Genomic DNA, 54,556 nt, shown 5'->3' with positions numbered 1-54,556 from the left:
CCCTGGATAAACGCGGTGGGCCGGCCGCGGCCGACAGGCGGAAACACGGGCTGGAATATCCCCGGCCTGCATGAGGCGCTGCGCGTGGGCGCTACGGCGCTGACCCCGCGCTGGGTGGAGGCACAGGTTCTGCGCCGCGACCGGGCGCGGATCGAGGCACACCTAGCCAGCCGGATCGCCGCGGACAACCGCCGGCTGCAATCAATGACTGGCCACGACCTTGCAGCGCTGGGCTACCTCGTCACGACGGGGTGACGCGCGGCGCCGGCTCCACCGCGCGGCGGTAGAGATGCCATGTGGCGTGCCCCAGGATCGGCAGCACGAGGACGAGCCCCAGCAGCAGCGGCAGCGATCCGAGCGCCAGCGAGACCGCCACGATCAGACCCCATGCGGCCACCGTCACCGGGTTGCGGCGCGTCAGGCGGATCGAGGTCGCCACCGCCACCGGCAGGCCCACATGGCGGTCGATCAACAACGGGAAGGAAATCACGCTGACCGCCAGCACGCTCGCCGCGAAGAGAAAGCCCACCCCGGTACCGATCACGATCATCGCCCAGCCCGGCCCGGTCGTCAGCACTTCGCGAAGGAAAACGGTGATCGACACGGGAATTTCGGGGCCCATCGTGGCCGAGTGGATCCAGCCCGCCGTCACGATCCAGATGATGAAGAGCGCCAGCAGGTAAAGCCCCAGCACCAGGATCGGCCCCAGCGACGGGGAACGCAGCACGGCGAAGGCGTCCGCCCAGCCGGTTTCCAGCCCCAGCTCGCGTCGGCGGCTCATCTCGTAGAGCCCGATGCCTGCCACCGGACCGATCAGTGCGAAGCCCGAGACGAGCGGGAAGATCAGCGGCATCATGTTGCGGTCGAACGCGAACCAGACCAGCAACAGTCCCATGAGCGGATAGAGCAGCACCAGAAAGAAGACATCGGTGCGAAAAGCGGTGAAATCCTCGACCCCGGCGCGCAGCGCGGCGCGCAGGTCGTCGAGCGTGATGTCGCGCAGTTGCGGCGGCGCGCTGTTCTCCTCGGCCGCCAGTTCCGATGCCGCGGCGGCCGCATGGGCGCTGGCACCGCCAAAGGCATTGAAGAGCCAAGAGCCGGGATTCCCGATCGTTCTGACCATATCTGTTCCTCCTTCGGCCAAAGGTCACTCAGGAGGCGCCGGATCCACTATCTTGCCGGACGGGACCGGCGACCTTCTTGAATCATAACACGAAATCGCGAATTGCGCAGTCACGATCGCGCGCGGCCCCGTGGAGCCTCAGCCGGGGGGCTTTCTCAGAGGCTTGCCGCAATGCGGACAGCGGCTGGCCTCCAGCCATTGCCGGTGGCGCAGCACGTCGCGGCGAATCTCATGCGCGATGCGGGCGTTGAGGCCCAGTTTCTGGCGCAATTCTTCCAACTCGCGCTCGTCCTCGGTGTCGATGACACCGTCCTGAAGCGCGGTGCGGAACTGCTCGGCCAGTTCCTCGCGGCTGCGGCGCAGCCGGTCGGCCAGGCCGCTGGCCAGGATACCGGCGGGCAGGGCGGCGATGCCGATGCCTACCACTGCCACGAGCCCGCCGAACACGCGCCCGGCAGGGGTGATCGGGGTGACGTCGCCATAGCCCACGGTCGTCAGCGTCACCATCGCCCACCACATCGCCGCCGGGATGGACCCGAATTTCTCGGGCTGCACCTGATGTTCGGCCAGATAGGCGCCGCTGGCCGCCAGGATCAGGATGATCGCCAGGATGAAGAACCCGGCGAGAAAGGAATTGGCCTCCTCCCGTATCACCTCCAGCAACATGGTCAGGGCGCTGGAATAGCGCGTGAGTTTGAGAATGCGCAGCAGCCGGACCACACGCAGCACCCGCAGATCGACGGCGAAGAATGCGCCGAGCCAGAACGGCAGGATGGCCAGCAGGTCGATCAGCGCGAGCGGTGTGAGCATGTAGCGCAGCCGTGGCCAGGGGCGGGCGAACCTGGCTTCGTCCTCCACGCAGGACCAGAGGCGGGCGAGGTATTCAAGGGTGAAGATCAGGATCGACACCCGCTCGATGGCCAGGAAGAGCGCGCGGTGCTGCGCCGCGAGCGCGGGCATCGACTCCAGGATGACCGCGATCACGTTGACGGTGATCAGTGCGACCAGCGCAGCATCGACAATGCGGCTGACCGGATCGCCAGTGCTGTCCTTGCGTAGCGCGTCATGGAGCGATCTGCGGAATGTCCTGCTCTTGGTCATGCGATCCCCCGATGTTGCGGGGGCAGACTAGGCGCAAAGCGGCACCGGGCACAGCCCCGCAAATCGGGCCGGACCCGGCGCCTGGCGCGCTCAGCCGAAGACCTTGGTCAGTGCGTTGCCGATGGCATCGGTGATCTGGTCTATATCGTCGGGCGTGGCGATCAGCGCGGGGCTGAGGCATAGCGTGTTGTTGAAGCCCGGCACCGAACGGTTCGTCGCGCCGATGATGACGCCCTGCGCCATGCAGTCCGCCAGCACGGCCTGAACCTGCTTTTCCGTCACAGGCTCCTTGGTCTTGCGGTCGGCCACGAGTTCCGCGCCGCAGAAGAGCCCCTTGCCGCGCACATCGCCGATGACCGCGTGCGTCTCCTGGAGCGCGCGCAGGTTGTCGAGTACGCGCGCGCCCATTGCAACGGTGTTCTCCAGCAGGCCCTCCTCCTCGATGATGGCCATGTTTTCCAGCGCCGCGGCGGGGCCGGCGGTGCAGCCCCCGAAGGTGGAGATGTCGCGGAAATAGTCTAGCGGATCGTCCGGGTCGGCCTTGAACATCTCGAAGACGCGCTCGTTGGTCACGGTGCAGGCGATCGCCGCGTAGCCGCTGGCGACTCCCTTGGCCATGGTCACGAAATCCGGCTCGATTCCATAATTCTGGTAGCCGAACCAGGTTCCGGTGCGCCCGACGCCGCAGACCACCTCGTCGATATGCAGCAGGATGTCATATTTGCGGCAGATCTCCTGTACGCGGGGCCAGTAGCCCTCGGGAGGCGGGATGACCCCGCCGCCTGCCGTCACCGGCTCCAGCACCAGCGCGCCCACGGTGTCGGGGCCTTCGCGCAGGATCACCTCCTCGATGGCATCGGCGGCGCGTTCGCCGTAATTCTCGACATCCCACTGGGCGCGATATTCCATGCAATGCGGCACCTCGACGAAGCCCGGCGTGAACGGGCCGTACTGGTCGGAACGCTGATACTGGCCCGAGGTGGAGAGCGTCGTGATCGTGGTGCCGTGGTAGTCGCGTTCGCGGAACAGGATCTTGTATTTCCGGCCGCCGTATTTCTTGTGCGCGATCTGGCGCACCATCTTGTAGACCTTCTCGTTCGCCTCCGAGCCGGAATTGGAGAAGTAGACGCGGCTCAGCCCCGGCATCTTCTCGATCAGCCGCTCGGCAAAACGCGCGCCGGGGATGGAGCCCGCGGAGCCCGCGAAATAGTTGAGTTGCACGAGTTGGTCGCGCACCGCGTCCGCAATGCGGGTGCGTCCGTAGCCCACATTCACGGTCCACACGCCGCCCGAGACGGCGTCGATATGTTCCTTGCCGGTGGCGTCCCAGACGCGCATCCCCTTGCCCTCGACAATGATGCGGGGATCGACCGTCTCGAAGGGCTTGTGCTGGATCAGGTGATGCCAGACATGTGCCCGGTCCGAGGCGATGACATCGGCGAGGTCGTTCTTGCTGTATGGTATGGTCATGGCGGATATCCCGGATAACGCCCGGCGCGTGCCCTTCGGCACCGCCTGAGGTCAGATTTCAGGTGTCAGAAGCGAGAGTGCCTCAATCGCGCATGCCGCGATAGGGCCAGAGGGTGCCTGCCGATAGAGCCAGATCGCCGCAGGGCTCAGAGCCGGTCGAAATAGGACCGGCCGTCCTCGTGATGGAAGAAGGGGATGCTGGCCGGGGCGCCGCCGCTTTCCAGAAGCGTCTGAAGCTCGGCCAGAACGACTTCGGTGATGAAGGGCAGGTCAAGCTTGCGCACCGCGTCGAGATCGGCCCAGTGCAGCATCGACAGCTCGTCCGAGGCGTGCGAGAAATCGTCGAGATCGCCCAGGACATGGCGCGCATCGGCCATGAAGAATCGCGCATCGAAACGCCTTGTGCGGCCCGGAGGGGTGATGGCGCGGAACATGTAGGTCAGCCCCGCGCCGGAGGGCAGCGCGCCGGCGTCCAGGAAACCGTGCCAGTCGGGATGATGGCTGTCGCGGGCTGCGCGGGCGGCCTCGGGGTCGTGCCGGCCCATCAGCAGGCCGGTCTCCTCCCACAACTCGCGGATCGCGGCCAAAAGAAGCGGCTCGGCCAAAGCCGGGTCACTGGCCGTCGCCAGCCGGTGCAGCGTCGCCGGATCGGCCGGGGCGCAGAGCCGCGCCTGAAAATCCGCCGCGGTGTCGAGCGCGCCGCCGGGGAAGACGAATTTCGACGGCATGAACGCGGCCTTGCTGCCGCGCTGGCCCATCAGGATGTGCGGGTCGCTTTCAATATCGCGCACCAGAATGACCGTGGCAGCATCGCGCACGGGCTGGTCCGGCGCGTTCGCGCGGGCGGCGGTCATTCGGCAGGCGCGCTCAGGGAGGCGTCGGCGAAGCCGTGCATCCGCTTGGCCCATTGCAGCCCCACGATCGCACCCTTGAGACGCGGCAGCAGGAAGAGCGACAGCGCCACGCAGCCGACCGAGAAGCTGACCGCGAGGATCAGCGGGTCGGGTTGCAGGCTGACAGACGCCCAGAGCAGCAGCGGCGCCATCAGATGGCCGACGATCAGGATCGTCAGATAGGCCGGCCCGTCATCGGCGCGGTGGTGGTGCAGTTCCTGTCCGCACACGGCGCAGGAGCCGCGCACCTTCAGATAACTGCGCATCAGCGGACCCGCGCCGCAGCTTGGGCATTTACGCCGCCAGCCGCGCAGCATGGCCGGGCGAACCTGGCGTTCCGGGCTGAGTGCCGGATCGGGGGAGGTGGTGTCTTTCATGGCGACAAAATAGGCCATTGCAGCGCCGATTACACCCGGTCCCGACCACTTGCGGCGGGATGTCGCAAAAAAACCGCGCCGCGGGCGACGGAACCGGCGCCGCCTTCCGTATGAGTGTGCAAGGACGGCCACGGACCGGCGCGTCCGGATGCGCGAAATCGCAAGACGAAGGAGAAGGACATGAGAACCAAGACAGTTGCGAACATCCTGGTCGCGATGGGACTCGGCGGGGTGCTGGCAGTCAGCGCCGCGGTGGCGGAAGGTTCTGACGGACGGCAGGACCGGATGGGCGCGCATATGGGCAGCGGGATGGGCAGCGGCATGATGCGGAACTTCGGCGAGGCAGATGCAGATGGCGACGGCAAGCTGACCCGCGAGGAGATGCAGGCGCACCGCGCCGAGCGCTTCGGCAGCATGGATGCCGATGGAGATGGCAAGCTCACCGAAGCTGAAATCACTGCGGCGATGATGGCGCAGGCCGAGGCACGGATGGCTGCGCGCGCCGCCCGGATGGTGGAGATGTTCGACGCCGACGGCGACGGAATGGTGGCCAGTCACGAGATGGGCCGGGTCGACCGCATGGACATGATGTTCCGGCGGATGGACCGTGACGGCGACGGCGCCATCGACGCGGACGAGCGCCGCGCCGGAATGCGCAAGGGACGTGCGGGCGGATTTGACGGGCACCACGGGGATCGCGGCGGCCACCACTTCGGCTGGGGCGGGCATCACGGGGACAATGACCGGCACCACGGCGGGTACGGGCATGAGCGCGGTATGGGTCACGGCTACGGCTACGGCGCGGACTGATCCGCACGGCCTCCGGCGCGGTCAGGTCCGCTCCGGGGCCTGCGGATTGATCACGCAGGCCGGAGGCTGTACCTCCCTGGGACATGGTGATGCCCTTCGACGCCCTGACGGAGCTTTCCGACGACGTGCTGATGCGGCGCCAGGCGCAGGGCGACGGCGAGGCGGCGCGCGTTCTGACCCGGCGCCATGCGCCGCGGGTTCTCAACCTCGCCTGGCGGATGCTGGGCGACCGGGACGAGGCAGAGGACGTGACGCAGGAGGCCATGCTGCGGCTGTGGCGCGCCGCGTCCGACTGGCAGCCGGGCCGCGCGCAGGCTTCGACCTGGCTCTATCGCGTGGCGTCGAACCTCTGCACCGACCGGCTTCGCCGGCGCCGCGGGGTGGCGCTCGACGCCGTGCCCGAGCCGGTGGACGGCGCGCCTTCCGCCGATCAGCGGCTGATGGCGGCCGACAGGGCGGCGGCGTTGCAGGCGGCGCTGGACGGGCTGCCGGAGCGTCAGCGCGTGGCGGTGGTGCTGCGGCATCTCGAAGGGCTCGGAAACCCCGAGATCGCCGCCGTGATGGAAACCAGCGTGGAGGCGGTTGAGAGCCTCCTCGCGCGCGGCCGGAAGGCCCTGGCAGCAAAGCTGGCGCCGGACCGGGAAGAATTGGGATTGGACAGATGACGCAAGAGAGAGACGCGATTTCGCCCCGAGAGCAAGAGGCGCTGGAGCGCGCCTTCGCCGCGGCGCGCGATGCGGCCCCACCGCTTTCCGCAGCCTTGGAGGCCGCGATCCTGCGCGATGCGGTGCAGGCCGCGGCGCCGCGCCGGGCCGTGGGTACGCCTGTGCCCTGGTGGCGCGGACTCTGGCAGGGGTTGGGCGGTTGGCCCGCCGGGGCGGCGCTGGCATCGGCCGCGACGCTGGGCATCGCGCTGGGCTATGGCGGGGCCAAGCCACTCGCCGGTATCGGGGACGTTCTGCTCGACAGTGGCCAGACGGCCAGCGCCGAAGACGGGTTGGAGGACGCGCTCTACGCGGGCTATGACCTCGCCCTTCTGGAGGATGAGGGATGAGCGCGGAAGAGCCGAAACCCGCCGGCGCCGGTCGCTGGGTCAAGATCGCGCTGGTGGCCTCGCTGGCGCTAAACGTCGCCGTGCTGGGGCTGGTCGCGGGCACCGTCTTCAGCCCCCATCACGGCAAGGACCGCTGGCGGCATCATTCCGACCGAGGGCTGATGCCAATGGGGCTGCATGTCTATGGCCGGGCGATGCCCGACGCCGACCGGCAGGCGCTGATCGACGCCGCCCGCGAGCACGGGATAAGGCGCCAGGACGCGCGCGAGGAACTGCGCGGCCATTTCCGCGACATGGTCGCTGCACTCCGGGCCGATCCCTTTTCGGCGGAGCGGGTGATGGTGGTGCTGCGCGCCCAGCATCGAAGCGTCGGCGCGCGCATCGTCGAGGGGCAGTCGTTGCTGGTCGCGCGTATCTCCGCCATGTCGCCGCAGGCCCGCCACGCCTTCGCCGACCGCCTGGAGGATCGGCTGGAACGCTACGCCGCGCGGCGTGAGGACGATCGCTGATATGCTCGCTTGACAGGGGCGCAGAAAATCGTCACATAGCGCCGCGTCGGGGCCGTAGCTCAGTTGGGAGAGCGCGTCGTTCGCAATGACGAGGTCAGGGGTTCGATTCCCCTCGGCTCCACCATTATAAAGATATAACTAATTGCTTTTAAGGAAAAATTTCTCTTTCCTTTAGGCGTCTCCCAACTATCTTCCCAACAGGCGGAGCAATCCATTGGCTCGACCTGTGGGCTTCTCGTTAACATGGTTCCGCCCGACTTCAGTGTGAGCTGAAAAAAGCAAGCCGACCAGGTCATTATCCGAAATCGGAGCCGCAGGGCCGCATCCCCCTACTCTACCTTCGTGAGCAAATGGATGGTGACGTGTGCGAACTAACCCGTTAGGTGGCCGGAGGTTGGTCCTGCACTCGCCAAGAATGCGTGGACTACATCAAGAAGGGGCACACGTCACGACCTGCAGACGCTCATCACCGATTGAAAAGCAGTTCCAGCTAGGGACTCTGCCGCCAACTCTGAGATCTGTCATTGTTCTTCCAGAATCTCCGGGAGGGGAAGGCCTTCCCCAGCGGCCGAGCCGGTCGTCTCGGTCGACCCCTTCTGCGGGGAGACCTGTCGGGCGCGCGCTCGGGCAACGACGTGCCGAACGTTCCTGCACTGACGGCGAATGTCGGTCTTCAATTCCAGACGCCTGCCGATGCCATTGGCCTTTTCGGTGACCTGACCGGCAGGTTAACCTATCAATATGTGGGTTCCCGTGCGGCCGATGTGGCGAACACCTTCGATTTGAATGGCTATGGTCTCGTCAATGTCAGGCTAGGCTGGCAGCACGACGACGTGAGCGTTTACGCATTCGCCAACAATCTGTTCGATGAACGCTACGAAGTGTGGGGACATGCAGTCGGTGCATCCGCCGGGATCGGCGGGGCTGCCGCTGGAGCCCACCACATCCATCATGGGCCGTGAGCGTTGGGCGACCGCGTTCCCCTGGCGCATGATCCTCGAACGGGACGTACCGCTCGCGTTCGGGACCGATTGGCCTGTATCGCCGCTGTCGCCGCTTTATGCCCTGCATTGTGCGCTGACCCGAACGCCTTGGGCCGACGACATGCCGGACCAACGCATCAGCCTAGATGCCTGCCTTGCCGCCTATACGACCGGCGGGGCTTATGCGGATTTCAGCGAGGACCGACGTGGCGCGCTGAAGTCGGGTTTTGACGCGGATCTGGTCCTGATTGACGGGGATCTGGAAGGGCTGGTCAAGTCGGCGGACGCTGCATCGATTGCAATGACGATTTGTGACGGAAACATCACGTATCGAGACACCTCGGCTTGTCCATGAAGAAGGACAGCTCGAGAAATTTGATGCCTTTTCTCGGACCACTCAGGTGGGGCTGGTCAACACCCCGTTCATGGGCAGGTCAAGGCATTGAACTGGCCCCATTTTCGACCGGACACCTGGGCCTGAACCAGGAGGCTTAGGCATATCCCTAAGCACGTGCTCATGTCTGAAGTTGAAATCATCACGGATGGTGGCCGTCGTCGCCGCTGGAGTTCCGCCGAAAAACTGCGGATTGTCGAAGAGACGCCGGACGGCAGCTACGGGCCGTTTGCGAATGGCTTCGACCGCTGCACTGCCCAAGCGCCGTCGCCAGAAGCGCCGCTCCGTTGGAAGTGCGAGCCCGCGCTCCCCAGTGCTTCACACGAGGCGGCGCATCCGGTGAGTATCGGTCGTCCTCCTAACCGGCCAGTTCCTTTCGGATGATCTCTGCCCCTGCACCCAGCGCCATCAGCTTGCCTTCCGCGACCCGGACCGGCAGCGGCGCCAGCCCACAATTGGTGCAGGCAATCAACCGCTCGGGATCGACGAACTCCATCGCCGCCCGGAGCGTCGCAGCGACCTTCTCCGGTGTCTCGATTTCGTTCGTCGCGACGTTGATCGCGCCGACCAGGACCTCCTTGTCCTTCAGGGTCGACATGACCGAAAGCGGCACATGCGAATCCGCGCATTCCAGCGAGACCTGATCGATGCGGCTCTCGTTCAGCGCCGGGAAGAACTGCTCGTATTGCCGCCACTCATCGCCCAGCGAATCCTTCCAGTCGATGTTTTGCTGGATACCGTAGCCATAGCAGATGTGCACCGCGGTCTTGCAGCGCAGCCCCTCGATAGCCCTGTGAAGGCAGTCGACTCCCCAGACTGGAACCTGGTCCATGAAGGCGTTGAAGGCCGGCTCGTCGAACTGGATCACGTCGACCCCAAGCGCCTCCAACTCGCGGGCTTCCTCGTTCAGAAGTCCCGCGAAGGCCATCGCCATCTCGGGACGCGAGCCGTAATGCGCGTCGGCGATGGTGTCGCAGATCGTCATCGGTCCGGGCAAGGTGAACTTCAGCTCCCTGGTCGCGTGCGGGCGAAGGAACTTCACGCCGTCGCCGTGCACCGACTTTTTCCGCCGCACAGCCGACGTCACAGTCGGCACCTGCGCGTCATAGCGGTTGTCGCGGATCCCCATGGTCGTCATCCGCGACCAGTCGATCCCTTCGATCTCCTCCAGGAAGCCGTGGACGAAGTGCTTGCGGAACTGCTCGCCGTCGGACTGAATGTCGATCCCGGCCTCGTCCTGGATTTTCAACCAGCGAAGCGCCGCGTCCCTCTGGCCTTCGATCAGGGCCTCGCCCTCGAGCTGCCACGGCGCCCAGAGTCTCTCCGGCTCCGCCAGCCAGCGCGGCTTTGGCAGACTGCCGGCAATCGTCGTCTTGATCATGATCCCCATCCTCCCGAGACATACTCTAGTCGGCGGAGTGTCACATGCAAATGGGCGAGATGCCGGTTGCGTGGGCGCGAGCCGCCGGTGGCCATCGCCCGCTGCCTGAATGCTGCGATGTGCCGCGAACGGCTGCCTGGGAGAAGCTGTACCGCAACATTCCTGTGGCCCCTGATGGCGGCTCTGGGCCGGTCCACGATCAGAGCAACCCCAGTTCGGTGGCAGACCGTGGCGCAATCGAGAGGTCGGCGAATGTTGCGACACCATCGCCGACAACATTGTCATGCTGCATCAGGGCGACCTGGGCAGGGGTCAGAGGCGGCCTGGGCAGCAGGCTCGCGCCGGCAGCAAGGGCCCACCAGAACGCAAAGGGCAGCGGCAGGAGCAGCCGCCGCCGGTTCGCGCGCGCGGCGAGGCGCTGCAATATATCCCGGTACGTGAAGCAGTCAGGCCCGCCCAGTTCGAACACGCGGCCGCGGGCGTCGCCCAACTCGAGCGCGCGGCGTATGGCTTTCGCGACGTCGCCGACATGAACAGGCTGGAGCCGCGTGCGACCGTCGCCGAAGAGCGGCACCACCGGCAGATTCCGGATGATCGCGTCCAGGTCGCCAAAAAAAGCACCGTCCCGGCTGAACATGACGCTGGGACGTAGGATCGTCGCCGCAGGAAAGGCACGCCGTACTTCTTCCTCGCCCTCGGCGCGGGCGCGGATGTAGGCTGACGGGGAGCGGGGATCCGCACCGATCCCGGAGAGGTGGATGAGGTCGCGCAGCCCTTGTGTCTTTGCGGCCGCCGCTATGGCGCGGGCGCCATCCACATGCACGTCGCGGAACAACTCGGTCCGCGTCTCGATGTAGAATCCGATACAATTAATCACTGCGCTCGCGCCCTCAACGGCGCGGCGCAAGCTGTCATGGTCCCGAAGGTCGATGCGGATCAGGCGAGTCCCGTGATCGTTCCCGTCGGCAAATTGAACGGCTTTCTGCGGAAACCGCGTCGCGATGCCGACGCGAAAACCATGGTTTCGCAGATCCCGAACCACCCGATTTCCCAGGAATCCGGTGCCGCCAAACACGATCGTGTCTTTGCTAGCTTTCGGTGCCATCAATGCCATCCCGCTGTTCTGGATCAAGGTCACAGCATCGCCTCTATAAGGATAGTTGTCCTTTGGCGGATTTGTACCGAGGCTGTGCACGTTATGCCGATCCACCGGCCCTAGGACTCGTGCAACCGCTTCTGCTCCACAATCGTCTCGCTGATGCACGCTTTACATCGCCTTGGAGCATGTCCCCAGTCCGTACCGGCAAGAACATTCCCTTTTGTTGGCAAACATTTCCCGCAGCTTGGACATTGCAAGCAGAGCTCATGACCCTATCTCGATCGGACCACCAAGTCACAGCGGACAGGCAAGTGCGATGACAATCGGGGCGGCATGCATTCAAAAGGACAGCGCGGCATGGCTCGAGGCGGGAGCGGGCGTCCCTGAGCAGGTTAAACATTAAGGCCGCGTTAACCGCGAAACCAGAAAGCTCCAGATGCTCGGATGATCAAGCATAAAATGTGGATCATTTGACATTAAAGCGACAGGGGATTTGGCGTTCCTTGGCGCTGCGCCGACGCGGAGAGGGAAGGAGCCCTTCTGCCACAGGCTGCGGCGCCCCCACACCGTGCGGATCGGGGGCGCTCCCATCCATCAAGCAAGGAAATCCGATGTCTCGCAAGTTCACCTTCGCCGCCGCCGCACTGACCGCGCTCTGCGCCCTCTTTCCCTGGCGTAGCGTTCGTGCCATGCGGACGGGACATATCCTTGCCTCGATAAATGCCGCCGTGGTCGCCCTTCTCACCTGCCCTGCCGTCTCGCAAGAGCGAATGGAGGTGCATTTGGTGCTGGCCTTCGACGTCTCGGCAAGCGTCAATGACGTGGAATTTAACCTGCAGCGCCAGGGCACCGCCTGGGCCCTGCGCACGAAATCGGTCGCCACCGCGATCGACAAAGCATCGGGCGGCGTGGCGGTCGCGGTCGTCCAATGGTCCTCCATCAGCCGCCAGGCACTGGGCCTCGACTGGGTCACCCTGCGCACGTTCGACGACGCACTGAGTTACGCCAACTCAATCGAGGCCCTGCCCCGCCGCATTCCGGGTGGCGGCACCATGATCCATTCCGGCCTCGACTTCGCCGGCACCATGTTCGATACCGCCCCGGGCTCCGCCCGCCGGCAAGTGATCGACATCGTTGCCAACGGGCGCTCCGACGACCACGACAAGCTGCTGGCCTCCCGCGAACGGCTGCTGCGCCGGGGCATCGTGATCAATGGGCTCGCCATCGAAGAACACCGCGACGACCTGACCAGCTATTTCCACCGCTTCGTCATAGGCGGGCCGAGCGCCTTCGTCGTCACTGCGCAGGATTTCGAGGACTTCGGCACCGCAATGCAGATGAAGCTTTACCGCGAGTTTACAGGCACCGTGATTGCAAAACGTCCGCACAGAACAGTTGTCCGTGCCAATGCATTGTAGCGCCGGCTCTTAGCGCAGCCGAGTCGTGGAAACCGGAATGCGACACCCGTCGCAGACCAAGGCGCGTGGCAAGATCGGTATCGCGTACATATGGTCTTGTCATGTTTGGACGTGTCTCCACAAGCAGGGCGCTCGCCACCTGCGAACAGGGCGGTGAGCACGCCACGAAGATGATGTAGATGGGGAATGTCATCGTCATGACGGCGAGCACCTCCGGTCCGACGAAGCGAACCAGAAATCAGGCATCGGCCGTCGCGATGGCCCGACGCATCTAATCGGGAAGAACGGCGGCAAGGGTGTGGCAGCCACTTCGGGGGGGCGTCCCAAGGGCTATGCACGTCGCCAGAGGCTATGAAGGCGCCCCTGGGCTGGCTCCAGGGGAACTCATGGGGGGGGAAGGACAGAGGCCGGGACCTTGCGCCGGTGTACGGGCGTCACAGGGAACCGCTTCTTCCAAGTGCCGCGACTCGGCAACGCGTGGTATGATGATCCGTTTGGGTCGGTATGCTTGCCCATTTCACACCTCGCCGGCCCCGTTTTCGGGAGAGACGATCATGAAGCCTGGCATTGTCTGCTTGTGCGCTGCCGTTGTGTGTCTTCTTTCAGTTTCACCACTTGTTGCCGACGACTACGACCTCGATGAACTCCGCACCATTTCCGAGAAGTATCGCGACGTGAATGTGGCGCTTGCCGATGGCTACATCCGTGACCCTGCCAACCATTGCGTCACGGCGGCCTCCGAGGGTTATCCCGCGGAATTCGGTGCGATGGGCGTCCACTATCTTCATCCCGCGCTGCTTCAGATCACCGGCGACAGACCCCGCGTGGACGGCACCGGAACGCACACGGATTTCAGGCGTCCGGCCGTCCTGATCTATGAGCCCCAGGCCGACGGCTCACATGTTCTCGTGGCCATCGAGAACCTTGTCTTCGAAAAAGCCTGGCGTGCCGCGGGCCATGCCGAGGCGCCGATGATGAACGGTCGGCACTGGGACCACATGTTCGATCGCGAGGACACGCCCACAGACGAGGCGCACGGGTTCATGCCGCATTTCGATCAGCATGTCTGGCTGCATCGCGACAACCCTGCGGGCAGCTTGGAGCCGTTCAATGTCAACGTGACGTGTGAACACCACCAGAGGCTTGAGTAGCGGCACCGGATGGCTCCGCGAGATTTCATGAGGCGACACGACGGCCGAGGCGATGCGCCAGCCTGCGGGCCATTCTGAGCGCACGTAACGCTAAACATAGTAGTGTGTAACACCCTTCTCCGCCTGCACCTCTCGCAGATATCCCGCGCGGTCGCGTGATCGTCAGAAACCCGTTGCGGCGCTTGAGGTGAAAGCCGGGCCCCGCCTGACCGTTGCGATCAGGCGGGGGCTACGCGTACCTAGATGGAGCTCATCTTTCTGGCCACTCCCGACACCGATTAGCCATGCAATACCCGGTTTCACCGAACGGAAACGACGTGTTGCAGGAGTCGTGATCTGCGGGGCGGCGATGCCGTCAGATCATGTTGCCATCAACGGACTCGATGATACGACCGCGCAGGCTGCCGTCGAGTTCGAACTTGTGCATGGCCCCATCGATCATCAGCACGTTCACGCAGCGCAGGCGCATGGGCTCCTTCCCCCGGATACCGAGACAGACGTGATTGGCGAGGTCGGTTGCATAGAACCCGTCAAGCGTCTTCTCTGAGCCGACCGGCTTCAGGACCATACCGTTCCCGCCGTCGTAATATACGAGAACCTTCGCGCCCGTGTTCATGTTCTCGAACTTGACGGTCTTGTCAGCGAGGCGTGCCTCGATCTGATCGGCCGTGAGCTGCGTCGCGCCGTTGGTCAACGCATCCTCCATTTCGGTGGCCGTGGCGCCGGTTGCAGCGGCGGCTGCGATTGCGATCGCGCCGGTGAAAGCGTGGATGAAGTTTGTCATTGGGTCTTTCCTCTCTCTGTCGGTAAAGCTGTTTGCCCGTCCCCGTTATGGGCGTGGGCTCGTCCATCCTCGAACAAACGCCATGCTTGCGCTTGAGGGAGCTCTAGGGAATCCTGAGGAAGGGATAAGTTTTTCACGGCGCGATCAGCGAGGTGCTCGATGCCCTATCGCTTCGGTGATTTCACCTTCGATCCGGATCGCGGCCTCACCTGCCGTGGTGAGGTCGTGTTTCTTGAACCGCGAACGGCTGATCTTCTCGCATATTTGCTCGACAATCCGGGTCGCATCATATCGCGCGAAGAACTCTGCGAGAAACTCTGGGATGGCAAGATCGCCTCCGACGCCGCCATCAGCACGCAAATCCGTGGCGTACGCAAAGCGTTGGGCGATGACCGGGAGCACCAGAAGTTCGTAAGAACCCATCCGCGTCGGGGTTTCAGCTTCATCGCTCCGGTCGAGCAGGAGTTCTCCGAAGAGATTGAAACCGTATCCTCCGCGGCGGCTCCGGCAGAACATGCTATGCCGCCACCTCAGCCATCAACGAACACGAAACCGCGCCATTTCCGCGCGATTTACACGCTGGGTGCGGTTGGCCTCGCAGCGGTGATCGTCATTGGCCTTTTGGTGGGGGCCCGCGACGTATTCGACGGTCGGACCAAAGGCCGCGATCTCGCGATCGCCGTCTTGCCTTTCGACAATGTCTCGGGCGACGCCTCGAGGGATTACATTTCGGACGCCTTCACCGAGGATCTGATCACCGATCTTTCCCGCATTCGAGACGCCTTTGTGATCTCGCGCAGCACGTCCTTCACATATCGCGGGCAGAACATTGACGCTACCTCGGTCGCGAAGCAACTCGGGGTCCGCTACGTTCTCGAGGGAACCCTGGGGATCAACGGAGAAAGGGTGCGTATCAACGCCCGTTTGGTCGACGCGGAGTCCAGCAGCTACGTCTGGTCGGATCGCTACGAGCTTCCCTTGGGCGAACTCTTCGACGTGAAGGAAAACGTTACTGGCCGGATCGCCTCGGTCTTGCGGGCGGAATTGCGCCGGGCAGATGACGCCAGACAGGAACCTGAACTTGCCGAAGACGCTTGGGACTATGCGCTTCGCGGCAACGTATTGCTGTACAACCACCAGAGCGTCACGGATTACCAGGAGGCACACGCGCTGTTGAGCAAGGCCGTCGAACTCGATCCCGGCATCTCATCCGCCTGGGGAGGGCTCGCCTTTGTCCACTTCGTTGCCAGCTCCGCGCCGATCCCGGGGATCACGAGGCCGGACTCCGCAAGGATTTCGCTCGACGCGGCCCAGAGAGCAACGCGGGCCGACCCGATGAATGCCGAACCCTACTGGCTGGTGGGGGCAGGCTATGCCCGCATTGGCCAGCCGGAGCGCGGCATGGAGGCATGCGAAACCGCGATCGAACTCAATCCCAACATGGACTGCGGTCACGTCTGCGCCGGGCTCGTTCACCTGGGATTGGGAGAACCGGCCGAGGCGGTGCCATATTTCGAAACCGCGCTGGCGCTGAACCCCCGTTTTCGGACGTTCACGAAGGAAAAGTATCTTGGCCTCGCCTATATTCAGCAAGGGAAGGACGGCCTTGCCATTGCTGCGTTGAACCGTGCGCTCTCAAAAGCACCGGAAGACGGGTTCGCAAACCTTGCTCTTGCCGCGGCTCTGGCGCTCGATGGTCGGGAGGACGCAGCACGAGTAGCTCTATCGCGCCATTTGGATCTGTCGGACCACAAGCCGCCCACGCTCGCGTCACTTAGGGAGCGTCTTGAATGGCTCGGCCCTGGGATAGAGCGAATGCTATCGGGTTTGCGCACTGCTGGTCTTGAAGAAAGCTGAACTGAAGTGTCAAGGGCGGCACAAAACTGGGCCAGTCGGGCGGTGTAAAAATAGGCCAGTTTGGGGTTTGAGCGCGGCGGTCTGATCTGGCGCGGTTCAAACCTCCTTTTGGCCGCTGGCAGAAGCCGTTAATGGAATTCTGGACACATCCGACATTGAGCCCCCTAACAACTCTCGTAGTGCGTTGCTGAGCGCGTCTAGCTTTCTGACGCATGTCGACGTGAAAGCCGATGGGCGCGCTCAGTGACGCGTACAGCGTCTCGCAGCACGGTGGTTGGATGCCGTCATGTGTTGCGAGCGTCTCACGCGTCAACCAATCTTGGGCACATGTTGAAAAGCCGTCGAGTTGTCCGGAAAACCGGAACCGCGTCAGCCAAACGCCTTGCGGTCGCCGCAGGTGCCCTGGAGCTAAATTAGCCAACGGAAAACCGTCCGGATGCCACCGGTCGCAGAGCTGATTGAATTCCGCTCATCCGGGGGTAAAGACCTTTCATTTGAAGACTCGTGGCGTCGGCGCCTATCGTCTTGCAGCGTCCGCAGGGGAGGTTGAATGACCCCGCGAAGTCGGAACGTTCAGCGGCAAGGGGTTGCTTGTGAAACCGATTGCACAACATAGGCGGCGAGTCATTGTCGTCGGTGCCGGCCTCGGAGGTTTGGCCACCGCTCGAGCCCTCGTTCGCGTGGGCGTGCCAGTGACGTTGCTGGAGAAGAACGACGGAGTGGCCGAGCCATGGCGACGGCGGCATCCGCAGTTGCACCTTAACACGCACCGCGCGCTCTCGGCACTTCCGGGGCTGGATATTCCGAAGCAGGCCGGCGCGTTCCCGACCCGGGACACAATCGTGACCTATCTCGAGGACTATGCCCGAGGGCTGGACGCACCCATCGAGTACGGGGTTGAGGTCAGCCGCCTCGATCCCACAGATGACGGCTGGCGCCTGGCCACCTCAACCGGTCCGCGCACGGCACGACATGTGGTAATTGCGACCGGCCGCGACCGCGTGCCGTGGATGCCGGACTGGCCGGGAAAAGAGGGGTTCTCGGGCGAATTGCTGCATTCGGCTTATCTCGGCGATGTGGCGCGGTTCAAGCACAAGCGCGTGCTCGTCATTGGGGCCGGCAATTCCGGGACCGACGTCATGAATCACCTCGCGCGGATTGAGACGGAAGCGATCTGGGTTTCGGTCCGCAACGGGCCAACGATCTTTCCGACGCGCCTGCTCGGCATGCCGATGCAGCGGCTGGCGCCACTCGTGGCCGCGCTGCCTGTGGGGGCCGCCGACCGTGTTCTGACTGCGCTGGAGCGGCTCGCCTTCGGCGATCTGAGACGACATGGCATGCCTCCCACTGCCGAGGGTGCCGTAAGCCGCCTGGCCCGCGAGGGCACGGTGGTGGCCGTCGACGACGGCTTCGTGGCAGCGCTCAAGGCGGGGCGGATAAGCGTCGTGCCTTCGGTGCACCGGTTCGATGGCACCGGCGTCATCCTTGCCGACGCGCGGCGTCTCGAACCCGATGCTGTGATTGTCGCTACGGGATACCGGACCGGGCTCGAGCCGATGCTCGGCCATCTTGATGTTCTCGACGAGGCCGGGTGTCCACGCCAGTGCGCCCGCCCGGTTGCCCCCGTGCTGCCGGGCCTATGGTTTGCCGGCATGTGGCCGAGCCTGACTGGCTTTTTCTATGAGACGGCCAAGCGAAGTCCGCTGATCGCGGCTGGCATCGCGGACGACTTGGAGTCGCGTGGTCTTAGTACTTTGGAACAAACAGCTTAAGCTTGTCCGATCCGCGCTCCGGGCCCAAGTGGCGCGTTCGTCGAAGTCCGAGAGATGGCACGGAGCAGGTAGCTGCTCGCATAGCGCGTCAACCTAACCTGGGTAGCGAATAACGCCTGGCCGCAAGAGCGACAGATGACGTAGCGCCGCCAAAGCCTTCCTGTTTTATCTTCCACGCCGCCACCTTCCAGACAACTTGTATAAGCTTCCTGCATATTCGGGGTCATTTCGAAGCCACGCGGCATCGGCACAGGCTTGAGCCTTATACAGGGATGATCACATCGAACTGCGCAGCGAAGGCCGCGTGCCGCTTCCCGTGACCGAAACCGGCTACCGGTCGAACTTTCTGCCCTGCGGCCATGTCGCCGAATACGGCGGCGCGGTGGCCTTTGTCACGGCATGGCTCGACCACGAGGCCGCGCAGACCGGCTGGAACGGGGCGCAGCTATCGCTGTTCTAGCGGTGAAAATTTTCGCGGCTGGCCCCGAGGCCAGCCGCGAACTGCCTATCTATTGATAAGCAATTTTGGCATTTCCGCATATCAGGTGATGGACAGGCAGTTGCTCACTGTTCGGGAAACAAGCCAGGCATCCAGCGCCCCGCAAGCGTTGCCGGAAATGCCAGAACCAACGGCGCGCGCGAACTTTCCGATGTCAGCGCGCCCGCATCGATCAGCGCCGAGGTTACGCGCCGCGCCGTCCGGTCGCTCGCGCCCAGAATATCGGCAACCGCGCCGCGCGGAAGCTCACCTTCGTAAAGGATTGCGCGCAGAACCGCGTCAGATTTCGGGGGCAGCCGCCCGCCACGAATTTCTTCTTCCGCCCAGATCATGATCCGGTCGCGCAGCCGATCCAACTTCATCAGACCTTCCATGAATTCCACCTGGTCGATGCAGGTTTGCAGGAAGAACTTCGCGAAGGCGGCAAGCGCCGCTTCGCTAAGCGTTCCGCGCCCATCACGGTCGCCGTGCCTCGGCTCGTCGCACGCCTGCAAGTGCTTCTTGTAGGCCGCTTCATTGCGGGCAAGCCCGCGCGCGACCGACCAGAGCCCGCCCGTATTCAGAGAGTCGCGCAGCATGGCATAGGACATCAGGCGCGCGACGCGCCCGTTGCCATCCAGAAACGGGTGAACCCAAAGGAGCCGGTGATGCGCGCACGCCGATGCGAGGATCGACTCGATCCGGCCCGACATACGGTAGGCTTGGTGCAGGCGGTCAAGAAAACGCGGCACAGCACCAGGACTGATCGCGACGTGACGGCCCACTTCCACGTCGCGCTCCCTGTATTCGCCAGGAACAACGGGAAGACGCTCGCCGGTGCTCGGCATCTCCACATAGAGCAGATCTTCCGGTAGCAACTCACAGAAGCGCTTATGTATCTCGCTGATCATCGCCGGAGATGTCGCGGGCTCTGTCAGCCCGCCGTCATCGATCCATTTCTGGACGGCGATATGTGCCTTGGCTTCAAGTTGTAGATCGCGCTTCTCGGGATCGGCGCTATAATCGTCATGAAGAGCGCGCTCGATATCGATAGGGTGCGTGTTGTGGCCTTCGATCAGGTTGCTGTAGTAGCAATTCATGGAACGGATGAGCGCGGCCAGCGCCGCCGCAACCTGATCCGGCAGGCTGCTGCGGAAGGCAGCGGCGCGCGCGGCGAGATCGAGGGCAAGATCGTTCAGCTCGCCCCTGTGCGGCGAGCCCTCGCTGACCATCAGCGGCTCGAACAAGCCTATCGTCTCTTTATCGTCCCGTAGCGTCATGTATCCTCGTATTTGGCCGCTTTTCTGGCAACTTCTAATGTAGCGTTTCGTCAATATTAGCATGCGTTTAGTTTATGTGTCAGCAAATTTCTGACCGCACTCATGGCCGGTTCCTTGGCCGCTTGGGGGCGGGGGCAGCGCCGCAGCCGATACCGTCTTCGCCGAACCCGGCACGGAGAACCCGCCGTTCAAAGGACCGGCGTCGGATGCTATCGTCGCATGGGCCGCTGCGTGTTGCGATTGAAAGGAGATAGTTGCGATGATGAATTTTCCCAAGCCTGTTCTGGCCGGTTTCCTGTTGACTGCCGCCCCCGCCTTCGCCGATCCGGCAGGACTCTATTGCACAGACGGCGGAGACAGCTTCCTTATCGGACAACCTGCGGGCGACGACGCGTTTGACGTACGGATTATCAGTTGGCAGGGCGGTTTCCATTGCGGCATTGACGGCACGGCCCATGCGATGCCGGACGGCTGGCTGCTCGAAAGCCAGGGCTGCGCGCTTGAATTGCGGGAGGAGAGCGGCGCAATCAGGCTGGCCGCATCGCCCCCTGAAGCCTGCGCGCCGTTCTGCGGTGCGCAGGCGACTCTGAACGGGTTAACCTTTCCGCGTTCAGGCCGGATGACGGAAAGCCCCGATCCTTCGCTCTTTGAACGCGATCTCGGCGAGCTCGATCCTTGCTGAGACGGACTGTCCGGCGCATTAACGCCTGCATGGCGGTCGCGGTGCCGGTGTAGCCGTCAGCCCCATGGCGCGTTCGATGTTTTCGAGGCTTGCCAGTATATCGCGGCGGTCCGGTGTGTCGGGCTCGGTTTCGATCAGCAGCATCGAAAAAAGCTGGTGCAGTTCGCCGAGTTCCTGGGCCGTCAGGCCGTGCAGTTCGTGCATGGTGAGAAGCGTGATCATGTGATCCTCCTTTTCCGTTTCGCGGCCCGACCAATTCGGGCCTTCTCGGGATCAGGAGGCGCAGGAAGCGGCTGCTATCGGACACCTTCGGGCGTAACGTAGTGAAGCAGGCACACCGCCTTTGCCGCATGCGCAGCCTTTTCTGCCATTCATGATTTCCGGAAGCGCCGATGGACGGGCGCGGGAGGAAGGGGATCGCGTAGTGAAAGCTGATCAACATGAACGAGCTGCTCGCGGGGTTATCAGTTAAACCGATCCGGCGTGGTCGAGTAGATGCAGTCGAAGGCCGGATCATCGACGATGACAAATGCGATGTCGTAATCAGCCGAGACGTTGTGACTTTCCATCAGGAAACACCAGACCTGATGCCAGAGGACGCGCCCAGCCAGCGTTGGCCGGAAATCCATCCGGTATTCGGCCACGCCAATCGGTGACGGGCAGCCGCAGCGCTCGCACGCGGTCTCCAACTGTCTTGCCGCATCATAGACGCGGCGCGGAACATAGGTGATCCAATCCGGTTTGTTCATCGCAACTCTCCTTATCGAATTACCGTTCAAATCCGAAATCCCGCCCGCGGTCGCGGCTACGCTGGCGTTTGCGCGCCTCGCGGTCCGGCTCGCGCCTGTCAGTTTCGCGCTCCGGCAGGGCCATATCCTGATAGCGGGCGACATCCTCGCGCAGCAGGAGCAGGTCGGCTTGTTGCCGGTCCCGTTGCTCGCGAATCCGTTCCTGTAGCGCGCGGCGCTCGTCGAGTTGGCTGGCGATCAGGCCGTCACGCTCCGCGCGGTCCCGCAGCAGGGTATGCCACGCTTCGCGCTCGTTCTGCGCCCTGATTTTGCCGTAGCTTCCTGTGATCCGTTTCCAGATGCCCGAGAACCCGCGCGGCAGCCGCGCCGCCCGCGCGTTGGTTTCTGCAATCCAGCGCTTTTCCAGCGATTCCGTGAGCGCCTGCCGTTCTTGGCGGTGACGGCCCACCATTTCGCAGCGCTCGAATTCCAGCGCCTTGCGGCCCTGACCGGCTTCCAGCTCCGCTTGCCGGATGAAGCCCTTGATCCGCTCCGACATGCGGGCGGCAATATATGTGCGCGCTTCATCGACCGAGGGCAGGCTTTCGGAGTCGCCAAGACGCGCGGCAACCTCTTTGGTCTTCACACTTGCCTGCCGCGCCACCGCATACACTTCGCCGCGATAATCGACAGCGACAAAGCCGCGCCGATCACCGCGCGCGAGCATGAAGCCGCGTTCCTTGAGCGCCTGCGCGAAGGCCGTGCCGGAATCCGAGCGGTTCCAGCATTCCTGAAACAGCGCCTTGAGCTGCTTCAGATCGAGGCCGACACGGCGCGCTTGCTGCCATTCTTCGCGCGTATAGCCGAGCGGATCGCGCTCCCGCCAATCACGCAGCCCCTTGGGCATCTCCCAGCCATGCGCGCGGAACAGATCGCGCGACACGTCCCGCAGGCGCATTTTGTAGTGCGGCAGGTTGATCGCCCGCATCCGTTCGGCATCGATGCGTGACCAGACGACATGCGCATGCCGCCGCCCGTCCTTTTCATGAAAGACGATGGCGCGGGGCTGCCCGTCGAGACCGAGCTTGCGCTCGACCTCATCGGCGGCGTTCTCGAAATCCGTGACTGTGACCGCCTCCCCGCCAGGCGGGTTGAGGCTGGCCGAGAACAGGTAATTCTCGCAGCGCGTGCCCTTCGCGATGGCATCGACCTCGCGGAAGGCGCCCGCCAGATCATCACTGACAAAGCCACGGACCTCGTGCAGTTCGACATGATCATTGTCCCGCATCGAGAGCAGGTAACGGGCGAGTTGCGCCCCGCCGCCGCGTTCTTTGGCCTTGAGGATCATGGCTTCAGTTCCGGCCCCGTTTTCGAGCCGGACCCCGCTTCATGCAGGCCAAGCGCCAGCAGAAGATCGCGCCGCATCGCCGGCACATCCTTGCACGCCTGCCGCAGTTCGGCTTCGGTTTCCGGCGTGACGGGCAGCGAGCTGGTGTTCACGGCCTTGGCGAGCTGGTTGAGATTGCTGGACAGGCGCGACTGACCGAGAGCGGCCAGAACGCGCCCAAGCGCAGCATAATCCTTGACCGGAAAATGCCCCCGCGTCTGACGCGGCGCAGCATCCTCGCCGAACAGGCGGTCTCGGATATAGGCCCCGAGCGCCATGCCGGACGCATCCTGCTCCAGCCGCGCCCGCTCATCGAAGCTAAGGCGCAAGGAGAACGGCGTCGGCTTGTTTGATTCTGGATGCTTCGGAGCCGGTTTTACCGGCTTTGCTTCGCCAGAAAACAACCCGTCCGCTAAACCATTGAAATTATAACTAAGTTTCGTCATGATCGCGCTCCAGACCGTCAAGGTCTAAATGCGCAAGATGACGTTCCCATTCCTCAAGAACCTGAAAAAGAAGGTTCGATTCTTCTTCCGTCAGCTCCACCAAATTCTGATTTCAAATTATTGAAACAGACATGAAATACCAGATTCACGGCTTTTGTGCCAACGAAGCTGCCGTCAATTCGGATATGATATTGCTCCTGCTACCCGGCAGCATTTGCGGTCGCTTCTTGACGCAGTTTCGCAAGTTCCTGGGACGGGCCTCGCAGATACCGAACACGCCTGAAATCGACCGGATGATCGCGGATCAGCGCGGCATCCATGCGACCTCTGCGGAATCGGGGCTCTGATCGGCGGGCGGTACAGCCCTGGCGCCGGAAGCCCCGCCCGGTCGGGACCAGGGCGCGATACGGGCACGCCGCGAACCGGCGCGCCCGTCCTTCGATCAGATCTTCGTGGGGCCCGTGCGGCTGTCCGGCGACGTTTTGGCGGGGGGCTGCGCGGGCTCCGGCGTCTTGAAGACGATGCCGCAAGTCTTGCGGATGCTCGCCTGTTCCAGCGCTTCCATCTGCCCCTTCAGGCGCGCCACTTCCGATGCGGTTTCGGCGTCGCCTTTCAGGAAGAACAGCGCAGGCCAGAACAGCACCAGGCCAACACCCATTGCCGTTTTGTCATTCCTGGCCTTCTTGTCCTGGACACCCATCATCCGGTTGGTTCGGGCGAAAATCCGGCGTGCCTCGGCGGCAAGCTGGTCGCATGAATGGTCTTCATACTCCATCGGCGAAACATAGCTTGCGATGATGTTTTCACTCTTCTTGGCACATCCGGTGACAATCAGGCTTGCCGACAGCGCGGCAGCCATAACTCTCTGCATTTTCCGTCTTTTCAATTTCGGGCTAGCAACCCACATTAATGTTGTCGGGGGAGTGACTGCCCGGTGCGGCGTGTAAGGCGGGGCCGTGCGTTCCGCGCCGAAGGCCAGATGATGTGATAATAGTGTCACGGAGGCTCCCGTTCGCCTCGGCCCGGTCCGGTGCATGCGATCCCGCGCGGGAGTGGTTTACCCCGGCGCCGACTTGCGGAACAATCGGCGCACACGAATCTGTGGCCCATGCGCGCGGCGCACCGGCCCAACACAGGTGATCCGCTTATGAGATACGAGGCCCCGCAAACGGTGGAGAGCGCCGTTTCAATCCTGTCGGCGACGCCCGCCGGCTGCCATGTGCTGGCAGGCGGCACGGACCTTCTGGTGCGGATGCGCGCCGGAATGTCCGAACCCGAGGTGATCGTCGATATCAAACGCATCGCCGGGATGCACGAAATCAGTGCCGAAGAGGGCGGCTGGCGCATCGGTGCGGCGGTCTGCGGTGCGGAACTGGGCGAGCATGAGGGCGTGTGCGCCGCCTGGCCCGGCGTGGTCGAGGCGCTGGAGTTGATCGGCTCCACCCAGGTTCAGGGCCGCGCTACGCTGGCGGGCAATCTCTGCAACGCATCGCCCGCCGCCGACAGCGTGCCCGCGATGGTCGCGGCCGGTGCGGTGGCGCGGGTCGCGGGGCCGGACGGCACGCGGGATGTGGCGGTGCAGGATGTGCCGACCGATCCGGGCAAGACCTCGCTCGGCCGTGGCGAGTTCGTCACCTCGATCTTTCTGCCCGCGCGGCCGGAACGTGCGTCGGATGCCTATCTGCGCTTCATTCCGCGCACCGAGATGGACATCGCCGTTGTCGGCTGCGGCGTGAACCTGGAACTGGACGCGGACGGCACCTGCACGCAGGCGCGCGTGGCGTTGGGCGCCGTGGGGCCGAAGGTGATACTGGTGGAGGATGCAGCGGCGGCACTGGCGGGCAGCGCGCTCGACGACGCCGCGCTGGAGCGCCTGGCGGCCGCGTGCTCGCAGGCCGCCAGCCCGATCGACGACAAGCGCGGCACGGTCGCGTTCCGCAAACACGTGGCCGGCGTGCTGGCGCGCCGCGCCGCGATCATCGCCCGTGACCGGGCAAGAGGTGAAGCATGAGCAATATCCATGTGACAACGACGATCAACGGCGATTCGGTGGAGTATCTCTGCGCACCGGAGGAGACGCTGCTCGACGTGCTGCGCGACCGGCTGGGGATGACCGGCTCGAAGGAAGGCTGCGGCACCGGCGATTGCGGCGCCTGCTCGGTCACCGTGGACGGTCGGCTAGTCTGTTCCTGCCTGATGCTGGGCGCCGAGGCCGAGGGCCGCGAGATCGCCACCATCGAGGGCATGGCCGCGGGCGAGGTGCTGCACCCCTTGCAGCGCAAGTTCCTGGAACATGCGGCGCTGCAATGCGGCATCTGTACGCCCGGCATCCTGGTTGCCGCCAAGGCGCTTCTGGAGAAGAACCCGGACCCGAGCGAGGAGGAGACCCGTTACTGGCTGGCGGGCAATCTCTGCCGCTGCACCGGCTATGACAAGGTCATCCGCGCCGTGATGGATGCGGCCGCGGAGATGAGGGAGGCGTCCTGATGGCACTCGACAAGAACCCCGAGACGGCGCGCAGCTTCAAGCTGGTCGGCACCCGGCCGCTGCGTCCCGATGGGATCGACAAGGTCACGGGCCGCGCCCGCTTCGGCGCCGATATGAGCGCGCCGGGCATGCTGGTGGGCCGTGTGCTGCGCAGCCCCCATGCCCATGCACGGATCGTTTCCATCGACACCAGCCGTGCCGAGGCGCTGCAGGGCGTCAAGGCGATCGTGACCCGCGCGGATTTTCCCGCCGAGGTGCCCGAGGCGGTGGCCGATATCCTCGACAATTGCATGGCTGGGCGGACCGCATTCTATGACGGTCACGCGGTCGCGGCGGTGGCAGCGTCGAGCGCCGCCGTGGCGCGCAAGGCGCTCAAGCTGATCGAGGTGACATACGAGATCCTTCCGCATGTGACGGATGTCGATGCGGCGATGCGCCCCGACGCGCCGGTCCTGCATCCCGGCCGCGCCGACGAGAGCGTGCCGGAGGGTACGCCCGGAAATGTTATCAGCCGCGTGCAGTACGGGCATGGCGATCCCGAGACCGGCTTCGCCGAGGCCGACCGCGTGGTGGAGCGCAGCTTCCGCACAGCGGCGACGCATCAGGGCTATATCGAGCCCCATGCCTGCCTGGCCACGATGGGCGCCGACGGCCAGGCCGATCTGTGGTGCTGCACGCAGGGCCATTACATGGTGCGCGGCACCTGCGCGGCGATCCTGGGTATCGAGGCAGGGCAGTTGCGCGTCACTGCCTCTGAAATCGGCGGCGGCTTCGGCGGCAAGACCACGGTATTCCTGGAACCCGTGGCGCTGGCGCTGGCGCGCAAGGCGGGCCGTCCGGTCAAGATGGTGATGAGCCGCGAGGAAGTTCTGCGCGCCTCCGGCCCCACCGCGTCAACCTCCATCGACGTCAAGATCGGCATGACGAAGGACGGGCGCATCACCGGCGCCGCGGCGGAACTGCGCTATCAGGGTGGCGCCTATCCCGGCTCGCCGGTCGAGATGGGCACGATGTCGGCCTTCGCGCCCTACGATCTGAAGAATGTGCGCACCGTCGGCTGGGACGTGGTCACGAACCGGCCCAAGCAGGCAGCCTATCGCGCGCCCGGCGCGCCGATGGCGGCCTTCGCGGTGGAAAGCGTGGTGGATGAACTCGCACGGGGCTTCGGGCTCGACCCGCTGGATGTGCGTCTGAAGAACGCCGCGCGCGAAGGCACGCGGTCGAGTTATGGTCCGACCTTCCCGGCGATCGGGCTGGAGGCGACGCTGAGGGCCGCCAAGGACCACCCGCACTGGTCGGCTCCGCTGGGCGAGGGGCAGGGGCGCGGCGTGGCCTGCGGCTTCTGGTTCAATTTCGGCGGCGATACCTGCGTGTCGCTCAACGTCAACCCCGACGGCACGGTCAGCCTGTCGGAGGGCAACCCGGATATCGGCGGCTCGCGGGCCTCGATGACGATGATGGCCGCCGAGGAGCTGGGCATCCCCTATGAGCAAGTGCGCACGGTGATCGCCGATACCGCCTCGCTGGGCCAGAACGAGGTGACAGATGGCAGCCGTGTGACCTTCGCCGTTGGGCTGGCCACAATCGAGGCCGCCCGCGCTGCCAAGCGCGTGATGTGCGAGCGCGCCGCCATGGTCTGGGGCATCGACCCCGAGGCAGTGATCTGGGAGGACGGCGCGGCCAAGCCCGCAGGTCCCAATGCCGGCAAGTTCGAACCGATGACGCTGGCCGACATCGCCGCCATCGCCTCGAACACCGGCGGGCCCATCGCGGGGCATCACGAGGTCAATGCGGAAGGGGCGGGCGTGAGCTTCGGCACCCATATCGTGGACACCGAGATCGACCGCGACACCGGCGCCGTGAAGATCCTGCGCTACACGGTCTTCCAAGACGCGGGCTGCGCGGTGCACCCGGCTTATGTGGAGGGCCAGTTCCAGGGCGGCGCGGTGCAGGGCATCGGCTGGGCGCTGAACGAGGAATACATCTATGGCGAGGACGGCGTGCTGCAGAACCCCGGTTTCCTCGACTACCGCGTGCCGGTGGCCTCGGATCTGCCGATGATCGACACGATGATCCTGGAGATCCCCAATCCCGGCCATCCCTACGGTGTGCGCGGCGTGGGCGAGACGCCGATTGTCCCGCCGCTCGCGGCCATCGCGAACTCGGTGGCCGACGCGGCGGGCATCCGGATGACCGACCTGCCGATGTCCCCGCCCAAGGTCCTGGCCGCGCTGCAAGCGGGGGCCGCGGGCAACTGAGCGATGGTCAAGGTGCGCATATGGGGCTCGCTCGCCGCCTTCACCGGGGATCGGACCGAGGTGGAGGTGGAGGCCGGCAACCTGCGCGAGCTGCTCGACGGGCTGGCCGCCGATTTTCCCGGCCTGCGTCCGCAGCTTGACCGGGGCGTGTCGGTGGCCATCGACGGCCGGGTTTATAACGATAGCTGGTTCACCCCAATCGAACCCGACAGCGAGGTGGTCCTGCTCAGCCGCCTCAAGGGCGGCTGAATGCGGATGCGCCGTGCGGCACATCCCGGCCCCACGCAAGCGGAGGGCGCGCCATGCCACGGATGAGGGCCGCGGACACCGCCCTGCTGGTGGTCGATCTTCAGGCGCGGCTGATGCCCGAGATCCACGAGGGCGCCTCGGTCCTTGCCGATGCCGAACGGCTGGTGCGTGCGGCGGACCTGCTGGGGCTGCCGGTGCTGGTGACCGAACAGAACCCCGAAGGGTTGGGCCGTACCGTCGCCGATCTGGACGCGGTTCTCGCCGGCAAGCCGGTGCTGCGCAAGACGGTCTTCGACGCCTGCGCCGGCAGCGATCTGCTGGAGGCGATGCCCGCGAAATCGGTGGTCGTGGCCGGCTGCGAGGCGCATGTCTGCGTGATGCAGACTGTGCTGGGGCTGATCGCGGCAGGCCGTGAGGTGCATGTGGTGGCCGATGCGGTGGGCGCGCGCAGCCCCGTGAACCGGGACGCTGCGCTGGCGCGGATGGCTGCGCATGGCGCCGATCTGGTGACAACGGAAATGGCGGTCTTCGAATGGTTGCACGACGCCCGCCATCCGGCCTTCCGCGAGGCGCTCCGGCTGGTCAAGTAACGCCGATTTGCGCGATGGCCGGGCAAAGCCGTTTGACAGCGCCCGCCGCGCGCTCGCAGGCTGACGGCAGCGCAACCGGAGACCGGAGGCAGACATGACCGAAACGCCCGACCCCCAGGACCCGCATGCACGCCACCGGACCGCGCTGGGCGACACGTTCATGACCCATGCCGAGACAGGCGAGGGCCCGCCGGTGGTGTTCCTGCATGGCAATCCGACCTCCTCCTACTTGTGGCGCAACGTGATGCCGGCGGTGGCGGCGGCGGGCTATCGCTGCCTCGCGCCCGACCTGATGGGTATGGGCGATAGCGGCCCCGATCCGCAGAGTGACTATCGTTTCCTCAGCCATGCCGGATGGCTCGACCGCTGGTTCGAGGCGATGGATATGGGGCCGTCGGTACTGGTCGGGCACGACTGGGGCGGCGCGCTGGCGATGCGGCGCGCGCGGCTGCATCCGGGCGAGGTGCCGGCGCTGGCGCTGATGGAGACGATCGTCGCCCCCATGGACTGGTCGGACTTCCCCGAAAGCGCGCATGAGATATTCCGGGGCTTCCGCAGCAGCGCGGGCGAGAGCCTGGTGCTGGAGAAGAATATTTTCGTGGAGAACGTGCTGCCCGCCAGCATCCTGCGCGATCTGAGCGACCTGGAGATGGCGCGCTACCGGGCACCCTATCTGAAACCGGGAGCCTCGCGCCGCCCCACCCTGGTCTGGCCGCGCGAGTTGCCGCTGGCCGGCGAACCGGCTGAGGTGGTCGCGGAAGTCGAGGCCAATGCCGCCTTCATGGCCGACTGGGACGCACCCAAGCTCTTCATCAACGCCGATCCGGGTATGATCCTGACCGGGCGAATGCGCGAGATGGTGCGCGGCTGGCCGAATGTCACCGAGGTCGCCGTGCCGGGGCTGCATTTCATCCAGGAGGACGCGCCAGAGGCCATTGGCGCAGCTGTGGCGGAGTTCCTGGCCGGCCGGTAACGGTCACGACGGTTCGCGCCGTTGCTTGAAACCGGGGCGGGCGCGTTGCATAGATTGCCTATTCGATCTGACGATCTGACGAAACTTGGGTTGGCGGCTGCGCCCCGGAATGGACTGGACAGCGGAAAACATGGTCAACGGATCCGCATATCGGCGGCGGGCCTGAGATGGCGCGCGGATCGGGCCTGGCGCTGGTCGCGCTGCCCGCGGGTGCGGTCTTCGGCCTCGTGCAGCCGCTGGCCGAGGCGCGGGTCGATGCGCGGCGCATGGCTGCTGAGGCCACGGCGCTGGAACGCTGGGTGGCCGAACAGGCGACGATCTTCCTGACCGAGGAACAGGCGCGCGAGGCCGCGGGGACGGGCCCTTCCGCCGCGGCCGCGCCGATCGGGGTGAGCGGGGTTGAAAAGTCCCTGGTGGAGGCAGGATTGCGCAACGACGTGGCCGAACTTGCCAACAGCGCCGATGGCGGCATCAGCCTGCGGTTTGAGGCGGTGCGCTTCACCGTGCTTGCCGACTGGCTGTCGCGCGTCGCGCCGGATTGGGGCTACCGGCTGGCCGCTTTCAGCCTGGTTCGCGGCGAGCAGGAGGATCTGGTTGAGGCCGATCTGACTTTGGTGCCGGCCCGATGATCCGCGTGCTGCTTCTTATGCTGGGCATCGGGCTGGGGCTATCGGCTGTTCTGGCGACGGAGTTGCGCATGGGCCATCTTCGCCGCTTCGCTCCCGAGGCCGTGCCGGACTGGACCGCGCCGATCGACGATCCCGCGCAACTGGGCCGCGGGCAGGCGGATGCGGTGGCCTTGCCGGGTCTGCCGGTTCCCGCCGCGCTGGGCTGGCGTTTTGCCCGGTTGGGGGCGGACGGCGCGGTTTGGGATGTGACGCTGAATGCCACCGGGATGGAGGCGGCCGCCGATCTGCGCCTGCCGCCGGCCTGGGGCGTGGCGCATCTGGATGCGGGTCGGGGGGAGATCGCGCTCACCGACCTGCCCCCGGTCGCCGAGGGGATGCGCGCGGGCGGGTTGATCCGTATCGAGACGTTCGACGCGCGGATCGACTACGCCGCCCCTGCGCTGGAGGAGGCGTCGGCGCAGGCCCGCTGGCTCGGTGCGGAGCTTGACGGGATCGCGCTGGGCGAGGGGGAGATATCGCTGGTCTCCGGCGGCTCGGGCGGCTGGCGCGCGCCCTTTGCCCTGACCGGTGACCTCGTCGAGGTCGTCGGACGGATCGAAGGCCGGTTCGGGCAGCGCCGCGCGGTGCTGGAGATGACCGTCAAAGATGCCGGCGCAATGCCGGAAGCGTGGAAACGCGCGCTTTCGCGAAATGCCGCACGGGGGGATGCGGGCTGGACGATCCGGCGTGAGGTCGACCTGGGCGCGACCTGGCCGCTCTTCTGATGCCCGTCAGCCGGCGCGCCGGTGCACCAGCACCATTTCGTCGGCGATCTCCCGGCGCCGGTCGGACATCGCGCCCAGCGGGTCGAGATCGGGATCGAGTGCCAGCATCTCCCGCATCGCGGTGTCGGCGCGGCGCAGGATATCCAGGGTGGAGGCGCTGTAGTCGCCCTGCGCCATCGCCTGGCGTGCGAGCTGGTGTTCGGCCGTGCCGCGCACCGCAAGCGCCGCAGCGCGCGCGGTGCCGCTCTGCCCGTCGGCCAGAGCGCCCGCGACCGAGGCGCGCGCGCAAACTGCTGACGGCAGGTCCACGTCGGCAGAAGCTCAGCGCCGACATGCGCGCGGTCTTCACCCGTCAGATGGCGGTTCTGCTGACCTCCGACCTGTCCGCCGAAGCCGCGCTGGAGACGATCCGAAGCTCCGGCACCTCGCCTTCGATTGAGGCCGCCGCGGTGCAGGCCAAGGCGGCGCTGCTCGACGGTCAGCCGCTGTCGGTGGCGCTGGAGATAGCGGATGCGGGTTTTCCGCCCTTCTACACCGCCGCGGTGCGCGCGGGCGAGGTCTCGGGCGACGTGGCCTCGGTCTTCGAGGGGCTGGCGGATTACCTGGAAAGCGTCGGCTCCGACCGCGCGCAGCTCGCCACGGCACTGATCTACCCGGCTTTTGTGGCGGCGGTGTCGCTGCTGGTCTGCGGCGTGCTGATGACCAATGTCGCACCCGAGATCGTGGCGATGTTCGAGGTCTCGGGCCGCCCGCTGCCGGACCTGACCCGCGTGGTCATGGCGATCAGCGACTGGATCCAGGCCAATTGGGTCCTGCTGGTCGGCGGCTTCGAGGCCGAGGCGCTGGCCGAGGCCGTGCGCTCCGGCGAGAGCCTCAGCCAGGGGCTCGCGCGCATGAGCCTGATCCCGCCGGTCTGCCGGCAACTGATCGACGCGGGCGAGAAATCGGCGCGGCTGGGCCGGATGACGGAACGCGCCGCGGTGCTGGTGGAGACCTGGCTGACCAATGAACGCAAGCGCGTCGCGGCCCTGCTGGACCCGCTGCTGATGATGGTGGTGGGCGGCATGGTGCTGGTCATCGTTCTGGCAATCCTCCTGCCAATCTTCGATTTGCAGGCCGTCGTCTCCGAAGGCTGAACACGCGCGAGGGTGGAGCCGCGCCTGCCGCAACCGCGCAGCGCGTGTGCGGGATAGCCGATTTGTTTCATACATTGCCGATTTGTTTCATCTCAAGAAAATGCGGTCCAGTTTGGATCAGAAGATTTCCCGAAAACGCGTGATTTTGGAACAGTTTTGGTGTAGGGTCGGCCTCACTTCTGAATCAAAATAGTTCCAATTTTGGGGCTGCACTGCATAAATCCCTGAAAAACGGGTACAAAGTCCAACAGGAGGACAACTGAATGGATACCGATATCGGTGCGCTGACAGTGATCTTCACCGAGTTCTATTACTGGGTAACCGTCCCGCTAATGTTCCTGATCCATGTCGGCTTCTGCATGTACGAGGTGGGGGCCACCCGCCACAAGAACCACATGCACACCCTGATGAAGAACACCATGCTCATTCCGCTGGTCACCGTGACCTTCTTCTTCTTCGGCTGGTGGATCTACTTCGCCTTCCCCAATGGCCCCGGAATCACCGGCGGCATCACCCAGAGTGACAACGCCGTACCCTGGGGCGAGTTGATGGGCACCCATCTGGGCGGTCCCGGCGTCAACGACACCGGCCCAACGATGGGTTATGGCGTCGAACTCGGCAACAGCTTCTGGGCGCGGCTGAACGGCGTGTTCTGGGCGGCGTTCCTGCTGTTCTCCTGGACGGCGGCCTCCATCGTCTCGGGCGCAACCATCGAACGCATCCGTCCCTCGGCCTTCTGGATCCTTGCGGTCGTCATCGGCTCCTTCACCTGGATCATCGACGCGGCCTGGGGCTGGCACCCGGACGGCTGGATGGTCACGCAACTGGGCTATCACGACGCCTATGCCTCGGGCGTGATCCACGCGATTGCCGGCGGGTTTGCCCTCGGTGTGATCGTGCCGCTGGGCGCACGGATCGGTAAGTTCGCCCCCGACGGGACACCGCGCAACATCAACCCGCACAACAAGTGGCTGGTCACGATCGGGCTCTTCCTGATCTATACCGGATTCTGGGGCTTCTACGTGGCGTGCAACGTGCCGATCATCGGCTCCGACGCCATCGGCGCGGCCGAGGGCACATTCACCGCCACGACGATCTACCTCACGCCAACCACGCTTTCCGCCATCGTGTTCAATTTCCTGATGTCGCTGTCGGGCGGTCTGATCGCGGGTTATGTGGTCTCGAAGGGCGAAGCGTTCTGGACCTACTCCTGCGGTCTCGCGGGGATCATTGCCGCGTCGGCCGGCAACGACCTTTACCATCCGATTCAGGCCATGCTCATTGGCGGGATCGGGGCGGTCTGCGCCTACAAGCTGCATTTCTGGGTGGAGCGCAGGTTCAAGATCGACGATCCGGTGGGGGCGATAGCCGTGCACGGCTATGCGGGCTTCATCGGTCTGGTGATCGCGGGCTTCGTGCTTTGGGGGCATCCGGCCACGGCTGGATATCACGCCGAAACCGCGTTCATCACCCCCTGGGGCCAGTTGATGGGCGCGATCATCATGTTCGGCGTTCTGGGCTTCCTGCCCGCCTTCGTCGTCTCCAACATCCTCAAGAGTATGGGGATGCTCAGGGTGCCGCTGGCAGTGGAACTCGTGGGCCTCGACATGAGCGAGGACATGGCCGATGAGCGCGATGCGATCCAGGTTTCCGAAGCCGATATTGCCGAGGCCAAGCGCCTTGGCCTACTGACATAAGGAGGGTTTGACCCATGTCGACGACAATTGTGGAAACCTGGTCGGGTGCCGACCTTTCGCAGCTTGGCCCGATCTATCCGATGGTGGGCACGGAGTTCACGCTCTTCCTGTTGGGCCTGATCTTCTGGTTGGGCTTTCATGTCCTGCAAATGCGCATCGAGGGGAAGGAGATGGAGGCCGACGAGTCGGCCGCACGGAGCCCGGAGCGATTGCAGCGGGTCTTTGCGGAGGAGGCGGAATAGCGCCCCATCCTCTTCAAAACAGGAACGCCGGCCTTCGGGCCGGCGTTTTACTTCGGCATCTGGTGTTATGCGCAAGGGTGCCGCGCGGTGTCGGGTTCCGTCGATCCTGTTTCCGGCGCGGCCTGTCCGCAAGAGGTGCGCCCCGTCAGAGGCATGCCTCGAAAAGCGCCCGCGTGTTCTCGGCCGTCATCTCGCGCGGGTTGCCGCCCACCGATGGATCCTTGAGCGCCTCGGCCACCAGCCGGTCGAGATCTGGATCCTCCACACCCAGCGCGGTCAGCGTCCTGGGAATGCCCATGCTGTCGTTGAGCCAGCCCACGAAATCGTAGAACCCGTCGAAGCCGCCCGCGATGCCCAGATAGGCCGCGGCGGTGGCCAGCCGGTCGGTCACCACCTCGCGGTTGAAGCGCAGCACCGCCTGCATCACCACCGCGTTGGTGGTGCCGTGATGGGTGTTGTGGACCGCGCCGATCGGATGGCTCAGCGCGTGGATCGCGCCCAGCCCCTTCTGGAAGGCGGTGGCGCCCATCGCGGCGGCCGACATCATGTGGGCGCGGGCCTCCAGATCGGTGCCGTCGACATAGGCGCGCGGCAGGTTCTCCTTCACCAGCCGCAGACCTTCCAGCGCGATGCCCTGACTCATCGGGTGGTAATGCGGCGAACAGAAAGCCTCCAGACAATGGGCGAAGGCGTCCATGCCGGTGCCCGCGGTGATCGCGGGCGGCATGCCGACCGTCAGTTCCGGATCGCAGATCACGATGGAAGGCAGGATCCGGGGATGGAAGATGATCTTCTTCACATGGGTCTCGGAATTGGTCACGACGCTGGCGCGCCCAACCTCTGAACCGGTCCCGGCGGTGGTGGGCACCGCGATGATCGGGGCAATGGCGTCAGCATCGGCGCGCGTCCACCAGTCGCCGATATCCTCGAAATCCCAGACCGGCCGCGTCTGCCCGGCCATGAAGGCCACCAGCTTGCCCAGGTCGAGCCCCGAGCCGCCGCCGAAGGCCACAACGCCGTCATGGCCGCCCGCGCGGTAAGCCTTGACGCCCGCGGCCATGTTCACCTCGGTCGGGTTGGGGTCCACATCGGCGAAGACGGCGCGGCCCAGCCCCGCCGCTTCCAGAAGGTCGAGCGTTGCGGCGGTGATCGGCAGCCCCGCCAGGCCCCGGTCCGTCACCAGAAGCGGCCGGGTGATGCCGCAGGCGGCGCAACAGTCCGCCAGTTCCTTGATGCGTCCCGCGCCGAAGCGGATCGCGGTGGGATAAGACCAGTTTGCGGTGGGTGTCATGGCTCAGGCCTTCTTGAGATGGTAGGATTTGGGACGGGTGAGGTTGTGATAGCCGATCACCGAAAGCCCGCCGCCGCGCCCGGTCTGCTTGCAGCCGGTCCAGCACAGCGCCGGGTCCAGGTAATCGGCGCGGTTCATGAAGACGGTGCCGGTCTCGATTCGGTCGCCGACACGTTCCGCCCGGTCGATGTCGCGGGTCCAGAGCGCGGCGGTCAGTCCGAAATCGCTGTCGTTCATCAGCGCCACGGCCTCGTCGTCGTCGCGCACCTTCATGATGCCCACGACCGGGCCGAAACTTTCCTCGCGCATCACCCGCATGGAATGGTCCACATCCACGAGGATCTGCGGCATCAGGTAGGCGCCTCCATCTTCCTGCGGGAAGCGTTTCGGGTCGATCAGCGCCCGTGCGCCCGCGGCCAGCGCCTCGGCAGTCTGGGCGCGCACAAGATCGGCGAAGCGCGCCTGCGCCATCGGGCCCAGTGTGGTTTCCTGCTCCAGCGGGTTGCCCAGCCGGTAGCCCTCGACGATGGAGACGGCCTTGTCGAGAAAGGCGTCGTAGAGCGGTTCGGCCACGTAGATGCGCTCGATCCCGCAGCAGCATTGCCCGGAATTGAACATCGCCCCGTCGATCAGCGTCTCGGCCGCGGCTTCCACATCCGCGTCGTCCATGACATAGCCCGGATCCTTGCCGCCCAGTTCCAGCCCCAGCCCGGTGAAACTGCCCGCCGCCGCGCGCTCGATTGCCTGGCCGCCCGCGACCGAGCCGGTGAAGTTGACGAAATCGAAGGCGCCCGCACCGATCAGGGCGGATGTGGTGTCGTGGCTCAGAAAGACGTTCTGGAACACGTCCTCGGGTACGCCCACCGCGTGGAAGGCCGCGGCCATCCGCTCGCCCACCAAGGGCGTCTGGCTGGCATGTTTCAGCACCACCGCATTCCCGGCGATCAAAGCCGGCGCCACGGTGTTGATCGCCGTCATGTACGGGTAGTTCCAGGGCGCCACGACCAGCACGACGCCTTGCGGCACGCGGCGGATATAGCGGCGGAACCGTGCATCGTCGGCGATCCGGATCGGGGCCAGCGCGTCGGCGGCGATATCGGCCATGTGCAGCGCGCGTTCCTCGAAGCCGCCGAACTCGCCGCCATAGCGCACCGGGCGGCCCATCTGCCAGGCCAGTTCCGGCACGATCTCGTCATTCATCGCGCCCACGCGCGCCACCCCTGCGCGTACCAGTGCCACCCGTTCATCCAGCGGGCGTGCGGCCCAGCCCGCCTGCGCGGCGCGGGCACGGGCGGCGGCGGTCCCGCCCTCGGCGTCCGAGTGCACCGGGCGCTCGGCATAGACCGAGCCGTCGATTGGGGAGATGCAGCGGATGGATGCGGTCATGGTTCAAGCCCTCTCGAACCCGCGGGCGATCTCGAAATCGGTCACCACGCGGTCATGTTCTTCCTGTTCCCAGCGCGCGGCATGGGCGTAGTGCTCCACCACTTCGTCGCCCATTGCAGCGCGCAGCATGGCGGACCCGTCGAAGGCTGCGGTGGCGTCGCGCAGGGTGGCCGGGATTTCCGGCACGTCTCCGGCCTCGTAGACATCGCCGCTGATCGGCGGGGCAAGCGTCAACCCCTCTTCCACGCCCGCGAGTCCGGCGGCAAGCTGACCGGCCAGCGCCAGATAGGGATTGAGGTCGGAGCCGCCGATCCGGCATTCGGTGCGCACCGCCTTGGTCCCCTCGCCGCAGAGCCGGAAACCCGCGGTGCGGTTGTCCACCGACCAGCCGGTCTTGGTGGGCGCGAAGGTGCCTTTCTGGAACCGCTTGTAGCTGTTGACATAGGGCGCCAGGAAAAGCGTCGTGTCCGGCGCATAACGGATCAGCCCGGCCAGGTAGCCCTGCATCATTGCGGACATGCCATGCGGGCCGTCGGGGTCGTGGAAGGCGGGCTCACCGGCCTCGGTCCAGAGCGACTGGTGCACATGCGAGGAACTGCCGACCCGGTCGTGATGCCATTTCGGCATGAAGGTCACGGCGCGCCCCTGGCTCCAGGCGATTTCCTTGGTGGCGTGTTTGGCGATGGCGTGATGGTCGGCGCAGTCGAGCGCGGGGGCGTAGCGGATGTTGAGTTCCTCCTGTCCGGCCTCGGCCTCGCCCTTGGAGTTTTCCACCGGGATGCCCGCGGCATGGAGGTGATTGCGTAGCGGGCGCATCACCGCTTCCTCCTTGGTGGTCTGGAGGATGTGGTAATCCTCGTTATAGCCCGAGATCGGCGTGAGATTGCGGAAGCCCGATTTGCGGATCTCGTCAAAACTGTGCTCGAAGATGAAAAATTCCAGCTCTGTGGCCATCATCGGCACGAGGCCCGTCGCCTGCGCCCGCGCGATCTGGCGTTTCAGGATCGCGCGCGGCGAATGGGCGATTTCCTCATGCCCGTGATGGTCCAGCACGTCGCAGAGCACCATCGCCGTGCCTTCCAGCCAGGGCACCGGCCGCAGGGTGGATAGGTCGGGCCGCATCATGTAGTCGCCATAGCCCGCGCGCCAGCTTGTTGCGGCGAAGCCCTCGACGGTGAACATCTCCAGGTCGGTGGCCAGCAGATAGTTGCAGCAATGCGTCTCCTCCCAGGAATGATCGAGGAAGTTGCGCACGTGGAAGCGCTTGCCCATCAGGCGGCCCTGCATGTCCACCATGCAGCTCAGAACGGTGTCGATCTCGCCCGCATCGGCGGCGGCGCGGAGCGCCTCCAGTGTCAGGGTGCCCGGCATGATGCCTCTCTTTTCGGTTCGGGGTTACGTCTGCGGGACCGCCCGGCGCGCGGGCGGCCCCCATGGTGTCCGGGTCGGTCTCAACCGTAGCGATAGGGACGGCCCGCGTCGCGCATCACGGCGTTGTAGTCCTTGATGATCTTGACCACCTTGGCCCGCGTTTCGGACCCGTCGGCGATCTCGTCCCAGAACTCCTTGGCCGCTTCCTCGACCTGCGCCCATTCGGCGTCGGGGATCGAGGTGAGCTTCATCTTCGGCCCGTTCACCCGCAGGTCGGCCTCGCCGCCCCAGTACCACCACTGACGGTAGTAGTGCGAGCTGTCGAAGGTCACTTTCAGCAGCTCCTTGAGGTTGTCGGGCAGTTCGCTCCAACGGTCCATGTTGGAGAAGAAATGCCCGATCCAGGCGCCGGAGATGTTGTTGGTCAGGAAATAGTCGGTCACGTCGGCCCAGCCCACGGTGTAGTCTTCCGTGATGCCCGACCAGGCGATGCCGTCAAGCTCGCCCGTCTGCACCGCGACCTCGATATCCTCCCACGGCAGGGTCACCGGCACCACGCCGAAGCGCGACAGGAACCGGCCCGCCGTGGGGAAGGTGAAGACGCGCTTGCCCTTCAGATCCGCCAGACTGTTGATTGGGTCCTTGGTGGCAAAATGGCAGGGATCCCAGGAGCCCGCCGAGATGTGCTTGACCCCGACCTTGGCGTATTCCTCTTCCCAGATCTTGCCCAGTCCGTACTGGTTGAAGAGCACCGGCACGTCGAGCGAGTAGCGCAGCGCGAAGGGAAAATAGCCGCCGAAGACGCGCACATCGGTGGGCGAGGCCATGCTGTCGTCATCCGACTGCACCGCGTCGATGGTGCCTTTTTGCATGGCCCGGAACAGCTCGCCTGTGGGCACGAGCTGGTCGGCGAAGAAAAGCTCGATCTCCATCTGGTCGCCGGCGATCTTGTTGAAGCTGTCGATCGCGGGCTTGATGACGTGCTCGGCCAGCGCGGGGCCGGCATAGGTCTGCATCCGCCAGCGGATCTTCGACTGCGCGATGGCCGGCGTGGCCAGTGCGGCAGGCCCCGCCATCGCGGCGGTGGTCAGGAACTTGCGTCTTGTGGTCATCGTCTCTCTCCTTGTCGGTTTCAGGGTTTGCACGTCTCTTGCGGACGCTTGGGGTTACTTTCCGTAGACATATTCCGGCAGCCAGAGCGCGATCTGCGGAAAAGCCATCAGCAACGCCAGGGCCGCGGCCATCACCAGCACGAAAGGCAGGATCGAGCCATAGATGTCGCGGATCGAGATCTCGGGCGGGGCCATCGCGCGCATGAGGAAGAGGTTGTATCCGAAGGGCGGCGTCATATAGGCGATCTGCGTCGTCACGGTATAGAGCACACCATACCAGATCAGGTCGAAGCCCAGCGCGCCCACCAGCGGTACGTAGAGCGGCGCCACGATCACCAGCATTGCGGTATCGTCCAGGAAGGTGCCCATGACGATGAAGCTGATCTGCATCAGGATCAGGATGCCCCAGGGGCCGAGTCCCAGCTTCTCGGTGAAGAGCCCCTCGATGGCATTGACCGCGCCCAGGCCGTCGAAGACCGCGCCAAAGCCCAGCGCAGCCAGGATGATCCACATGAACATGCAGGAGATCGCCAGCGTCTGGCGGATGCTCTTCTGGAAGACGTGCCGCGTCATCCGGCGCTTCAGAACCGCCGCCATGAAAGCGGTCATCGCCCCGATGGCGGAGCTTTCCACCAGCGAGGTCCAGCCGTTGACGAAAGGCACCATCATCGCCGCGAAGATCACCAGCGGCAGCGCCCCGGCGCGCAGCAGGCGCAGCTTCTCGCGCATCGGAACGTCGCGCTCCTCCTCCGGCAGGGCGGGGCCCAGATGCGGCTGAAAGTGGCAGCGGATCGCGATATAGAGGACGAACATCGCCGCCATCATCAGCCCTGGCACCACGCCCGCCAGCCAGAGCTGGCCCACCGGCTGGCGCGCGATCATCGCATAGAGCACCAGAACCACCGAGGGCGGCACCAGGATCCCCAGCGAGGATCCCGCCTGGATCACCCCGGTCACCATCCGCTTGTCATATTTCCGGCTCAGCAGCTCCGGCAGCGCGATGGTGGCGCCGATCGCCATGCCCGCCACGCTCAGCCCGTTCATGGCGGAGATCAGCACCATCAGCCCGATCGTTCCGATGGCCAGCCCGCCGTTGATCGGACCCATCCAGACATGGAACATCTTGTAGAGATCGTCGGCGATCTTGCTCTCGCTCAGGACATAGCCCATGAAGATGAACATCGGCAGGGTCAGAAGCGGATACCATTTCATCAGTTTCATCGCCGCCGAGAAGGTGATGTCGGACCCGCCCGTGCCCCAGAGCAGGATCGCCGCCGCCGCAGCGACACCGCCGATCGCGCCGAAGACACGCTGCCCGGTCAGCAGCATCAGCATCATCGAGCTGAACATGAGGATGGCGATCATCTCGTAGGACATCAGATATCTTCCCCCCGGATCCGCGCGATGTCCTTGAACAGCTCGGAAATTGCCTGAAGCACCATCAGGAAGAGCCCGATGCACATCACTATCTTGATCGGCCAGATCAGCGGTCGCCAGGCGGTCGGGCTGCGCTCCAGAAAGCCCAACATGTCGCCCGCGGCCTCGAAATCGAGGCTCAGCGTGGCCAGCGTCAGGTCGCGGAAGTAGACCATCGGCTCGCTGCCGAAATAGCCCAGCGAATACGCGGTGGAGCCCAGCCCGCCGTAGAGCGTGACGCTGAGATAGAAGATCAGCACCAGCACCGTCACCGCATCCACCTTGGCTTTCGTGCGCGCGCTCCACTCGCTGTAGAAGAGGTCCATCCGCACGTTGGAGCCAAGCTGGATCGCGTAAGGTCCGCCGAGGATGAAATATGCCACCATCGCGAACTGCGCGACTTCCAGCGTCCAGAGCGACGGCACGAAGAAGGTCTTGGAGATCGACGACCAGAGCAGCACGCCGATCATGAAGAAGATGCCGTACATCACGATCCGGCCAAGCCGGTAGTTCACCGCATCCACCACGCGGATATAGGCGCGCACGAAGCCGGTCATGCGGTGGCTTCCGTCCGTGGCGGCACGTCCAGCGCCGCCATCGCCGCACCCAGCAACCGCGCCAGCATCGCGGCCATGTCCGCCTGCGCACCAGGATCGGCGATCAGGTCGCTGCGTATCTCCAGCATCACGTTCATCAGGCCGTTCTCCACTGCGTGGCGGAGCAGCGTGTGGGTCACGCCATCCGCGGGCCCATAGGGCGCATTACGTTCGACGGCGAGCCCGGTGAAATCGGCCGCGCGGTCGAGAATCGCATTGGCCAGCCGGGCGTCGCTGTCATGCAGGATACCCAGTTCGACGCTGCGTGACTTCCCTTTGTAGACCGGCGTGAAACTGTGGACGGTGATCAGCACCGGCGGGGCAGGGCGCGCGGCGACAAGCGCCGCCAGCCGCGCCTCGAAGGGGCGGTAGAAACGGTCGATACGGTCCTGCCGCGTGGCCGCGTCGAGGCCCGCATTGCCGGGGATGTCGTGGATCTCGCTGCGCGCGGGAATGGCGTCGGGGGCCTGTGGCGGGCGGTTGCAGTCATAGACCAGGCGCGAGACGCGGCTTGCCAAAAGCTGCGCGTCGAGCGCGTCGCTCAGCCGCTCCGCCACGCCCAGCGCGCCCGGATCCCAGGCGATGTGGCTTGCGCGCGCGGCCGCGTCGAGCCCGAGCCCGTCGAATTCCGCCGGGACGTGGTTGCTGGCATGTTCGCAAACCAGGAGCGCGTGCCCGGACCCGCCGGGGTTCACCAGCCGCCCGCCGCCGGGCGCATCCACGCCATAATCCTGTTCGCGCAACTCGGCTGCCACGCCCGAATCCCCCAGCCTGTCCCGGTCTTTGTGAAATCTTCTTCACGTATGCGGGCCCTGTCAATAATTTCTCTGAAAAATTATCTTCACCTCATGCGCGCATGTCGATATGTTTTCAGCCGGGAGGAGGCCACATGTCCAGCAACACCATTGCCGACCGGCTTCAGGCGCGTTTCGACACGCTTACGCGGGCCGAGAGGCAATTGGCCGACGCGATCCTGGAAAACTATCCGGTCTCGGCGCTTGGCACGATCACCACCGTGGCGCAGACCGCGGATGTCTCCACCCCCACGGTGGCCCGGCTGGTCCAGAAACTGGGTTTCAAGGGCTTCCCGGAGTTCCAGGCCGAGATCCGGCAAGAGCTGGAGGCGCGTATCTCCAGCCCGATCGCCAAGCACGACACCTGGGCGGAACACGCCCCCGAGGGCCATATCCTCAACCGTTTCACCGAGGCGGTGATCGGCAATATCAGCCAGACGCTGGCGCAGATCGACGTGGAGACCTTCGAGCGCGGCTGCGCGGCACTGGCCGATCCCGACCGGGCGGTCTTCGTCGTGGGCGGGCGCATCACCCGCGCGCTAGCCGATTATTTCTTCCTGCACATGCAGGTGATCCGCCCGCGCGTGACCCATATCCAGTCGATCTCCAACGCCTGGCCGCATTACCTGCTGGAGGTGGCCGAGGGCGACGTGGTGGTGATCTTCGACATCCGCCGATACGAGAACAGCACGCTGAAACTGGCGGAGATGGCGGCGGAGAAGGGCGCGAAGATCATCCTCTTCACCGATCAGTGGCGCTCGCCCGTGCACAAATACGCGGACGTGTGTTTCTGCTGCCGGATCGGGGTGCCCTCGGCCTGGGATTCCTCGGTGGTGAGCCTGCTGCTGCTGGAATCGGTGATAGCGGATGTGCAGGAACGCAACTGGCCGGTGACGCGCGGCCGGATGGACGCGCTGGAAGAGATGTTCGACCGGACCCGGTTCTTCCGCAAGTTCACCTGATCCGGGCATTGGTGCGCGCGGCGCGGGCAGGCGCCTCCGGCGGGGATACTTGAAGCAAGGAGAAAGCCCGTCAGGCGGTGTTGCGGACCGAAAGTTCCACCGCGTGCAGGAAGCTCTTCGCCGAGGAGGAGGCCGAGAGCAGCAGGAAGGCGTCGGACCCGGTGCGGATCACGAAAGCGCCCATATGCTCCATCACCGTGCGTGCGGCGGCGCCTTCGGCGAAGGCGTCGGGATGAAGATCGAGCGGGCAGAGCCGTTCGAGCGCTCCGCGCACGCCGGGGCCGGAGATCTCCAGCGCCGCCCAGACGCCGGTCTGGTCGGTGCAATAGCCCGCCTGCCCGAGCGCGGCGGCGACGCCGGCTTCGGCATCGGGGGCGTCATGTGTGAAGAGGAGGAACATCTGGTCCGGGCCGCTCCACACGAGCCGGGCCTTGCCGTCCTTCGAGAGGATCGAGGCGCCGGGGGCGGGCGTGCCCGTGCCATAGGCCGCCTTGACGGCCGCCTCCAGCGCGGTCTCGCCGCCTGCGGGTGTGGCGACCGCGACGATGGCCAGTTCGGACGCCTCGGCCAGGCGGGTGCCCGCGAAATCCTGCGCGTAGCCGTCCAGCGGCGGGGTCGGGGTAAGGGTGAGGTCAGGCACGCAAACGCTCTCCTTCCGGGTCGATGAAATGGGCCGAGACGATTTCCACCTCGGTGTCCTTGCCGCGCACCGGGTCGTAGGCGCGGATGATGTCGCCCATGCGCGCATCGCCGCGCCTGACGAAGCCGAGGCCGATGGAATGGCCCAGCGAGGGCGAATAGGCGACCGAGGACATCCAGCCGAGATCGCTGGCCATGCTCGGGCTGGCATCGCCGCGCTCGATGAAATGGGCGCCGGCGTCGAGCTTGGCGCCGTGGTCGACCGGACGCAGCCCGACCAGCCGCAGCCCATCCTCGCGGCTGAGTTCCGCGCGTTCGGAGGCGGCGTTGCCGATGCAATCCTTCTTTCTGGAGATCATCCGTCCCATGCCGAGATGATGCGCCGAGGTCTGCCCGTTGAGCTCGTTGCCCGCGGCGTGGCCCTTCTCGATGCGCATGACCCCCAGCGCCTCGGTGCCGTAGGGGATGGCGCCGAATTCCTCGCCTGCCGCCATCAGCGCGCGGATCATCGCGTCGCCATAACGCGCGGGCACCGCGATCTCGTAGGCCAGCTCGCCCGAGAACGAGATCCGGAATAGCCGCGCCGGCGTGCCGCCGCAGACCGTGACCTCGGCGCAGGCCATGAACGGGAATGCGTCTTTCGAGATGTCATGCGCCGCATCCACCACCTTGCGCAGCAGGTTGCGCGAATTGGGTCCGGCCACGGCGAATTGCGCCCAGCCGTCGGTGGTGGAGATCAGGTGCACGTCGAGATCGGGCCAGAGGCACTGGCGCGCGAATTCCATGTTGCGGAACACCGTGACCGCGTTGGCGGTGGTGGTGGTCATGACGTAATGGTTTTCGCCCAGCCGTGCGGTGGTGCCGTCGTCATAGGCGATGCCGTCCTCGCGCAGCATCAGCCCGTAGCGCACCCGCCCCACGGACAGCTTGGCGAAGCCGTTGACATAGAGCCGGTTCAGGAACTCCGCCGCGTCGCGGCCCTTGATGTCGATCTTGCCCAGCGTGGTCACGTCGCAGATGCCGACCGAGTTGCGTGTCATCTCGACCTCGCGGTCGACGCTGTCGCGCCAGCCAGTCTCGCCGGGGCGCGCGAACCATTGCGCGCGCAGCCACATGCCGACCTCGACGAAGGTCGCGCCCTGTTCCGTGGCCCATTTGTGGCTGGGGGTCAGGCGGTAGGGGCGGAAGTCGCGGCCGCGGGCGCGGCCTGCGAAGGCCCCGATGGGCACCGGAGTATAGGGCGGCCGGAAGATCGTGGTTCCGGTCTCGGGGATCGACCTGCCGGCGGCCTGCGCCAGGATCGCCAGGCCCAGCACATTGGCCGTCTTGCCCTGGTCGGTGGCCATGCCCAGCGTGGTGTAGCGCTTGAGATGCTCGACGGAACGGAAGCCCTCGGCATGGGACTGTTTCACGTCCTTGGCGGTGACGTCGTTCTGCAGATCCACCCAGGCGCGTTTTCGGCTGGCGGCGACATGCCAGAAGGGCGTGATCCCGGCGGCCTCGTCCTCGGCCTTCGGGGCGGGTTCGCGCGATGCGGTGAAGCCCAGATCCTCGAGCGCGGTATTCGCCGTCTCCCGGCCCTCGCGCAGCGCCGCGGCGAGCGTCAGCGCGCCACCGGCCGCCCCCGCAACGGTCATGCCGGGAGGCAAGGCGCCACCGGGCACGAAGGCCGCGATGTCGTCGCGCCAGGTTGGCCGCCCGCGCTGGTGGCAGGTCAGGTGGACATTGGGGTTCCAGCCGCCCGAGACCGCCAGGCAATCGGCCTCGATCCGGTCGCCGTTTTGCAGCGTGATCCGGTTCAGCCCCTTGCGCCCGGCAGTGTCGACGATCGCGCCGCCGGTCTCGACACGGGCGCCGTCGAGGCTCATCGTCACATCGCCGCGGCTGTCCACCACGGCGGCGACATCGACGCCGGCGGCGCGCAGGTCGGTGGCGGTGCGCCAGCCGTCGTCGTTGTTGGTGAAGACCGCGACGCGCTTGCCCGGCGCGACGCCCCAGCGGTTGACATAGGCCCGCACGGCGCCCGCCAGCATCACGCCGGGGCGGTCGTTGTTGCCAAAGGCGATGCCGCGCTCCGTGGCCCCCGCGCAGAGCACCGCGCGGTGCGCGTAGATGCGCCAAAGCACCTGCCGCGGCTTGCCGCCGGAAGCGGGCAGGTGGTCGGTCATCCGCTCCAGCGCGCCGTAGATGCCGTGGTCGTAGGCGCCATAGACGGTGGTGCGGCTCAGGACGCGCACATTGTCCATCGCCGCCAGTTCGGCAAGCGCGGTGCGGGCCCAGTCATGACCGGGTGCGCCGTCGATCTCCAGCGTTTCGGCGTTGAGCCGGCCGCCCGGGCGGAAATCCTCGTCCGCCAGGATCACCCGTGCACCCGCCCGCCCGCCCGCGACCGCGGCCGAGAGTCCCGCCGGGCCCGCGCCGATCACCAGGAGATCGCAATGCAGGTAGCCGTGGTCGTAGCGGTCTGGATCGGGTTCCATCGAGAGCCGCCCCAGCCCGGCAGAGGACCGGATCGCGGGCTCGTAAAGCTTTTCCCAGAAGGATTTCGGCCACATGAAGGTCTTGTAGTAGAAGCCCGCCCCAAGGAAGGGTGCCAGAAGGTCGGTCGCAGCCAACAGGTCGTATTCCAGCGGGCCGCGATGGTTCTGGCTGGTCGCTTCGAGACCGTCGAAAAGTTCGGCCACAGTGGCGCGGGTGTTGGGCTCCTGCGCGGCCCCGCGGCGCAACTGGACCAGCGCGTTCGGCTCTTCCGATCCGGCAGAGAATATTCCGCGCGGACGGTGATACTTGAAGCTGCGCCCCACGAGCTGCTGGCCATTGGCCAGCAGCGCCGAGGCAAGCGTATCGCCGGGATGGCCCTGCATGGCGCGCCCGTTGAAAGTGAAGCTCAGGCTCCGGCTGCGGTCGATCAGCCTGCCCCCGATCCGGTTGGTCTGGGTCATCGGCTGCGCCCCCGTTCCCGCGCGACGTCCCGCGCCAGTTCCACCTTCGTGATCTCGTGGGTCAGCGTGTTGCGCGTGACCACCAGCCAGGACCGATCGCCCTGTTCGTGGAACCACAGTTCCCGGTGTTCCCCCGCGGGGTTGTCCCGCAGGTAGAGATAGTCGTGAAACGCCTCCGCGGCGTCTTCGGCCTGCCAGTCGGGCCGGTCGATCAGTGTGACGTCGCCCTTGTAGACGAACTCCGCCGCGTCGCGCGGACCCAGAAGGGGATGGTGGATGATCATGCGCGCACTCCCCTCAATGCAGGTTCGGTTGGGCGCCCTGGCCCTTCTCGTCGATCATCGCGCCACGCGCGAACCGGTCGAGCCGGAACTGCGTGGCGACCTCGTGCGGCTGGTCGCGGGCGATCAGATGCGCGTAGCAATAGCCGCTGGCCGGCGTGGCCTTGAAGCCGCCATAGCACCAGCCGCCGTTGAAATAGAGCCCGTCGATATGGGTCTTGTCGATGAAGGGCGAGCCGTCCATCGACATGTCCATGACGCCGCCCCACATGCGCAGGAGCCGCGCCCGGCCGATCATCGGCATGATCGCCATGCCGCCTTCGCAGACATCCTCGACCACCGGCAGCCCGCCGCGCTGGGCATAGGTGTTGTAGCCGTCGATATCGCCGCCGAAGACCAGCCCGCCTTTGTCGGACTGGCTGACATAGAAATGCCCGGCACCGAAGGTGATAACCCCCGGAATGACGGGTTTCAGTCCTTCCGAGACGAAGGCCTGCAAGACGTGGCTCTCGATCGGCAGGCGCATGCCCGCCTGCGCCATGACCCGGCCCGAGGAACCCGCCACGCAGACCGCGACCTTGCGCGCCCGGATCGCGCCGCGGCTGGTCTCGACGCCCGTACAGGTGCCATTCTCGATCTGAAAACCCGTGACCTCGCAATTCTGAATGATGTCCACGCCGCGCGCATCGGCGCCGCGTGCGTAGCCCCAGGCGACCGCGTCGTGGCGCACGGTGCCGCCGCGTGGCTGCCAGAGCGCGCCCTGGATCGGGAAGCGGGCATTCTCGAAATCCAGGAACGGGCACATCTTGCGAATACCCGCGGTGTCCAGAAGTTCCGAATCCGCGCCCGAGAGCCGCATCCCGTTGGCGCGGCGGGCGAAGGCGTCGCGCTGCGCGTCGCTGTGGATCAGGTTGAGGATGCCGCGCTGGCTGATCATGGCGTTGTAGTTTAAATCCTGCTCCAGCCCCTCCCAGAGCTTCAGCGACAGCTCGTAGAAGGGCTGGTTGCCCTCCAGCAGGTAGTTGGAGCGGATGATCGTGGTGTTGCGCCCGACATTGCCGCCGCCGATCCAGCCCTTCTCCAGCACTGCGACATTGGCGACGCCGAATTCCTTGGCCAGGTAATAGGCCGTGGCCAGCCCGTGTCCGCCGCCGCCGATGATGATCACGTCGTATTCCGGTTTGGGATCGGGCTCGCGCCAGACCGGCGCCCAGCCCTTGTTGCCGGTCAGCCCTTCCCAGAGGATTTTCAGCGCGGAGTATTTCATGTCAGCCATCCCGGATTGCTGTATCGCCAGAATGACGTGCGGCCATGCGCTCGACTTTCATAGAACGGATATATAGAGTCACAAAATGGACAATATTGGTTCAGCGACCCGGCCCATGCGCATAGGTGTGCTGCCGCTCGACGGTTTCGCGCTGATGTCCTATGCCAGCGTGGTGGAGCCGTTCCGGGCCGCCAATCTGCTCAGCCGCCGGACGCTCTACGAGATCGTCCATATCTCGCGCGGGGGCGAGGACGCGCGCAGTTCCGGCGCGGCGCGGATCCCTGCCGATGCGCGCGTGGGCGAGGCGCTGGCGCTCGATCTGCTCTTCGTGGTGGCCGGGGGCGATCCGGTGGCCTTCGATGATGCCGCGGCGCTGGCCTGGCTGGGCCGGATGGCGCGGCGCGGTGTGCGCATGGGCGGCGTGTCCGGAGGGCCGGTCATTCTGGCGCGCGCCGGGTTGATGGAGGGGCGCCGGATGACGGTTCACTGGGAACATGCCGAGGCGCTGGCCGAAATATCGCCTGGGCTTGCCATCGAGCGCAGCCTTTACGTGATCGACCGCGACCGCGTGACCTGCGCAGGCGGCACCGCGCCGATGGACCTGATGCATGCACTGATCGCCGAACGCCACGGCACCGTATTCGCGCAACTCGTCAGCGACTGGTTCCTGCACACCGATATCCGCCCCTCCGGCGGGCCACAGCGCGGCGGTCTGGTGGCGCGGGTCGGCACCACCTCGGCACCGGTTCTGCACGCGGTCGAGGCGATGGAAAGCCATGTGGCCGACCCGCTGAGCCTGGCGCAACTGGCGCGTGCGGCGGGGGTTTCGGCGCGGCAGCTCAATCGCCTCTTCGTGGCCCGCACGGGCAAGTCCGCCATGCGCTACTACCGCGAATTGCGGCTCGACAAGGCGCAGAATTTGCTCAGGAATTCGGCGCTCAGCTTGACCGAGATCGCGCTTGCCGCGGGGTTTTCAAGCTCCTCGCATTTCGCGCGGGCCTACGGCGCTCATTTCGGCGCGGCACCATCGCGGTTGAGGCAGTGACTTGGCAGCGCGCCGCCCGCGCCCTACCGTGACCGCGACTCAGTCCGCAAGTCCAAAGGAGGCGGCAATGCACATACTGGTTCTGCAACATGCGCGGGTCGAACACCCCGGCGTCTTCCGCGACTTTCTGGCCGAGGATGGCCATAGCTGGACTGCGGTCGAGCTGGACGAGGGCGAAACGCCGCCGCCGCTCGACGGGTTCGACGCGCTCTGGGTCATGGGCGGGCCGATGGATGTCTGGGACGAGGACGAGCATCCCTGGCTTGCCGAAGAGAAGGCGCTGATCCGCGACGCGGTGGAGGGCCGCGGCATACCTTATCTGGGGCTTTGCCTGGGCCATCAGCTACTGGCCGAGGCGTTGGGCGGAACGGTCGGCAAGGCAGCCACGCCGGAGATCGGCGTGATGGAGGTGCAACTGACCGAGGCCGGCGCCTCGGGCGTGCTCTTCGACGGGCTGCCGGAGCGGTTCAATTGCCTGCAATGGCACGGGGCGGAGGTGTCGCAGATGCCCGCCGGCGCGCAATGCCTGGCGACCTCGCCGGCTTGCGCGGTGCAGGCGATGAAATGGGGCACCCGCGCCGCGTCGGCGCAGTTCCATGTCGAGACCGAGGCCGACACGGTCGCCAACTGGGCGGCGATCCCGGCCTATGCGGCGGCACTGGAAGGCGCGCTGGGCGCGGACGGCGCGGCGCGGCTGCAGGCGGATGTGGAGGCGGAAATGGACCGGTTCAACGAAATGGCCGAGCGGCTCTACATCAACTGGATGCAGATGACCGCGCAGGCCGGCGCCTGACGCTCAGGTCTCGGCCGCGCGGGTCAGCGACAGGCGCGCGGTCTCGAGATGTTCCTTCATCATGTTGGCTGCGCGTTCGGGCTCGCGTGTGCGGATCGCATTCAGGATCTGGCGGTGCTGGACGTTGTATTGTGCGATGATCTTCTCATCGAGCGTCAGGTGACGCATCCTTGTCCACTCGTCCTGATTTCGCACCGTGTTGATCTGCCCGATGATCCACATCAGCAGCCGGTTGCCGGTGGAATCCGCGAGCGCCTTGTGAAAGGCGGTGTCGGCCTCCGAGAAGGCCGAGGGGTCGTCGAGGCAGTTCTCCATCTGCGCGCAGAGCGATTCGAGCCGGTCGAAATCTCCGCGCCGCCCATGCAGCACCGCGAGCCGGCAGATATGCGGCTCCAGCGCGAATCTGGTGTCGATCAGTTCCAGCGGATTCGCCTGCTCCACGGCCGACGCCGCGGGCTCCGACTGACGGTGAATCACATAGGTTCCGCTACCCGGACGGATCTCGACGTAACCTTCCTGCTCCAGCCGGTTAAGCGCCTCCCGCACCGTGCCGCGCGCCACGCCATAGGTGTCCGCCAGCTGTCGCTCGGCCGGCAGCCGGTCGTGTAACTTCCAGTTTTCCTTGGAAATTTCGCGCCGCATGAGTGCTGCGATGTCTGGTGCTCCGAGTTTTCTTGTCATTTTTCCATCCATGGTCACACCACCCTTGCTAATCCAAACTTATACCAATTTTGGACGATTTCCAGATAATTCGTCTCTTTTGGTCCAAAAGAGGTTGATTTTTGGATCGGTCTCGGCACTATCCAGAAGAACAGCGACGACAGCGGGGCCGGATTGGCACGGCCCGCATCCACGCCAGGGAGCAGGCAATGACCAGTCCTCAGCAGGAACCCGGCAAGATCGCAGAGCCCGGCAAGGGGCTCTGGCCTGTCGGCGGTGTCGTGAATTTCCTGGCGCAGGGGTATGCCTCTGATCCTCGTATTGCGCGCGCCGCGTGCGCGCCCAGTTCCGTCGTTACCTTCCAAATGCGGTTCCCCGCGGCGCCGTCGGCGCGGGGGGCCTCTATTACCACCATCCGCGAAGTCAAGAAACCTTGCACTTTCCGCCGCCCGGCGCCGTGGCCGGTCGGCCAACGTTAGCTGGCTGCCCCCGCGCGGGGCTGACCCAACCAGCCGGTGGCCGGGCCACCCCCGGAGCCGGCGCAAACAGAAGTAAGCATCAGGGAGATTGAAACAGTGGCTGAAACCGACCTTGAGAGATTTGTAGAGGCGCCGGGCCGCGCCGAGAAAGTCAAGGAAGTGCGCAAGATGATCGACCAGATGGGGATCGAGTATCTCTATCTGCAATTCGTGTCGGTCACGGGCAAGATCATGGGCAAGGGTATCCCGGCCGACCATTGGGAGCAGGTTGCCATGAAGGGCTTCCAGCTCGTCTACGGGGCCACGATGAACCTGTTCACCAACCGCGCCGGCGACTATCTGGGCTACGGCCCGGAAGCTGCCGAACTGGTCGGCATCCCGGAGCCCGAAACATTCATGCAGTTGCCTTGGGCGCCCGAGATCGGCCGCTTCTACTGCACGCTCTTCCGCAACCGGGAGGAAAAGGAGAATCCGGGCGGCTACCTGACCGCGGATTGCCGCGGCAACCTGCGCCGCCTGCACGAGGAGTTCACCAAGAAGCACGGCACCAAGCTCAGGATCGGGACCGAGCCCGAGATGATGTGGCTGAAATTCGACGAGAACGGCAAGCCCAGGGACGGCTACTCCAAGCCCTATTGCTACCACATCGACCAGTTCGAGAGCCTGCGGCCGGTGTCGCTTCAGGTGATCCGCTATGCGCGCAAGATGGGCCTCGACATGATCCAGGGCGATCACGAGGACGCACCGGGCCAGCTCGAGTTGAACTGGATGTTCGACGATGTGCTGCGCAATGCCGACCGTCTGACGACCTACCGCCAGATCTGCGCGCAGGTGGCGCGCGAGAACGGCATCTTCGCCTGCTTCATGACCAAGCCCTTCATGGGCGTGTCGGCTTCGGGCTGCCACCACAACATGAGCCTCTGGCACGGCGGCGAGGACAAGTTCGTCAAATGCGGCAATGACCCCGACAGCTTGCCGGGCATGGCCGACAACTACATGTATGTGAAAGGTGGCGAGAACACTTTCATGCCCGATACCGACGACCCGCAGATGCCGGGCAAGGAGGGGCTGAAGGCGATCGGTGGCGTGGTGACACACCTTCAGGCGCTCACGGCGATCGGTTGTTCGACAGTGAACTCCTACCGCCGGCTGTGGGATACGGGCTTCTGGGCGCCGGTCTTCAGCGACTGGGGCTTCCAGAACCGCACCACGGGCCTGCGCGTCTCGGCGCCGGGGCGGTTCGAATACCGCTCGGTCGACTCGATGGTGAACCCGTATCTGATGGGCTCCACACTTCTCGCCGTGATGGATGACGGGCTGGAGAACAGTCTCGATCCGGGCAAGCCGGAGGAGCGCAACATCTACGCGGCGATGGCCGAGGGCAAGGAGGTCAAGAAACTTCCGATGTCGCTTGGCGAGGCGCTTGAGCATTTGCGCAACAACGAGGTCGTCAAGCGGGGCATGCCGGGCGAGATGTATCGTCTCTACGACGAATACAAGCAGGACGAATGGGCCCGCTTCATGGCCACCGTCACCGATTGGGACAAGGACAGCTACATGGAATGTCTGCCCTGAGGCATTCCAGACCCGGCGGCGGGTGGGAACGCCCGCCGCCACCTATCAACGCAAACTTCGGGAGGCGCATGTAAATGTGCGGAATTGCAGGACTGATCCACAAGGGCAAGAGCTCGAATGTCGGGGCCGAAATGACCTCGATGCTCCAGGCCCTCAAGCACCGGGGGCCCGACAGCACCGGATATGCCGTCTATGGCGAGCCCACGGAAGGCGATTACGTGATGCGCCTGAAGGTCGCCGAGGCCGAGGACATGGGCCGCGGCCGCGGCATCCACAAGGTGATCACCGACCGGATTTCGGCGGTCGAGGATATCCTCTCCGAATTCGGAGCCCAGGTTAAATCGCGCGACAGCGTCACCGAATACGCGCTGCGCTACGTGCTGACCCATGACGGTGAAACCGCCGACATGGCCAAGAATATCGAGGAAATCGAGGGCGTCGAGATCCTGTCGCTCGGCAACGGGCTGGAGTTGATCAAGGATCTGGGTGACGCCAGCGTGGTGGCCGCGCAATACGGGCTCAACGACTTCAAGGGCACGCATGGCATCGGCCACACCCGGATGGCCACCGAGTCCGATGTCGATATCCGCTCCGCTCACCCGTACTGGGCTTTCCCCTACAACGACGTGAGTGTGGTCCATAACGGCCAGATCACGAATTACTGGATCATGCGCCGCGAGATGGAGCGCAAGGGTCACCGGTTCATGTCGAATTGCGACAGCGAATTGCTGGCCGTCTACACCGCCCACAACCTGGCCAACGGCGTCTCGCTGGAAGACAGCCTGCGCCGCTCGATCGAGGAGATCGACGGCGTCTTCACCTATCTGGTGGCGACCAAGGATCAGCTCGGCATGGCCAAGGACACGATGGCGGCGAAACCGCTGGTTCTCTACGAGAGCGACGACCTGATCGCGATGGCCTCCGAGGAGGTCGCGATCCGGGCGATACTGCCCCAGGAAATCGACACAACCGATCCCTATGACGAGGAGGTCCGGGTATGGCAAGCGTGAGTGACGCAGAACTCAAGGAAATGACCCAGGACGAGCGCGCCCGCGCGCTGGGCATGACCACCGAACAGCTTACGGGCCAGTCGATGTATATCGAGTTCGACCCGGACGCGACCGACCGGTTCACCTATCCCTGGGCGCCCGAGGTCGATTTCAACAAGCGCACCGAGATCGACACCGACACGATGACCTCGACCGAGGTGAACTCGAAGATCCGCGCGCTGATGGCCGAGGGCTATGGCACGATCGTGCTGAAGAACCCGCGCGGCAAGCACAGCCTGGGTGTGGGCATCCTGTCCCGGCTCAACCTGATCATCGAAGGCTCGACGGGCTATTTCGGCGTGGGCCTGATCGACGGACCGAATGTCCGCATCTCCGGCCGCGTCGGCTGGTCCTGCGCCGAGAACATGATGTCGGGCACGGTGATGATCGAGAAGAACGCGGGCTCCACCTTCGGGGCGGCGATGCGCGGCGGCGATCTGGTCTGCCGCGGCTCGGTCGGCTCGCGTACCGGCATCGACCAGAAGGGCGGCACGATCATCGTCGGCGGCGACACCGGCGCGCTCTCGGGCTTCATGATGCAGCGCGGGCGCATGGTCGTGTGCGGCAATGCCGGCAAGAACCTGGGCGACTCGATGTATGACGGCACGATCTACGTCGGCGGCGAGATCAAGTCGTTGGGCGTGGACGCGGTGACGGCGGAACTGACCGAGCTCGACAAGGCCTGGCTGACCCGCA

59 protein-coding genes and 1 tRNA gene (2 of these 60 only partly in view) are annotated in these 54,556 nt (G+C 65.2%); 32 read left to right on the top strand and 28 right to left on the bottom strand.

Going from position 1 to position 54,556, the window contains the following annotated elements:
- Positions 1-255: the 3' end of a sulfotransferase gene (locus DDZ14_RS04035; protein ID WP_109423647.1), read on the top strand. Its footprint begins 744 nt before the window's first position; 255 of the gene's 999 nt are visible here — the last part of the coding sequence; its start codon lies off the left edge, out of view; its stop codon occupies positions 253-255.
- Here DDZ14_RS04035 and DDZ14_RS04030 read toward each other — a convergent pair.
- The 5 genes from DDZ14_RS04030 to DDZ14_RS04010 form a co-directional block, all read right to left on the bottom strand.
- Positions 242-1,123, bottom strand: coding sequence for a DUF2189 domain-containing protein (locus DDZ14_RS04030; RefSeq protein ID WP_109423646.1), 882 nt, complete (start codon positions 1,121-1,123; stop codon positions 242-244). The two genes, DDZ14_RS04035 and DDZ14_RS04030, sit on opposite strands and share 14 nt — an antisense overlap.
- A gap of 138 nt (positions 1,124-1,261) precedes the next feature.
- On the bottom strand, positions 1,262-2,224 hold the full coding sequence (locus tag DDZ14_RS04025) for a potassium channel family protein (RefSeq protein WP_109423645.1): 963 nt from the start codon (positions 2,222-2,224) through the stop codon (positions 1,262-1,264).
- A 90-nt stretch (positions 2,225-2,314) separates the two neighbouring features.
- Entirely contained in the window at positions 2,315-3,694 is a 1,380-nt protein-coding gene (locus tag DDZ14_RS04020) for an aspartate aminotransferase family protein (protein WP_109423644.1), read from the bottom strand.
- Positions 3,695-3,840: 146 nt separating this feature from the next.
- Positions 3,841-4,548, bottom strand: coding sequence for an NUDIX domain-containing protein (locus DDZ14_RS04015; RefSeq protein ID WP_109423643.1), 708 nt, complete (start codon positions 4,546-4,548; stop codon positions 3,841-3,843).
- Positions 4,545-4,964 (bottom strand): DUF983 domain-containing protein, encoded by a 420-nt coding sequence (locus DDZ14_RS04010; protein WP_109423703.1) that lies wholly within the window; start codon positions 4,962-4,964, stop codon positions 4,545-4,547. The genes DDZ14_RS04015 and DDZ14_RS04010 overlap by 4 nt, the downstream gene beginning before the upstream one ends.
- A gap of 180 nt (positions 4,965-5,144) precedes the next feature.
- On the opposite strand from DDZ14_RS04010, the gene DDZ14_RS04005 reads away from it, so the two are divergent.
- The 7 genes from DDZ14_RS04005 (at position 5,145) to DDZ14_RS03975 (ending at position 8,675) form a co-directional block, all read left to right on the top strand.
- Positions 5,145-5,774: an EF-hand domain-containing protein gene (locus DDZ14_RS04005; protein WP_109423642.1), complete on the top strand. Its 630-nt coding sequence runs from the start codon at positions 5,145-5,147 to the stop codon at positions 5,772-5,774.
- Between the two features lie 83 nt (positions 5,775-5,857).
- Positions 5,858-6,439 (top strand): RNA polymerase sigma factor, encoded by a 582-nt coding sequence (locus tag DDZ14_RS04000; protein ID WP_109423641.1) that lies wholly within the window; start codon positions 5,858-5,860, stop codon positions 6,437-6,439.
- A complete protein-coding gene (locus DDZ14_RS03995; RefSeq protein ID WP_109423640.1) occupies positions 6,436-6,828 on the top strand; it encodes a hypothetical protein in 393 nt (130 codons plus the stop codon). Before DDZ14_RS04000 ends, DDZ14_RS03995 begins: the two co-directional genes overlap by 4 nt.
- Complete coding sequence (locus DDZ14_RS03990; RefSeq protein WP_109423639.1) at positions 6,825-7,337, top strand: periplasmic heavy metal sensor; 513 nt, start codon at positions 6,825-6,827, stop codon at positions 7,335-7,337. Before DDZ14_RS03995 ends, DDZ14_RS03990 begins: the two co-directional genes overlap by 4 nt.
- 48 nt (positions 7,338-7,385) lie before the next feature.
- A tRNA-Ala gene (locus tag DDZ14_RS03985) sits at positions 7,386-7,461 on the top strand.
- A 400-nt stretch (positions 7,462-7,861) separates the two neighbouring features.
- On the top strand, positions 7,862-8,299 hold the full coding sequence (locus DDZ14_RS03980) for a TonB-dependent receptor domain-containing protein (RefSeq protein WP_158275458.1): 438 nt from the start codon (positions 7,862-7,864) through the stop codon (positions 8,297-8,299).
- Positions 8,229-8,675, top strand: a complete 447-nt coding sequence (locus tag DDZ14_RS03975) for an amidohydrolase family protein (RefSeq protein WP_158275457.1) — start codon at positions 8,229-8,231, stop codon at positions 8,673-8,675. Before DDZ14_RS03980 ends, DDZ14_RS03975 begins: the two co-directional genes overlap by 71 nt.
- A gap of 397 nt (positions 8,676-9,072) precedes the next feature.
- Here DDZ14_RS03975 and DDZ14_RS03965 read toward each other — a convergent pair whose 3' ends face one another.
- Both DDZ14_RS03965 and DDZ14_RS03960 read right to left on the bottom strand, forming a co-directional pair.
- Positions 9,073-10,095 (bottom strand): methionine synthase, encoded by a 1,023-nt coding sequence (locus DDZ14_RS03965; RefSeq protein WP_233252472.1) that lies wholly within the window; start codon positions 10,093-10,095, stop codon positions 9,073-9,075.
- A gap of 199 nt (positions 10,096-10,294) precedes the next feature.
- The gene (locus DDZ14_RS03960; protein ID WP_233252471.1) at positions 10,295-11,227 is read right to left on the bottom strand and encodes a complex I NDUFA9 subunit family protein; all 933 of its coding nucleotides are present in this window, start codon (positions 11,225-11,227) and stop codon (positions 10,295-10,297) included.
- A gap of 578 nt (positions 11,228-11,805) precedes the next feature.
- Here DDZ14_RS03960 and DDZ14_RS03955 point away from each other — a divergent pair.
- The gene (locus DDZ14_RS03955; protein WP_109423634.1) at positions 11,806-12,612 is read left to right on the top strand and encodes a DUF1194 domain-containing protein; all 807 of its coding nucleotides are present in this window, start codon (positions 11,806-11,808) and stop codon (positions 12,610-12,612) included.
- Between the two features lie 554 nt (positions 12,613-13,166).
- Entirely contained in the window at positions 13,167-13,763 is a 597-nt protein-coding gene (locus DDZ14_RS03950) for a hypothetical protein (protein ID WP_109423633.1), read from the top strand.
- Positions 13,764-14,118: 355 nt separating this feature from the next.
- Here the strand turns inward: DDZ14_RS03950 and DDZ14_RS03945 are convergent, their stop codons facing one another.
- Entirely contained in the window at positions 14,119-14,547 is a 429-nt protein-coding gene (locus DDZ14_RS03945; protein ID WP_109423632.1) for a hypothetical protein, read from the bottom strand.
- A 159-nt stretch (positions 14,548-14,706) separates the two neighbouring features.
- Between DDZ14_RS03945 and DDZ14_RS03940 the strand changes: the two genes are divergently transcribed.
- From DDZ14_RS03940 to DDZ14_RS03930, 3 genes are all read left to right on the top strand, one after another.
- Positions 14,707-16,404 (top strand): winged helix-turn-helix domain-containing tetratricopeptide repeat protein, encoded by a 1,698-nt coding sequence (locus tag DDZ14_RS03940; RefSeq protein ID WP_109423631.1) that lies wholly within the window; start codon positions 14,707-14,709, stop codon positions 16,402-16,404.
- 593 nt (positions 16,405-16,997) lie between these two features.
- Positions 16,998-18,176, top strand: a complete 1,179-nt coding sequence (locus DDZ14_RS03935; protein WP_233252470.1) for an NAD(P)/FAD-dependent oxidoreductase — start codon at positions 16,998-17,000, stop codon at positions 18,174-18,176.
- Positions 18,177-18,480: 304 nt separating this feature from the next.
- Positions 18,481-18,636 carry a hypothetical protein gene (locus tag DDZ14_RS03930; RefSeq protein WP_199221279.1) on the top strand — a complete coding sequence of 52 codons (156 nt, stop codon included), beginning with the start codon at positions 18,481-18,483 and terminating at the stop codon, positions 18,634-18,636.
- Positions 18,637-18,740: 104 nt separating this feature from the next.
- On the opposite strand, the gene DDZ14_RS03925 is transcribed toward DDZ14_RS03930, so the two are convergent.
- Positions 18,741-19,934 (bottom strand): Fic family protein, encoded by a 1,194-nt coding sequence (locus tag DDZ14_RS03925; RefSeq protein ID WP_109423629.1) that lies wholly within the window; start codon positions 19,932-19,934, stop codon positions 18,741-18,743.
- 259 nt (positions 19,935-20,193) lie between these two features.
- Between DDZ14_RS03925 and DDZ14_RS03920 the strand changes: the two genes are divergently transcribed.
- Entirely contained in the window at positions 20,194-20,616 is a 423-nt protein-coding gene (locus DDZ14_RS03920; protein ID WP_109423628.1) for a hypothetical protein, read from the top strand.
- Positions 20,617-20,634: 18 nt separating this feature from the next.
- Here the strand turns inward: DDZ14_RS03920 and DDZ14_RS03915 are convergent, their stop codons facing one another.
- The 4 genes from DDZ14_RS03915 to DDZ14_RS03900 form a co-directional block, all read right to left on the bottom strand.
- Positions 20,635-20,838, bottom strand: coding sequence for a hypothetical protein (locus DDZ14_RS03915; RefSeq protein WP_109423627.1), 204 nt, complete (start codon positions 20,836-20,838; stop codon positions 20,635-20,637).
- 242 nt (positions 20,839-21,080) lie between these two features.
- Positions 21,081-21,365 (bottom strand): hypothetical protein, encoded by a 285-nt coding sequence (locus tag DDZ14_RS03910; RefSeq protein WP_109423626.1) that lies wholly within the window; start codon positions 21,363-21,365, stop codon positions 21,081-21,083.
- A gap of 19 nt (positions 21,366-21,384) precedes the next feature.
- Complete coding sequence (locus DDZ14_RS03905) at positions 21,385-22,692, bottom strand: relaxase/mobilization nuclease domain-containing protein (RefSeq protein ID WP_109423625.1); 1,308 nt, start codon at positions 22,690-22,692, stop codon at positions 21,385-21,387.
- Positions 22,689-23,177, bottom strand: coding sequence for a hypothetical protein (locus tag DDZ14_RS03900; RefSeq protein WP_233252469.1), 489 nt, complete (start codon positions 23,175-23,177; stop codon positions 22,689-22,691). The genes DDZ14_RS03905 and DDZ14_RS03900 overlap by 4 nt, the downstream gene beginning before the upstream one ends.
- 131 nt (positions 23,178-23,308) lie before the next feature.
- Between DDZ14_RS03900 and DDZ14_RS03895 the strand changes: the two genes are divergently transcribed.
- The gene (locus tag DDZ14_RS03895) at positions 23,309-23,524 is read left to right on the top strand and encodes a hypothetical protein (RefSeq protein ID WP_109423623.1); all 216 of its coding nucleotides are present in this window, start codon (positions 23,309-23,311) and stop codon (positions 23,522-23,524) included.
- Positions 23,525-23,619: 95 nt separating this feature from the next.
- Here DDZ14_RS03895 and DDZ14_RS03890 read toward each other — a convergent pair whose 3' ends face one another.
- Positions 23,620-24,036, bottom strand: coding sequence for a hypothetical protein (locus tag DDZ14_RS03890; RefSeq protein ID WP_199221278.1), 417 nt, complete (start codon positions 24,034-24,036; stop codon positions 23,620-23,622).
- Between the two features lie 288 nt (positions 24,037-24,324).
- On the opposite strand from DDZ14_RS03890, the gene DDZ14_RS03885 reads away from it, so the two are divergent.
- From DDZ14_RS03885 to DDZ14_RS03850, 8 genes are all read left to right on the top strand, one after another.
- Positions 24,325-25,188 carry a xanthine dehydrogenase family protein subunit M gene (locus DDZ14_RS03885; RefSeq protein WP_109423701.1) on the top strand — a complete coding sequence of 288 codons (864 nt, stop codon included), beginning with the start codon at positions 24,325-24,327 and terminating at the stop codon, positions 25,186-25,188.
- A complete protein-coding gene (locus tag DDZ14_RS03880) occupies positions 25,185-25,664 on the top strand; it encodes a (2Fe-2S)-binding protein (RefSeq protein WP_109423622.1) in 480 nt (159 codons plus the stop codon). The genes DDZ14_RS03885 and DDZ14_RS03880 overlap by 4 nt, the downstream gene beginning before the upstream one ends.
- Positions 25,664-27,922, top strand: a complete 2,259-nt coding sequence (locus tag DDZ14_RS03875; protein ID WP_109423621.1) for a xanthine dehydrogenase family protein molybdopterin-binding subunit — start codon at positions 25,664-25,666, stop codon at positions 27,920-27,922. Before DDZ14_RS03880 ends, DDZ14_RS03875 begins: the two co-directional genes overlap by 1 nt.
- A 3-nt stretch (positions 27,923-27,925) precedes the next feature.
- Positions 27,926-28,171 (top strand): MoaD/ThiS family protein, encoded by a 246-nt coding sequence (locus DDZ14_RS03870; RefSeq protein ID WP_109423620.1) that lies wholly within the window; start codon positions 27,926-27,928, stop codon positions 28,169-28,171.
- Positions 28,172-28,224: 53 nt separating this feature from the next.
- Positions 28,225-28,761: an isochorismatase family protein gene (locus DDZ14_RS03865; RefSeq protein ID WP_109423619.1), complete on the top strand. Its 537-nt coding sequence runs from the start codon at positions 28,225-28,227 to the stop codon at positions 28,759-28,761.
- A gap of 94 nt (positions 28,762-28,855) precedes the next feature.
- Positions 28,856-29,734: a haloalkane dehalogenase gene (locus tag DDZ14_RS03860; RefSeq protein ID WP_109423618.1), complete on the top strand. Its 879-nt coding sequence runs from the start codon at positions 28,856-28,858 to the stop codon at positions 29,732-29,734.
- 167 nt (positions 29,735-29,901) lie between these two features.
- A complete protein-coding gene (gene gspM / locus DDZ14_RS03855; RefSeq protein ID WP_109423617.1) occupies positions 29,902-30,363 on the top strand; it encodes a type II secretion system protein GspM in 462 nt (153 codons plus the stop codon).
- Positions 30,360-31,127, top strand: a complete 768-nt coding sequence (locus DDZ14_RS03850; RefSeq protein ID WP_109423616.1) for a hypothetical protein — start codon at positions 30,360-30,362, stop codon at positions 31,125-31,127. The genes gspM and DDZ14_RS03850 overlap by 4 nt, the downstream gene beginning before the upstream one ends.
- Before the next feature lie 6 nt (positions 31,128-31,133).
- Here the strand turns inward: DDZ14_RS03850 and DDZ14_RS19320 are convergent, their stop codons facing one another.
- Positions 31,134-31,436: a hypothetical protein gene (locus DDZ14_RS19320; RefSeq protein WP_233252468.1), complete on the bottom strand. Its 303-nt coding sequence runs from the start codon at positions 31,434-31,436 to the stop codon at positions 31,134-31,136.
- Between the two features lie 23 nt (positions 31,437-31,459).
- Between DDZ14_RS19320 and DDZ14_RS03845 the strand changes: the two genes are divergently transcribed.
- The 3 genes from DDZ14_RS03845 to DDZ14_RS03835 all read left to right on the top strand — a co-directional run bounded on the left by DDZ14_RS03845 (position 31,460) and on the right by DDZ14_RS03835 (position 34,202).
- The gene (locus DDZ14_RS03845; RefSeq protein WP_233252467.1) at positions 31,460-32,263 is read left to right on the top strand and encodes a type II secretion system F family protein; all 804 of its coding nucleotides are present in this window, start codon (positions 31,460-31,462) and stop codon (positions 32,261-32,263) included.
- Between the two features lie 263 nt (positions 32,264-32,526).
- Complete coding sequence (locus DDZ14_RS03840; RefSeq protein WP_109423614.1) at positions 32,527-33,960, top strand: ammonium transporter; 1,434 nt, start codon at positions 32,527-32,529, stop codon at positions 33,958-33,960.
- A 14-nt stretch (positions 33,961-33,974) separates the two neighbouring features.
- Entirely contained in the window at positions 33,975-34,202 is a 228-nt protein-coding gene (locus DDZ14_RS03835) for a hypothetical protein (RefSeq protein WP_109423613.1), read from the top strand.
- Positions 34,203-34,347: 145 nt separating this feature from the next.
- Here DDZ14_RS03835 and DDZ14_RS03830 read toward each other — a convergent pair whose 3' ends face one another.
- From DDZ14_RS03830 to DDZ14_RS03800, 7 genes are all read right to left on the bottom strand, one after another.
- Positions 34,348-35,493 carry an iron-containing alcohol dehydrogenase gene (locus tag DDZ14_RS03830; protein ID WP_109423612.1) on the bottom strand — a complete coding sequence of 382 codons (1,146 nt, stop codon included), beginning with the start codon at positions 35,491-35,493 and terminating at the stop codon, positions 34,348-34,350.
- 3 nt (positions 35,494-35,496) lie between these two features.
- Positions 35,497-36,879, bottom strand: coding sequence for an aldehyde dehydrogenase family protein (locus DDZ14_RS03825; protein ID WP_109423611.1), 1,383 nt, complete (start codon positions 36,877-36,879; stop codon positions 35,497-35,499).
- 3 nt (positions 36,880-36,882) lie between these two features.
- Positions 36,883-38,250: a glutamine synthetase family protein gene (locus DDZ14_RS03820; protein ID WP_109423610.1), complete on the bottom strand. Its 1,368-nt coding sequence runs from the start codon at positions 38,248-38,250 to the stop codon at positions 36,883-36,885.
- An 80-nt stretch (positions 38,251-38,330) separates the two neighbouring features.
- A complete protein-coding gene (locus tag DDZ14_RS03815; protein ID WP_109423609.1) occupies positions 38,331-39,362 on the bottom strand; it encodes a TRAP transporter substrate-binding protein in 1,032 nt (343 codons plus the stop codon).
- A 54-nt stretch (positions 39,363-39,416) separates the two neighbouring features.
- Positions 39,417-40,739 (bottom strand): TRAP transporter large permease subunit, encoded by a 1,323-nt coding sequence (locus DDZ14_RS03810; RefSeq protein WP_109423608.1) that lies wholly within the window; start codon positions 40,737-40,739, stop codon positions 39,417-39,419.
- Positions 40,739-41,335, bottom strand: coding sequence for a TRAP transporter small permease subunit (locus DDZ14_RS03805; protein ID WP_109423607.1), 597 nt, complete (start codon positions 41,333-41,335; stop codon positions 40,739-40,741). The genes DDZ14_RS03810 and DDZ14_RS03805 overlap by 1 nt, the downstream gene beginning before the upstream one ends.
- Positions 41,332-42,129, bottom strand: a complete 798-nt coding sequence (locus DDZ14_RS03800; protein ID WP_233252466.1) for an N-formylglutamate amidohydrolase — start codon at positions 42,127-42,129, stop codon at positions 41,332-41,334. The genes DDZ14_RS03805 and DDZ14_RS03800 overlap by 4 nt, the downstream gene beginning before the upstream one ends.
- Before the next feature lie 134 nt (positions 42,130-42,263).
- On the opposite strand from DDZ14_RS03800, the gene DDZ14_RS03795 reads away from it, so the two are divergent.
- The gene (locus DDZ14_RS03795; protein ID WP_109423606.1) at positions 42,264-43,130 is read left to right on the top strand and encodes a MurR/RpiR family transcriptional regulator; all 867 of its coding nucleotides are present in this window, start codon (positions 42,264-42,266) and stop codon (positions 43,128-43,130) included.
- 70 nt (positions 43,131-43,200) lie between these two features.
- On the opposite strand, the gene DDZ14_RS03790 is transcribed toward DDZ14_RS03795, so the two are convergent.
- The 4 genes from DDZ14_RS03790 to DDZ14_RS03775 are packed head-to-tail and all read right to left on the bottom strand — an operon-like array spanning position 43,201 to position 48,259.
- Positions 43,201-43,770 carry a sarcosine oxidase subunit gamma gene (locus DDZ14_RS03790; RefSeq protein ID WP_109423605.1) on the bottom strand — a complete coding sequence of 190 codons (570 nt, stop codon included), beginning with the start codon at positions 43,768-43,770 and terminating at the stop codon, positions 43,201-43,203.
- A complete protein-coding gene (locus DDZ14_RS03785) occupies positions 43,763-46,711 on the bottom strand; it encodes a sarcosine oxidase subunit alpha family protein (RefSeq protein WP_109423604.1) in 2,949 nt (982 codons plus the stop codon). The genes DDZ14_RS03790 and DDZ14_RS03785 overlap by 8 nt, the downstream gene beginning before the upstream one ends.
- Positions 46,708-46,995 (bottom strand): sarcosine oxidase subunit delta, encoded by a 288-nt coding sequence (locus tag DDZ14_RS03780; protein WP_109423603.1) that lies wholly within the window; start codon positions 46,993-46,995, stop codon positions 46,708-46,710. The genes DDZ14_RS03785 and DDZ14_RS03780 overlap by 4 nt, the downstream gene beginning before the upstream one ends.
- Positions 46,996-47,008: 13 nt before the next feature.
- A complete protein-coding gene (locus tag DDZ14_RS03775; protein WP_109423602.1) occupies positions 47,009-48,259 on the bottom strand; it encodes a sarcosine oxidase subunit beta family protein in 1,251 nt (416 codons plus the stop codon).
- Positions 48,260-48,374: 115 nt separating this feature from the next.
- Here DDZ14_RS03775 and DDZ14_RS03770 point away from each other — a divergent pair, with 115 nt between their 5' ends.
- Complete coding sequence (locus DDZ14_RS03770) at positions 48,375-49,304, top strand: GlxA family transcriptional regulator (RefSeq protein ID WP_109423601.1); 930 nt, start codon at positions 48,375-48,377, stop codon at positions 49,302-49,304.
- A 67-nt stretch (positions 49,305-49,371) separates the two neighbouring features.
- Complete coding sequence (locus DDZ14_RS03765) at positions 49,372-50,097, top strand: type 1 glutamine amidotransferase (protein ID WP_109423600.1); 726 nt, start codon at positions 49,372-49,374, stop codon at positions 50,095-50,097.
- A gap of 3 nt (positions 50,098-50,100) precedes the next feature.
- On the opposite strand, the gene DDZ14_RS03760 is transcribed toward DDZ14_RS03765, so the two are convergent.
- Both DDZ14_RS03760 and DDZ14_RS19315 read right to left on the bottom strand, forming a co-directional pair.
- Positions 50,101-50,778, bottom strand: a complete 678-nt coding sequence (locus tag DDZ14_RS03760; protein WP_233252465.1) for a FadR/GntR family transcriptional regulator — start codon at positions 50,776-50,778, stop codon at positions 50,101-50,103.
- 14 nt (positions 50,779-50,792) lie between these two features.
- Positions 50,793-51,122 (bottom strand): hypothetical protein, encoded by a 330-nt coding sequence (locus tag DDZ14_RS19315; protein WP_146193077.1) that lies wholly within the window; start codon positions 51,120-51,122, stop codon positions 50,793-50,795.
- 210 nt (positions 51,123-51,332) lie between these two features.
- Between DDZ14_RS19315 and DDZ14_RS03755 the strand changes: the two genes are divergently transcribed.
- The 3 genes from DDZ14_RS03755 to DDZ14_RS03745 form a co-directional block, all read left to right on the top strand.
- Entirely contained in the window at positions 51,333-52,811 is a 1,479-nt protein-coding gene (locus tag DDZ14_RS03755) for a glutamine synthetase family protein (RefSeq protein WP_109423598.1), read from the top strand.
- 74 nt (positions 52,812-52,885) lie between these two features.
- Positions 52,886-53,821: a glutamine amidotransferase gene (locus DDZ14_RS03750; RefSeq protein ID WP_109423597.1), complete on the top strand. Its 936-nt coding sequence runs from the start codon at positions 52,886-52,888 to the stop codon at positions 53,819-53,821.
- On the top strand, positions 53,809-54,556 hold the 5' portion of the coding sequence (locus DDZ14_RS03745; protein WP_109423596.1) for a GXGXG motif-containing protein. It continues 122 nt past the right edge of the window; 748 of the gene's 870 nt are visible here — the first part of the coding sequence; the start codon lies at positions 53,809-53,811; its stop codon lies off the right edge, out of view. The genes DDZ14_RS03750 and DDZ14_RS03745 overlap by 13 nt, the downstream gene beginning before the upstream one ends.

The sequence above is a fragment of the Maritimibacter sp. 55A14 genome, from assembly GCF_003122205.1.
Lineage (GTDB): Bacteria > Pseudomonadota > Alphaproteobacteria > Rhodobacterales > Rhodobacteraceae > QEYE01.
Note: the sequence above shows the minus strand (reverse complement) of the source record. Positions and strands in the feature narration are given on the sequence as shown.

Excerpts from the sequence above, each read along its gene's own strand:
- DDZ14_RS04030 (WP_109423646.1), bottom strand. The coding sequence starts at position 1,123 with ATGGTCAGAACGATCGGGAATCCCGGCTCTTGGCTCTTCAATGCCTTT.
- DDZ14_RS04025 (WP_109423645.1), bottom strand. The coding sequence starts at position 2,224 with ATGACCAAGAGCAGGACATTCCGCAGATCGCTCCATGACGCGCTACGC.
- DDZ14_RS04020 (WP_109423644.1), bottom strand. The coding sequence starts at position 3,694 with ATGACCATACCATACAGCAAGAACGACCTCGCCGATGTCATCGCCTCG.
- DDZ14_RS04015 (WP_109423643.1), bottom strand. The coding sequence starts at position 4,548 with ATGACCGCCGCCCGCGCGAACGCGCCGGACCAGCCCGTGCGCGATGCT.
- DDZ14_RS04010 (WP_109423703.1), bottom strand. The coding sequence starts at position 4,964 with ATGAAAGACACCACCTCCCCCGATCCGGCACTCAGCCCGGAACGCCAG.
- DDZ14_RS04005 (WP_109423642.1), top strand. The coding sequence starts at position 5,145 with ATGAGAACCAAGACAGTTGCGAACATCCTGGTCGCGATGGGACTCGGC.
- DDZ14_RS04000 (WP_109423641.1), top strand. The coding sequence starts at position 5,858 with ATGGTGATGCCCTTCGACGCCCTGACGGAGCTTTCCGACGACGTGCTG.
- DDZ14_RS03995 (WP_109423640.1), top strand. The coding sequence starts at position 6,436 with ATGACGCAAGAGAGAGACGCGATTTCGCCCCGAGAGCAAGAGGCGCTG.
- DDZ14_RS03990 (WP_109423639.1), top strand. The coding sequence starts at position 6,825 with ATGAGCGCGGAAGAGCCGAAACCCGCCGGCGCCGGTCGCTGGGTCAAG.
- DDZ14_RS03975 (WP_158275457.1), top strand. The coding sequence starts at position 8,229 with ATGCAGTCGGTGCATCCGCCGGGATCGGCGGGGCTGCCGCTGGAGCCC.
- DDZ14_RS03965 (WP_233252472.1), bottom strand. The coding sequence starts at position 10,095 with ATGATCAAGACGACGATTGCCGGCAGTCTGCCAAAGCCGCGCTGGCTG.
- DDZ14_RS03955 (WP_109423634.1), top strand. The coding sequence starts at position 11,806 with ATGTCTCGCAAGTTCACCTTCGCCGCCGCCGCACTGACCGCGCTCTGC.
- DDZ14_RS03950 (WP_109423633.1), top strand. The coding sequence starts at position 13,167 with ATGAAGCCTGGCATTGTCTGCTTGTGCGCTGCCGTTGTGTGTCTTCTT.
- DDZ14_RS03945 (WP_109423632.1), bottom strand. The coding sequence starts at position 14,547 with ATGACAAACTTCATCCACGCTTTCACCGGCGCGATCGCAATCGCAGCC.
- DDZ14_RS03940 (WP_109423631.1), top strand. The coding sequence starts at position 14,707 with ATGCCCTATCGCTTCGGTGATTTCACCTTCGATCCGGATCGCGGCCTC.
- DDZ14_RS03925 (WP_109423629.1), bottom strand. The coding sequence starts at position 19,934 with ATGACGCTACGGGACGATAAAGAGACGATAGGCTTGTTCGAGCCGCTG.
- DDZ14_RS03920 (WP_109423628.1), top strand. The coding sequence starts at position 20,194 with ATGATGAATTTTCCCAAGCCTGTTCTGGCCGGTTTCCTGTTGACTGCC.
- DDZ14_RS03915 (WP_109423627.1), bottom strand. The coding sequence starts at position 20,838 with ATGATCACGCTTCTCACCATGCACGAACTGCACGGCCTGACGGCCCAG.
- DDZ14_RS03910 (WP_109423626.1), bottom strand. The coding sequence starts at position 21,365 with ATGAACAAACCGGATTGGATCACCTATGTTCCGCGCCGCGTCTATGAT.
- DDZ14_RS03905 (WP_109423625.1), bottom strand. The coding sequence starts at position 22,692 with ATGATCCTCAAGGCCAAAGAACGCGGCGGCGGGGCGCAACTCGCCCGT.
- DDZ14_RS03900 (WP_233252469.1), bottom strand. The coding sequence starts at position 23,177 with ATGACGAAACTTAGTTATAATTTCAATGGTTTAGCGGACGGGTTGTTT.
- DDZ14_RS03895 (WP_109423623.1), top strand. The coding sequence starts at position 23,309 with ATGAAATACCAGATTCACGGCTTTTGTGCCAACGAAGCTGCCGTCAAT.
- DDZ14_RS03890 (WP_199221278.1), bottom strand. The coding sequence starts at position 24,036 with ATGGCTGCCGCGCTGTCGGCAAGCCTGATTGTCACCGGATGTGCCAAG.
- DDZ14_RS03885 (WP_109423701.1), top strand. The coding sequence starts at position 24,325 with ATGAGATACGAGGCCCCGCAAACGGTGGAGAGCGCCGTTTCAATCCTG.
- DDZ14_RS03880 (WP_109423622.1), top strand. The coding sequence starts at position 25,185 with ATGAGCAATATCCATGTGACAACGACGATCAACGGCGATTCGGTGGAG.
- DDZ14_RS03875 (WP_109423621.1), top strand. The coding sequence starts at position 25,664 with ATGGCACTCGACAAGAACCCCGAGACGGCGCGCAGCTTCAAGCTGGTC.
- DDZ14_RS03870 (WP_109423620.1), top strand. The coding sequence starts at position 27,926 with ATGGTCAAGGTGCGCATATGGGGCTCGCTCGCCGCCTTCACCGGGGAT.
- DDZ14_RS03865 (WP_109423619.1), top strand. The coding sequence starts at position 28,225 with ATGCCACGGATGAGGGCCGCGGACACCGCCCTGCTGGTGGTCGATCTT.
- DDZ14_RS03860 (WP_109423618.1), top strand. The coding sequence starts at position 28,856 with ATGACCGAAACGCCCGACCCCCAGGACCCGCATGCACGCCACCGGACC.
- gspM (WP_109423617.1), top strand. The coding sequence starts at position 29,902 with ATGGCGCGCGGATCGGGCCTGGCGCTGGTCGCGCTGCCCGCGGGTGCG.
- DDZ14_RS03850 (WP_109423616.1), top strand. The coding sequence starts at position 30,360 with ATGATCCGCGTGCTGCTTCTTATGCTGGGCATCGGGCTGGGGCTATCG.
- DDZ14_RS03845 (WP_233252467.1), top strand. The coding sequence starts at position 31,460 with ATGCGCGCGGTCTTCACCCGTCAGATGGCGGTTCTGCTGACCTCCGAC.
- DDZ14_RS03840 (WP_109423614.1), top strand. The coding sequence starts at position 32,527 with ATGGATACCGATATCGGTGCGCTGACAGTGATCTTCACCGAGTTCTAT.
- DDZ14_RS03835 (WP_109423613.1), top strand. The coding sequence starts at position 33,975 with ATGTCGACGACAATTGTGGAAACCTGGTCGGGTGCCGACCTTTCGCAG.
- DDZ14_RS03830 (WP_109423612.1), bottom strand. The coding sequence starts at position 35,493 with ATGACACCCACCGCAAACTGGTCTTATCCCACCGCGATCCGCTTCGGC.
- DDZ14_RS03825 (WP_109423611.1), bottom strand. The coding sequence starts at position 36,879 with ATGACCGCATCCATCCGCTGCATCTCCCCAATCGACGGCTCGGTCTAT.
- DDZ14_RS03820 (WP_109423610.1), bottom strand. The coding sequence starts at position 38,250 with ATGCCGGGCACCCTGACACTGGAGGCGCTCCGCGCCGCCGCCGATGCG.
- DDZ14_RS03815 (WP_109423609.1), bottom strand. The coding sequence starts at position 39,362 with ATGACCACAAGACGCAAGTTCCTGACCACCGCCGCGATGGCGGGGCCT.
- DDZ14_RS03810 (WP_109423608.1), bottom strand. The coding sequence starts at position 40,739 with ATGTCCTACGAGATGATCGCCATCCTCATGTTCAGCTCGATGATGCTG.
- DDZ14_RS03805 (WP_109423607.1), bottom strand. The coding sequence starts at position 41,335 with ATGACCGGCTTCGTGCGCGCCTATATCCGCGTGGTGGATGCGGTGAAC.
- DDZ14_RS03795 (WP_109423606.1), top strand. The coding sequence starts at position 42,264 with ATGTCCAGCAACACCATTGCCGACCGGCTTCAGGCGCGTTTCGACACG.
- DDZ14_RS03785 (WP_109423604.1), bottom strand. The coding sequence starts at position 46,711 with ATGACCCAGACCAACCGGATCGGGGGCAGGCTGATCGACCGCAGCCGG.
- DDZ14_RS03780 (WP_109423603.1), bottom strand. The coding sequence starts at position 46,995 with ATGATCATCCACCATCCCCTTCTGGGTCCGCGCGACGCGGCGGAGTTC.
- DDZ14_RS03775 (WP_109423602.1), bottom strand. The coding sequence starts at position 48,259 with ATGAAATACTCCGCGCTGAAAATCCTCTGGGAAGGGCTGACCGGCAAC.
- DDZ14_RS03770 (WP_109423601.1), top strand. The coding sequence starts at position 48,375 with ATGCGCATAGGTGTGCTGCCGCTCGACGGTTTCGCGCTGATGTCCTAT.
- DDZ14_RS03765 (WP_109423600.1), top strand. The coding sequence starts at position 49,372 with ATGCACATACTGGTTCTGCAACATGCGCGGGTCGAACACCCCGGCGTC.
- DDZ14_RS03760 (WP_233252465.1), bottom strand. The coding sequence starts at position 50,778 with ATGACAAGAAAACTCGGAGCACCAGACATCGCAGCACTCATGCGGCGC.
- DDZ14_RS03750 (WP_109423597.1), top strand. The coding sequence starts at position 52,886 with ATGTGCGGAATTGCAGGACTGATCCACAAGGGCAAGAGCTCGAATGTC.